Source organism: Enterovibrio norvegicus FF-33 (genome assembly GCF_000286835.2).
In the GTDB taxonomy this organism is placed as follows: domain Bacteria; phylum Pseudomonadota; class Gammaproteobacteria; order Enterobacterales; family Vibrionaceae; genus Enterovibrio; species Enterovibrio norvegicus_A.
In genome coordinates, this window is record NZ_AJYD02000038.1 from 1901993 (window position 1) to 1959663 (window position 57671).

General features: G+C 47.0%; 51 protein-coding genes, 1 tRNA gene and 1 pseudogene. 28 read left to right on the forward strand and 25 right to left on the reverse strand.

Annotated elements, in window-relative coordinates; genetic code table 11:
- Nucleotides 1-89: 89 nt before the first annotated feature.
- Entirely contained in the window at nt 90-1454 is a 1365-nt protein-coding gene (locus A1OO_RS16665) for an MATE family efflux transporter (protein WP_017003750.1), read from the reverse strand.
- 104 nt (nt 1455-1558) lie between these two features.
- On the opposite strand from A1OO_RS16665, the gene A1OO_RS16670 reads away from it, so the two are divergent.
- Together A1OO_RS16670 and A1OO_RS16675 are read left to right on the forward strand one after the other, a co-directional pair.
- Nucleotides 1559-2443 (forward strand): LysR family transcriptional regulator, encoded by an 885-nt coding sequence (locus A1OO_RS16670; protein ID WP_016958372.1) that lies wholly within the window; start codon nt 1559-1561, stop codon nt 2441-2443.
- Between the two features lie 61 nt (nt 2444-2504).
- A complete protein-coding gene (locus A1OO_RS16675) occupies nt 2505-3314 on the forward strand; it encodes a heparin lyase I family protein (RefSeq protein ID WP_017003751.1) in 810 nt (269 codons plus the stop codon).
- 87 nt (nt 3315-3401) lie between these two features.
- Here the strand turns inward: A1OO_RS16675 and A1OO_RS16680 are convergent, their stop codons facing one another.
- From A1OO_RS16680 to A1OO_RS16715, 8 genes are all read right to left on the reverse strand, one after another.
- Complete coding sequence (locus A1OO_RS16680; protein WP_026023918.1) at nt 3402-3881, reverse strand: DUF3299 domain-containing protein; 480 nt, start codon at nt 3879-3881, stop codon at nt 3402-3404.
- Nucleotides 3882-3885: 4 nt separating this feature from the next.
- Entirely contained in the window at nt 3886-5142 is a 1257-nt protein-coding gene (locus A1OO_RS16685) for an ABC transporter permease (RefSeq protein WP_017003753.1), read from the reverse strand.
- Nucleotides 5143-5835 (reverse strand): ABC transporter ATP-binding protein, encoded by a 693-nt coding sequence (locus tag A1OO_RS16690; RefSeq protein ID WP_017003754.1) that lies wholly within the window; start codon nt 5833-5835, stop codon nt 5143-5145. It abuts the gene before it with no gap.
- A 38-nt stretch (nt 5836-5873) separates the two neighbouring features.
- Nucleotides 5874-6581 carry a zinc uptake protein ZrgA gene (gene zrgA / locus A1OO_RS16695; protein ID WP_017003755.1) on the reverse strand — a complete coding sequence of 236 codons (708 nt, stop codon included), beginning with the start codon at nt 6579-6581 and terminating at the stop codon, nt 5874-5876.
- A 33-nt stretch (nt 6582-6614) separates the two neighbouring features.
- Nucleotides 6615-6902, reverse strand: a complete 288-nt coding sequence (locus tag A1OO_RS16700) for a hypothetical protein (RefSeq protein ID WP_016958366.1) — start codon at nt 6900-6902, stop codon at nt 6615-6617.
- Between the two features lie 132 nt (nt 6903-7034).
- Nucleotides 7035-7298 (reverse strand): DUF4282 domain-containing protein, encoded by a 264-nt coding sequence (locus tag A1OO_RS16705; protein WP_016958365.1) that lies wholly within the window; start codon nt 7296-7298, stop codon nt 7035-7037.
- A gap of 350 nt (nt 7299-7648) precedes the next feature.
- Nucleotides 7649-7724: transfer RNA gene (locus A1OO_RS16710), tRNA-Asn, on the reverse strand.
- A gap of 146 nt (nt 7725-7870) precedes the next feature.
- Nucleotides 7871-8845 carry a Gfo/Idh/MocA family protein gene (locus A1OO_RS16715; protein ID WP_016958364.1) on the reverse strand — a complete coding sequence of 325 codons (975 nt, stop codon included), beginning with the start codon at nt 8843-8845 and terminating at the stop codon, nt 7871-7873.
- A 270-nt stretch (nt 8846-9115) separates the two neighbouring features.
- Between A1OO_RS16715 and A1OO_RS16720 the strand changes: the two genes are divergently transcribed.
- The 8 genes from A1OO_RS16720 to A1OO_RS16755 all read left to right on the forward strand — a co-directional run bounded on the left by A1OO_RS16720 (nt 9116) and on the right by A1OO_RS16755 (nt 18243).
- Entirely contained in the window at nt 9116-9793 is a 678-nt protein-coding gene (locus tag A1OO_RS16720) for a hypothetical protein (protein ID WP_016958363.1), read from the forward strand.
- 168 nt (nt 9794-9961) lie between these two features.
- Nucleotides 9962-10588 (forward strand): tetratricopeptide repeat protein, encoded by a 627-nt coding sequence (locus tag A1OO_RS16725; protein WP_016958362.1) that lies wholly within the window; start codon nt 9962-9964, stop codon nt 10586-10588.
- 91 nt (nt 10589-10679) lie between these two features.
- Nucleotides 10680-12665: a hypothetical protein gene (locus tag A1OO_RS16730; protein WP_017003756.1), complete on the forward strand. Its 1986-nt coding sequence runs from the start codon at nt 10680-10682 to the stop codon at nt 12663-12665.
- A gap of 58 nt (nt 12666-12723) precedes the next feature.
- A complete protein-coding gene (locus tag A1OO_RS16735) occupies nt 12724-12987 on the forward strand; it encodes a DUF2960 family protein (RefSeq protein WP_016958360.1) in 264 nt (87 codons plus the stop codon).
- Between the two features lie 267 nt (nt 12988-13254).
- Entirely contained in the window at nt 13255-13491 is a 237-nt protein-coding gene (locus A1OO_RS16740; protein ID WP_016958359.1) for a YdcH family protein, read from the forward strand.
- A 285-nt stretch (nt 13492-13776) separates the two neighbouring features.
- Complete coding sequence (locus tag A1OO_RS16745) at nt 13777-15789, forward strand: tetratricopeptide repeat-containing diguanylate cyclase (RefSeq protein ID WP_017003757.1); 2013 nt, start codon at nt 13777-13779, stop codon at nt 15787-15789.
- Nucleotides 15790-15880: 91 nt separating this feature from the next.
- Nucleotides 15881-17047: a PQQ-dependent sugar dehydrogenase gene (locus tag A1OO_RS16750; RefSeq protein ID WP_017003758.1), complete on the forward strand. Its 1167-nt coding sequence runs from the start codon at nt 15881-15883 to the stop codon at nt 17045-17047.
- A 392-nt stretch (nt 17048-17439) separates the two neighbouring features.
- Nucleotides 17440-18243, forward strand: coding sequence for a substrate-binding periplasmic protein (locus A1OO_RS16755; protein ID WP_017003759.1), 804 nt, complete (start codon nt 17440-17442; stop codon nt 18241-18243).
- A gap of 149 nt (nt 18244-18392) precedes the next feature.
- On the opposite strand, the gene A1OO_RS16760 is transcribed toward A1OO_RS16755, so the two are convergent.
- On the reverse strand, nt 18393-19700 hold the full coding sequence (locus A1OO_RS16760) for a glycoside hydrolase family 18 protein (RefSeq protein WP_017003760.1): 1308 nt from the start codon (nt 19698-19700) through the stop codon (nt 18393-18395).
- A gap of 350 nt (nt 19701-20050) precedes the next feature.
- Here A1OO_RS16760 and A1OO_RS16765 point away from each other — a divergent pair, with 350 nt between their 5' ends.
- From A1OO_RS16765 to A1OO_RS16780, 4 genes are all read left to right on the forward strand, one after another.
- Nucleotides 20051-20554 carry a hypothetical protein gene (locus A1OO_RS16765; protein ID WP_016958354.1) on the forward strand — a complete coding sequence of 168 codons (504 nt, stop codon included), beginning with the start codon at nt 20051-20053 and terminating at the stop codon, nt 20552-20554.
- Nucleotides 20555-20689: 135 nt separating this feature from the next.
- Complete coding sequence (locus A1OO_RS16770) at nt 20690-21544, forward strand: lipase family protein (protein ID WP_017003761.1); 855 nt, start codon at nt 20690-20692, stop codon at nt 21542-21544.
- A 282-nt stretch (nt 21545-21826) separates the two neighbouring features.
- Nucleotides 21827-23503, forward strand: a complete 1677-nt coding sequence (locus tag A1OO_RS16775; RefSeq protein ID WP_026023920.1) for a YncE family protein — start codon at nt 21827-21829, stop codon at nt 23501-23503.
- Nucleotides 23504-24083: 580 nt separating this feature from the next.
- A complete protein-coding gene (locus A1OO_RS16780) occupies nt 24084-25736 on the forward strand; it encodes a hypothetical protein (protein WP_016958352.1) in 1653 nt (550 codons plus the stop codon).
- A gap of 61 nt (nt 25737-25797) precedes the next feature.
- On the opposite strand, the gene A1OO_RS16785 is transcribed toward A1OO_RS16780, so the two are convergent.
- Together A1OO_RS16785 and A1OO_RS16790 are read right to left on the reverse strand one after the other, a co-directional pair.
- Complete coding sequence (locus A1OO_RS16785) at nt 25798-26250, reverse strand: YaiI/YqxD family protein (RefSeq protein ID WP_017003762.1); 453 nt, start codon at nt 26248-26250, stop codon at nt 25798-25800.
- Nucleotides 26251-26322: 72 nt separating this feature from the next.
- Nucleotides 26323-26661 carry a c-type cytochrome gene (locus A1OO_RS16790; RefSeq protein WP_016958350.1) on the reverse strand — a complete coding sequence of 113 codons (339 nt, stop codon included), beginning with the start codon at nt 26659-26661 and terminating at the stop codon, nt 26323-26325.
- 377 nt (nt 26662-27038) lie between these two features.
- Here A1OO_RS16790 and A1OO_RS16795 point away from each other — a divergent pair, with 377 nt between their 5' ends.
- Both A1OO_RS16795 and A1OO_RS16800 read left to right on the forward strand, forming a co-directional pair.
- Nucleotides 27039-28856, forward strand: coding sequence for a PhoX family protein (locus A1OO_RS16795; RefSeq protein WP_198928384.1), 1818 nt, complete (start codon nt 27039-27041; stop codon nt 28854-28856).
- 394 nt (nt 28857-29250) lie between these two features.
- Complete coding sequence (locus A1OO_RS16800; protein ID WP_016958348.1) at nt 29251-30171, forward strand: hypothetical protein; 921 nt, start codon at nt 29251-29253, stop codon at nt 30169-30171.
- A 94-nt stretch (nt 30172-30265) separates the two neighbouring features.
- Here the strand turns inward: A1OO_RS16800 and A1OO_RS16805 are convergent, their stop codons facing one another.
- Nucleotides 30266-30730 carry a DUF962 domain-containing protein gene (locus tag A1OO_RS16805; RefSeq protein ID WP_017003764.1) on the reverse strand — a complete coding sequence of 155 codons (465 nt, stop codon included), beginning with the start codon at nt 30728-30730 and terminating at the stop codon, nt 30266-30268.
- 9 nt (nt 30731-30739) lie between these two features.
- The gene (locus A1OO_RS16810; protein ID WP_017003765.1) at nt 30740-31273 is read right to left on the reverse strand and encodes a GNAT family N-acetyltransferase; all 534 of its coding nucleotides are present in this window, start codon (nt 31271-31273) and stop codon (nt 30740-30742) included.
- An 801-nt stretch (nt 31274-32074) separates the two neighbouring features.
- Here A1OO_RS16810 and katG point away from each other — a divergent pair.
- From katG to gltS, 4 genes are all read left to right on the forward strand, one after another.
- Complete coding sequence (gene katG / locus A1OO_RS16815) at nt 32075-34285, forward strand: catalase/peroxidase HPI (RefSeq protein ID WP_017003767.1); 2211 nt, start codon at nt 32075-32077, stop codon at nt 34283-34285.
- 402 nt (nt 34286-34687) lie between these two features.
- Nucleotides 34688-35302 (forward strand): S-(hydroxymethyl)glutathione synthase, encoded by a 615-nt coding sequence (gfa, locus tag A1OO_RS16820; RefSeq protein WP_016958344.1) that lies wholly within the window; start codon nt 34688-34690, stop codon nt 35300-35302.
- A 296-nt stretch (nt 35303-35598) separates the two neighbouring features.
- The gene (locus tag A1OO_RS16825; RefSeq protein WP_016958343.1) at nt 35599-35937 is read left to right on the forward strand and encodes a DUF1840 domain-containing protein; all 339 of its coding nucleotides are present in this window, start codon (nt 35599-35601) and stop codon (nt 35935-35937) included.
- 486 nt (nt 35938-36423) lie between these two features.
- Nucleotides 36424-37650, forward strand: a complete 1227-nt coding sequence (gltS, locus tag A1OO_RS16830; protein WP_017003768.1) for a sodium/glutamate symporter — start codon at nt 36424-36426, stop codon at nt 37648-37650.
- A 101-nt stretch (nt 37651-37751) separates the two neighbouring features.
- Here the strand turns inward: gltS and dctP are convergent, their stop codons facing one another.
- The 6 genes and pseudogenes from dctP to A1OO_RS16860 form a co-directional block, all read right to left on the reverse strand.
- Nucleotides 37752-38843, reverse strand: a complete 1092-nt coding sequence (dctP, locus tag A1OO_RS16835; RefSeq protein ID WP_017003769.1) for a TRAP transporter substrate-binding protein DctP — start codon at nt 38841-38843, stop codon at nt 37752-37754.
- An 87-nt stretch (nt 38844-38930) separates the two neighbouring features.
- Nucleotides 38931-40219 (reverse strand): annotated as a pseudogene (locus A1OO_RS23970) (TRAP transporter large permease).
- 37 nt (nt 40220-40256) lie between these two features.
- A complete protein-coding gene (locus A1OO_RS16845; protein WP_016958339.1) occupies nt 40257-40787 on the reverse strand; it encodes a TRAP transporter small permease in 531 nt (176 codons plus the stop codon).
- On the reverse strand, nt 40787-41263 hold the full coding sequence (locus A1OO_RS16850) for a flavin reductase family protein (protein ID WP_016958338.1): 477 nt from the start codon (nt 41261-41263) through the stop codon (nt 40787-40789). The genes A1OO_RS16845 and A1OO_RS16850 overlap by 1 nt, the downstream gene beginning before the upstream one ends.
- Nucleotides 41260-42162 carry an aldo/keto reductase gene (locus A1OO_RS16855; protein ID WP_016958337.1) on the reverse strand — a complete coding sequence of 301 codons (903 nt, stop codon included), beginning with the start codon at nt 42160-42162 and terminating at the stop codon, nt 41260-41262. Before A1OO_RS16855 ends, A1OO_RS16850 begins: the two co-directional genes overlap by 4 nt.
- Nucleotides 42159-43316, reverse strand: coding sequence for an LLM class flavin-dependent oxidoreductase (locus A1OO_RS16860; RefSeq protein WP_016958336.1), 1158 nt, complete (start codon nt 43314-43316; stop codon nt 42159-42161). Before A1OO_RS16860 ends, A1OO_RS16855 begins: the two co-directional genes overlap by 4 nt.
- Nucleotides 43317-43540: 224 nt before the next feature.
- Here A1OO_RS16860 and A1OO_RS16865 point away from each other — a divergent pair, with 224 nt between their 5' ends.
- From A1OO_RS16865 to A1OO_RS16875, 3 genes are all read left to right on the forward strand, one after another.
- On the forward strand, nt 43541-44248 hold the full coding sequence (locus tag A1OO_RS16865) for a GntR family transcriptional regulator (protein WP_016958335.1): 708 nt from the start codon (nt 43541-43543) through the stop codon (nt 44246-44248).
- A gap of 61 nt (nt 44249-44309) precedes the next feature.
- Nucleotides 44310-45443, forward strand: a complete 1134-nt coding sequence (locus A1OO_RS16870) for a Gfo/Idh/MocA family protein (RefSeq protein ID WP_016958334.1) — start codon at nt 44310-44312, stop codon at nt 45441-45443.
- Nucleotides 45444-45564: 121 nt separating this feature from the next.
- The gene (locus A1OO_RS16875) at nt 45565-46341 is read left to right on the forward strand and encodes a siderophore-interacting protein (protein ID WP_016958333.1); all 777 of its coding nucleotides are present in this window, start codon (nt 45565-45567) and stop codon (nt 46339-46341) included.
- 21 nt (nt 46342-46362) lie between these two features.
- Here the strand turns inward: A1OO_RS16875 and A1OO_RS16880 are convergent, their stop codons facing one another.
- From A1OO_RS16880 to A1OO_RS16895, 4 genes are read right to left on the reverse strand one after another with little or no spacing between them, the layout of a single operon-like run.
- Nucleotides 46363-46608 (reverse strand): formate dehydrogenase subunit delta, encoded by a 246-nt coding sequence (locus A1OO_RS16880; protein ID WP_016958332.1) that lies wholly within the window; start codon nt 46606-46608, stop codon nt 46363-46365.
- Nucleotides 46609-49482 carry a formate dehydrogenase subunit alpha gene (gene fdhF, locus A1OO_RS16885; RefSeq protein WP_016958331.1) on the reverse strand — a complete coding sequence of 958 codons (2874 nt, stop codon included), beginning with the start codon at nt 49480-49482 and terminating at the stop codon, nt 46609-46611.
- Between the two features lie 52 nt (nt 49483-49534).
- The gene (locus tag A1OO_RS16890) at nt 49535-51112 is read right to left on the reverse strand and encodes a formate dehydrogenase beta subunit (RefSeq protein ID WP_017003770.1); all 1578 of its coding nucleotides are present in this window, start codon (nt 51110-51112) and stop codon (nt 49535-49537) included.
- Complete coding sequence (locus A1OO_RS16895; RefSeq protein WP_016958329.1) at nt 51109-51636, reverse strand: formate dehydrogenase subunit gamma; 528 nt, start codon at nt 51634-51636, stop codon at nt 51109-51111. Before A1OO_RS16895 ends, A1OO_RS16890 begins: the two co-directional genes overlap by 4 nt.
- Before the next feature lie 261 nt (nt 51637-51897).
- Between A1OO_RS16895 and A1OO_RS16900 the strand changes: the two genes are divergently transcribed.
- The 5 genes from A1OO_RS16900 to A1OO_RS16920 all read left to right on the forward strand — a co-directional run bounded on the left by A1OO_RS16900 (nt 51898) and on the right by A1OO_RS16920 (nt 56925).
- Nucleotides 51898-52989, forward strand: coding sequence for a PfkB family carbohydrate kinase (locus A1OO_RS16900; protein ID WP_017003771.1), 1092 nt, complete (start codon nt 51898-51900; stop codon nt 52987-52989).
- Nucleotides 52983-53897 carry a pseudouridine-5'-phosphate glycosidase gene (locus A1OO_RS16905; protein ID WP_017003772.1) on the forward strand — a complete coding sequence of 305 codons (915 nt, stop codon included), beginning with the start codon at nt 52983-52985 and terminating at the stop codon, nt 53895-53897. Before A1OO_RS16900 ends, A1OO_RS16905 begins: the two co-directional genes overlap by 7 nt.
- A 321-nt stretch (nt 53898-54218) precedes the next feature.
- Nucleotides 54219-55259 carry a GlxA family transcriptional regulator gene (locus A1OO_RS16910; RefSeq protein WP_016958326.1) on the forward strand — a complete coding sequence of 347 codons (1041 nt, stop codon included), beginning with the start codon at nt 54219-54221 and terminating at the stop codon, nt 55257-55259.
- A gap of 534 nt (nt 55260-55793) precedes the next feature.
- Nucleotides 55794-56480 carry an SDR family oxidoreductase gene (locus A1OO_RS16915; RefSeq protein ID WP_017003773.1) on the forward strand — a complete coding sequence of 229 codons (687 nt, stop codon included), beginning with the start codon at nt 55794-55796 and terminating at the stop codon, nt 56478-56480.
- The gene (locus A1OO_RS16920) at nt 56470-56925 is read left to right on the forward strand and encodes a GNAT family N-acetyltransferase (RefSeq protein ID WP_017003774.1); all 456 of its coding nucleotides are present in this window, start codon (nt 56470-56472) and stop codon (nt 56923-56925) included. The genes A1OO_RS16915 and A1OO_RS16920 overlap by 11 nt, the downstream gene beginning before the upstream one ends.
- A gap of 76 nt (nt 56926-57001) precedes the next feature.
- On the opposite strand, the gene A1OO_RS16925 is transcribed toward A1OO_RS16920, so the two are convergent.
- Nucleotides 57002-57463, reverse strand: coding sequence for an Hsp20 family protein (locus A1OO_RS16925; RefSeq protein WP_026023924.1), 462 nt, complete (start codon nt 57461-57463; stop codon nt 57002-57004).
- Nucleotides 57464-57671: the final 208 nt, after the last annotated feature.

The window sequence follows — 57671 nt, forward strand, 5'->3', positions numbered from 1 at the left end:
TGGGGAGAGTTCTAATCTTCTTGTCTCAATCAATCAGGGAGCATTCGCTCCCTTTTTTCTCGAGCCGAGGAACCCATTAGAAAAGAAAACTACGCGATTGCATGCGTTAGCGCGAACTGCTTACGTTTCTGTCTATAAATATCGTTCCACATCACAGGCAAAACAATCGATGCAAGCACAATATTAGAGATAGGCATCGCTAACCACACGCCTTCAACTCCGTAAAATTTTGGCAATACATACAGGAACGGAAACTGGACCAGCATATTGGCGACAGATATACCCAGTGCTTTTCCGCCCTTGCCCACCGATAGAAAATACATTGATGCGAGAATGATCAGCCCATCAAGATACATAGCAGACAGGTGTAAACGAATACCCAGTGTTGCTTGTTGTAAGAGCGCCTCATTGCCACTGCTAAACATGCCAATAACAACGTCCGGAAATACATTCAACACCGCTAACCAAGCCAATCCTGCGACCAGTGACACCAATGAGGCTAGCTTTGCCACATTAGCTATCTTGGCGTACGACTTTTCCCCATGATAAAAGCTCACTTGCGGCTGCATACCCTCAGCGATACCTTCTGCTACCACGTAGTACAGTGTCATCAAATAACCCACAACGGCGAAAGCGGCGACACTCACTGGTGTTCCATATTCGGCAAATAAACGGTTGTGAAAACCAACAAGCACACCGTAATACATAAACATGACAAGCGACGAACACCCAAGGACCAAGCTCTGTTTTGCGTCAGCAAAACTAAGCTTTACCTTGTGACGAAATACCCCAAGAAACGAACGGGATGAACACAGATAAGCCAGGCCTATGACAACGCTGACTAATTGTGCCAACACTGTTGCAAATGCAGCGCCTTTCAGACCCCACGACATCACACCGATAAACAGGTAATCGAGAACGATATTGGTCAATGCGCCGACGACCATCATGGACGTTGCCACAAAAGGACTGTCGTCATTTCGTATCAAAAAAGGCAATGCACCGGCAACAACCGTTGCCAATGCGCCTAACTCAAACACCATCAGATAATCGGATGCATAACCATGTGCCAACCCCGAGGCCCCTTGTAAACCAATCAGTGAAGCACTTAAGCAATACAAATAAACCGATGCGACAATTGCCAGCCCCAACGCTAATACAAGCCCTGTCGCCATGGCGCTTCTCGCTTTGTGTAGGTTACCTTCACCACGGTAGATGGAGACTAAACTGCCAGCCCCCATGCCTACCATTAACCCCAAACCACCGACAACGGCAATCACTGGCCAAGCAATGTTGATGGCTGCTAACCCTTCTGCGCCAATGTAGTGCCCAACAAAAATACCGTCCACTAATTGATAGAGTCCGTTGACGATCATTGCAGCAATAGCAGGGATGGTGAAACGCCAAAACGTTTTGGTGATGGAATCACTCTGTTTTAAATCGGTGGTATGCATAAACAGTGAACTTAAAAAAGGAAAAAGACGGGTACGAGTTTGACGTTGTTTTGATATAGATAAAAGTTACAATCAATCCTCAAAGCGGATACATAGGTGACATCATGCAGTGGACACTCGAACAACTCAAAGCCTTTACAGAAGCAGCCGAGGCTGGGTCATTTTCTGCTGCAGCACGCAAGCTCGGCAAAGCGCAATCTCGCGTTAGCACTGCCATTGCAAACTTAGAAGTCGACCTAGGGTTTGATTTATTTGATCGCAGTGCCAAACTACCGGTGTTGACCAATGCGGGGAAAGAAATGCTCGTTGACGCCAAGGCTATCTTGCAGCAGTGCCAACGCATGAACTCACGCGCGATGGCGGTCACTAAAGGTGAGCCTGTCGCATTCACGGTCGCCATGGATGAAGCCGTTCCTATCCAAACTTTTGAAACTTTGTTTGAAATGATGGCCGATAGTTTTCCGGAGCTAAAGCTCACTATTTTGAATGGGTCTCAGGATGATATCGCGACATGGGTTAACGAAGGCCGAGCAGACATCGGGTTTATCTTTCGCGTCAAACCTTTGTCTGAGTCACTCGATTGGTACGACATCACCACGGTAAAACAAGTATTGATTGCTTCGCCTCAGCACCCTCTTTCGGCAATTGATCACCCGCACGAAGATGACTTAGTTAAACATCGCCAGCTCGCAATTCGAGACCGTTTAGGTTCTTCGCAAGAACAGCCTCTTTCTCCTCGCTATTGGCATGTTGACAGCTACTACTATATTTCAGGACTGGTTAATCGGAACCTTGGCTGGGCTTTTGTGCCGGAACATATCGTTAACCATGATTGGATGGAAGGCTCGGTCAAAACGCTCTCAACTGCAGAACTTTCAAGCCCGCCATTACTCACTCTCAGTGCCATCAAGAAGAAAACACGTGGTTGGGACAAGGTGATGTTATGGATCGACAACACCTTAAATACTCTGTTTCCGACTCAGGTGTAACGAGAACCCTAAGCTGCTGTGGTCTACTATAAAATTATGATTTCAAACCATGAGGTGATCGATGTTTTGCCGCCATGCTCGAAAGCCTCATACGCCAAAGAATGCAATCAATTTCACCCTTGTAGACGTTATCGCTTTCGTACTTGCTATGCTGCTAAGCGGTTGCTCCTCCGGCATTGATAGCAGTGGTTTTGGTCCGTTTCAGCGCTCTTTAAATTCAACGACCCACGGTTATCAGATCACGCCCGATCTCACCGGTAGTGCGCCAACTGAATTAATAGAAATATTCGACGTTCGCCCCGGGGATTGTTCTTCAAACAATGGTTGGAATGATTGTAAAAAAGATCGAGAACGAAGTGAGTTATCGGAGAAAAACAAATCAACCCACGTAAACAGTGAATACTGGTACGGTTGGTCTATCTACTTCCCCGACGACTATGTGAATGTTTTCCCAACGAAAACCTCACTTGGGCAGTTTCATCAAAAGGGCTCGCACCCCGTTTGGATGTTTCAAAATAGTGCTGGCGGCTATCACCTTGATAATCAAGCCTTAGGGCAGACAACCGAGTATTACGCACTTATTGATGACAAAGACCTTCGCGGCCGTTGGCATCACATTGAAGTGAACGTTCGGTGGACAACCGATCCATCCGGTTTTTTCGATGTATGGGTGAACGGCGAGCAAAAAGTGGGCTATCAAGGACAGACGATGGATGCATCGATCGTGTACTTTAAATATGGCCTTTATCGTTCTTTCCTTTCTCGTTATAAAACTGCGAATAATGCTAATGAAGTTCCCGCCCAAACGGTTTACTTTTCTAATGTTAAACGCAGTCAATCTCGACGTGGCCTGATCCCTGATGGCGACTAACATTTAACTGAATACCCTTCTACAAAAAAACCGCCCTCATATTGGGCGGCTTCAAGTAGCGCTTTGTGAACGTCTTAATCGCTGTGTCTATTCGTCGTAAGCTTCTATCGACACACCCTCAAGCAAATACCCTGCTTGAGCGAGATCATGTGACACAGTTTCCGTTTTTAACGTCCCAATCACATACACCACATCCCAAAGCTCGTGTACTGGCGCACCTTTATCAAATTTCACATACACAATTTGGTTAGGGGGCGGTGGCGGTACGTGAATACACGCGCCAAAAAATGGCACCAATAAAAATTCCGTCACTGTGTTGGCATCACCTTCCAGCGGGATAACAAAACCAGGGATTTTCACCTGGCTGTTATTCAACTCAGAACGAATACTTCCCACTAAGTTTTGCTGAGGATCATCACTTTCGTGATTGACCATTGGCATGCCTCTGTCATTGAATTGATTGCGTTCTGACTCTGGGATCAGGTCAATCCAATCCAACGTCAATGTCTCATTTGCTTGAACGAACAATGGCAAACAAGTCGCCATTAATAGAAGCCATTTTTTCATCATGTTATATCCGTATGGTCATGCCATCTGATAGTGATTGGCGATACGCGCGCAACGCAGGCAACACGCCCACCAATAATCCTGCCACAAGCACAATGCCCATTAGCATCCATTCGCGGCTATTTAATAATGTCGCTGAAAGTTGTAAGCCGTATTGGCTTAACACAAACGGGGCGGCAATGGTGATGACTGCAAACACAGAAGCAATCCCGAGCATGATGCCAAGCAAAGTTAAACACACCGCTTCGCTGATCAACAGTGCAAAGATATGTGCGGGCCTTGCACCCATGGCGCGCAAAATCGCCATCTCTCGTCGTCGCTCATTCAAGCTTGTCAGTAGGCTAGAAAGCATTCCCAGCAAGCCTGCAACCACCACAAATCCTGACACCACCAACAAGGCTTGTTCAGCCACGGACATCAGCCCCCACAATTCATGCAGTGCAATGCCAGGCATGATAGCGGTCAGCGGCTCTCGCTTATATTCGTTAATGGTGCGTAGCAAGGCAAAGGTTTGAATTTTACTTTTCAATCCTACTAAGAGCGCCGTAATTTGTTCAGGTTGTAGCTTATCAGGGTCAATGCCTTCCGCGCTAACACCTACCCCCATTCGAGCACCACTTTCCCAACCGATGTGAATCGCTTCAATCGCAGGTAGAGAGACATGTACGCTCCGGTCTACGGGCGTGCCTGTCGGTGCCAGAATACCAGTGATGGTAAAAGGCAGATTATCGTGACGACTGAACTTTCTGTCCGCCAGTCCATGCGCAATGACGATGTCATCACCCAGTTTATACTCGAGTTTTTCCGCGACTTCAGCGCCAATCACGGTATCAAACAGGCCATTAAATGGCAGCCCTTGCGTAAACGTGAGTGGCTGTTTATTCCCGTATTTGTAATGCGTGAAGTAGTCTCCCGTTGTACCTACCACACGGAAACCTCGATGAGAGTCGCCCAGGGAAATGGGGATAGACCATGCCACCGACGGATGACGCTGAATTTCTTCAACGCTGTCCCAACCAATGTTATTGGTAGCATTGCCAATACGAAACACCGAATAAAGCAGTAAGTTCACTTGCCCAGATCGCGCACCAACAATCAAATCTGTGCCAGAAATAGTGTTGGCAAAACTTTCTTTCGCTTGAGTACGAACACGCTCCACACCTAGCAGTAACGCCACAGAGATTGCCACAGTCAGAATCGTGAGAAAAGCCGTCGCTTTTCGGTTAGTTAAGCTTTGAATCGCCAATCGGAATATGGCCATTTACACCACCACCTTCTTCGATACACTGCGGTTGATCTCGGACAGTGACACCGCTCGGTCGAAATGCGTTTCCAGCGTATGATCATGACTGACAAATAGCAGGCTAGTTTTCGCATGGTCGCATTCTTTCATTAATAGCGAGATAAACGCGTTACGACTATCTACATCCAGTGCAGAAGTGGGTTCATCGGCAAGCAACAATGCTGGTCGGCCAATCAGTGCGCGAGCTGCGGCAACGCGTTGCTGCTGACCAATGCTTAGTTCGGTCACGGGCTTATTCAAACACGCATCCGGCAGGGCAAGTGCGCTCAATAGACGAGTGGCTTCTTGGTTCAAATCACCGCTCACACGCTGTTTTCGCATCGACGAAAATCGACACGGTAGCGTGACATTATCTAAAACAGACAGATACGGCAAAAGGTTGAACTGCTGAAAAATGTACCCCAAATGATCGGCGCGAAATACATCGCGCTTAGCACCTTTCAACAGCGAAATGTCGATATTCTGAATGTACAACGAGCCTGATTGCGCGACATTAATGCCTGCAACCAAACCCAGCAGTGTAGATTTACCGCAACCACTTGCGCCCTTGAGAAACACTTTTTCATTGGCAGCGACTTCAAAATGCGGGATATCAATCTGCCACTCAGACTGTCCTGGCCATCGAAAGAAAAGATCTTTTATTAATAACATGATGATACTTAAGGCCTCAGTGAAGAGGCCTTCCTGTACTAGAAACGAATGGTTCTTGACGTTGGCGTAAGCTCGCCGGCAGAGACACCTTTATCAGTGATCGCTTGGACACTGATTTTTTCTGTCTGACCAAATGTATCAAACCAGCGCGAAGTGACAGATTGAAGTTCAGTAGGATTTGAACAATGGAATGTGTATTGGGCAGAAAACTCACCGTGTGACTCAGCGTCTTTTTGATGGTGCTCGCTATGGTCATCATGCTTATCGTGAGCATCATGACCGCCATGCTTATCGTGAGCATCATGGCCGTCATGATTATCGTGATTATCATGGCCGTCATGCTTATCGTGATTATCATGGTCGTCATGCTTATCGTGAGCATCATGGTCGTCATGATCAGAATGATCGTCTGATTCATCTAACGTCTGAGTGACCGATTGCTCAACCAGTTCACAATTAGCAGATGCATTAAGTTCTATCAAAGTATCTGCTTTAGCCAGCGACTTCAGCGCTTGTTCAATGGCGGCTTTTTGCTCTTCATTCTGAGGCGCATATTCAAAACCAACAATGTCACTGCCCGGCGCCGTAATTTCAACGAGAAGCTCTTCGCCATCCTGCACAATATGCCATTCAACCAAACCATGTTGATGGGCACTATGCTGGGTAAAATCGTTACTTTCCGCAACCGCAAATGTCGCCATACCCAATGCTATCGCGCTGAGCGTAAATCGAGTTGTATTACGCATGTTCTCTCCAAATTGAATTGATTAAATATCGTGTTAAGTTGGAGAGAAGAGTGGCGGAGCACGTGCTTTCGGTTCAAGCAATGACGTTTGAGGAGATTGGGATGCATAGCCTGAAGGCATATAACCGCTGACCAACGGCGCAGAAGGGATAGCATCATTTGAAGCTATCGCGGGTGCACCCATGGCACACAGAGCGCAATGATGATCAGTATTTAAAGAATGTTGATGAGATGCCTTGTGTTCCGCAACCGCTAAACCTTGCCAGCCCATAAGGACTGCAAGCAATAAAGGAAGTAACAATTGGCGAAACGCTAGTGTCATGATCCGTCAGGCACGTTTGTATGTAATGTTATAATATAACATACTCTTGTGTTTAAACTAACAGCGAAGGGCTATTTCGTGATGGCATAAAAAAGGCCAGACCTGAGCCTGACCGATCACATTAAACTGCGATTAAGATTCTGATTTATCAGCAATCTTCTTCAAATTTTCGTGGATTTTGAACAGTACGATCAAAAGTTCACACCAAATGCGCGATGCTACGGCACCACCCACGATAATAGCCAAACCAGAGAAGAAGCTTCCTGCTGTCATTCCGTTGTATCCAGAAAACATTGCGGTTATTCCAGAAACAACTGATGCCAGCAATAGCAACCAATAAACGACAGTGATAATTTTTGGTGTAAGCATTGAATCAAAAAAGAATACGTCTTTCACTCTAACTTCCTACATCTAAATAATAATGGAATTACTCGTACTGTATCAATCCGGTTGATATCTATGAATTTATCAACCTTGAAACAGCAGCGATGATATCCAAATTAATAGATCTAACAACAGATAAATTGGGCATTTTAATTTAATGCGATTGGATTCACGAAGGCTACGCGTCTAAACATCAGGGCATTGAAGGGGATAAATTGGCGATCGGTGCGCATCAACTGCAGAAGCACGTTTAGTTAAAGCGGATAAGGCAGCGTCATTCGTCGGAGGACGCAGACTTGCGACAAATCCCGTAGCGATATTCAAAACGCAAAAACCCCGCCATACGGCAGGTTTCTTTAATTTGGCTCCCCCTGCAAGACTTGAACTTGCGACATACGGATTAACAGTCCGCCGTTCTACCAACTGAACTAAGGGGGAATTGAGTGTTCCTGAGAACGAGGTTGATAGTAGGAAAAGCACGGGAGCCTTGCAAGCACTAATTTGCATTCCCACGCTTTTTTTGGTTCAAATGGCTAATTGATAACCTATTCTCTAAAAATCATGCCGCATTCTTTTGCCATTACTCATTGTCCCGCGAGTATTTGTTCCATCACCCATGTGGTATTTCTGCCACTTTCAGCCAAACTTGGGTGAGTTTTTTCACCTTTAAGGTGCTTAACCATGTTTTCAACATGAAAATACTGCACAGGATCAGGATTCTCGATCGAAGACGTAGCCTGTTCAGTGCCTTCTAGCACAAAAGGTTCATCACCAAATACCGAACACAGAATTCGCCCTTCACTGCCAATAATCTCAACCCTGTCTTCTCGTATGGCAGCACCAAAGTTCCAATAGCCAGAACCGAGTACACCATTTTCGAAAGCGAACGAAGCAGATACCGCATCTTCAGCGGCATAGTAACCTTGCTGATTAGCAGCAATACCACGCGCAGTTGTGATGTCACCAAACCATTGTTGAAAAAGATTCAAACCATGGCTGGCCAAATCCACAAAGTAGCCCCCACCCGCCTGGTCCGGATTAACCCGCCAGTTTTCAAGCCCTGCAACGTCATCAGGGTTTGGGGCACGATGATACGTCCAATGAATATGACGTACAGCACCGATTTTTCCTTGGTCAATCCATTCTCTCACGGCCTGAAACCGAGGAAGGGAACGACGGTAATACGCCACGAACAAGGGGACATTGGCCTGCTTAAATGCGTCAATCATGTCATCACATTCCGCTGTGGTTAATGCCATCGGCTTTTCAACCACACACGGTTTTCCCGCTTTCGCAGCCATCAACGCATATTCACGGTGACTGTCCGGAGGGGTCGCGACATAAATCGCATCTATGTTGGGGTCGTTAATCAACGCGGAGGCATCTGTGGTATAGGCAGGGATACCATGCTTGGCACAGTAAGCTTTAGCCCTCTCTTCGCGACGAGCCATCACCATGTTCAATGACGAGCCTTCGACTTGCCAAAATGCAGGCCCACTTTTACGCTCAGTGACACTACCGCAACCGATCATGCCCCAACGAATCGTCTTTTGTTCCATCATTTCATCCATTTTTTACAGTTGTCGGTCAGTTAGCGTGCTGATTTTCGACCGTTTATTGCGTTGATACTGTGTATTGTAAGCATATTGATACAGGGATTAACAACACGTCTCGCGCTACAAACTGCTCAATACATTCCATTGTTGTATGATCCCCGCTCATTTTTCACCACTCGAAAGCGCGGAACGCTTTAGCAAAACGATGTGACTCTTATCACGGAATGATGGTCAGGTGACAACGAACCCATTTCAAATTATAGGAGGTTGCGGATGCAGTTTCGTCATACACAAACAGCCACCATCTTTTATGCCATTGGCCAATTCTTTTTGTTTGCGCTGCTGGTTACCATCCCCGTTATTATCATAAAACTTGATCTCCACGTACTCAAAAATGGCTTATCTGAACAGTCGCTGACTGAATATGGCGAGCAATTTCTGCTGGCAGCGACCCTTTTATGCTACGTAATTATTGCAAAGAGGAATCCTTCATTTCGTCGTTTTGGTGCGCTAGTCATTGGCTTTTTTATGTGTATGTTAATCCGAGAACTCGACAAATTTTTCGACGATTGGATGTGGCATGGTTTCTGGGTTTATCCTGCCTCACTGACTGCGGCAAGCGCCATGTTATATGCCCTGCACAACAGAGCTGAAACCTTGAACAGTTTCAGTGAATTTGTCAGCCATCGTTACTTCCCGTTGCTCAGTCTCGGACTTGCCCTTTTATTGGTGTTCTCCCGTCTGTTTGGCATGAGTTCCCTGTGGCACGACGCGCTCGGTGATGGCTTCGTCCGCGCAGCCAAAAACGTCGCAGAAGAAGGTACCGAGCTCATGGCCTATATCACCATCTTCTACGCCTCGCTGCGTTACACAATGGCAATGCGCCCCGTGGATGCCACAGACACTCAGCAAGAAGAAGCCGCCGAACTTTGTAAGCAGTCACGCGTATAAGAATATCCTCTTAGAGCCACATCTTGACTGATGTGGCTCGATACTCTTCAAACCACTTCTCTTTCCATTCTCTTGAATCCCAATTTTGCAACGCCCTTCAACACGCGCCACTTCGTAAACTGCATGGATATGTAGTGCGATTGCCCCTTGTGTACAAAGGAACGAAGTATGAAGTGGTTACTTCCGTTATTCATTGCCACCAGCACCGTGAGTTGCTCTGACGAGATAGATCAGCCGCTCGCTGATTGTCCCACCCTACAAAACTACTCCGAAGCGTTTCTCAACAGCGATTTCTATGAAGGTTGGCGGCATTTACAACGCGGTTCATACCCTAGAGAGCATTGTCAGGCCGCTACACCTTACTTTCTCGAAGGGGTAGAAAATGATGCTGTGTTTGAGCTTTCTACTTTGTATCTTGATTTTTGTAGCGAAACGCCCAATGTCGATGCCCTCAATCACAGCAGCATTTATCACAGTAAGCGCCTCACTAACGGCATCGACTATGACGAATTCAAGTGGATATTAGACTTGGCTTTGTGCAATAGCCCCGTTGAGCAATATGCATTAGGTAAAATGCTACACGATGGTTTTGTCACCGATCAGGATACAGTGAAAGGGATCTACTTCTTAAGTTTGGCCGCACATCAAGACCATATTCAGGCACAAGTTGCGCTTGCGAACGCGTTAGTGGAGATTGATGAACACGACATTGCCGCACGCTGGCTGGAGAAAGCACGCAGCCATGGCGGTCAAACCTTTGCGGGTTTGAATCTCTCGCCAAACACCACGAAGTAATGTCTTTGCATGAATTTACACAACGGAAGCTACAAATTACTCACTTGGACACGTAAAGTAAGGGCATTAACGTTGGAATACTGAGAAACACATGTCGATGCCATTGCCCCTATTTCTTGCGGGCCCGATATTAAGAAGAACAACCAAAACAGAGATCTGCGTCTGGGCGGTGACATCTTCTCCGTTGAATGCGGACTTCTTACTGTATGAAAAAGACAGTGACATTCCATTTTTTCGCGCCTCCTTCAAATCCCAAAAGCAGATTCAGTTAGGCACTCAGTGTTTTGTCGTATTTGCACATTTTTCCAATGCGCAGCTTTCCCAACATTCATCTCACCGAGATGAGATCGCAGACAAGAACATTGGCTACTTCGAAACAGACACGCCATTAGCATACGACATACTGTCACAAGAGCATTCTTTACTCACCGACATTGACGGCTTGTTGTATGACGGCGAAAAGCGCCCGAGCTTTATCATCTCATCACGCGCGGAAAACCTTGCACACGGCTCATGTCGTCACCCACACCACCATTGTGATGACGCCCTAGTGGCATTAGACACAAAATATGATGCGCTCGCCATCGATGAGCGTGCAGACATGTTGATCATGGGTGGCGATCAGATTTACGCCGATGACGTTTGCGGCCCCATGATGTTCGCTATTCGCCAAGCCATTACCAGACTTGGACTTTACGATCAGGAAATCGACGACGAAACAATCACCCATTGCAGCCAACTCGCATTAAATCTAACGCCGCTATATGGTCGAAGCGACACACTGCCCAAAACCACCATCAATCATGGTTTGATAAAACGACTACTGAAAGCAGGCCCAGAACCAATATTCAGTTCACGCACCACCGACAACCACTTGATAAGCTTTAACGAGTTTATCGCCATGTATCTGTTGGTGTGGTCACCATCTCTGTGGGCAACCATTCCATTGCCTGAAGCAAACGCAATAGCAGGCTTGTCTGATGAAAATAAGGCACGTTGGACATCAGAGAAAAACGAGCTGACTCACTTCTGTGCCGGACTCAAACAAGTCAGACGATTGTTTGCTCATATACCCACTTACATGATTTTTGATGATCACGACATCACCGATGATTTCAATCTCACCGTCGGATGGGAGCGCGCAGTTTATGACTCGCCCTTTGCACAAAGTATTATTACCAACGGCATGCTGGGCTATTTCTTCTGTCAGGGATGGGGCAACGACCCAGATGCCTTTGATGACAATTTCTGGCGAACCATCACACGGTTTGTGGCAGAGCCAACGCCAAGTACCCTCAATGACGCTACGCAGCTGATTCACCATTTTGAGCGTTGGCACTATACGCTGCCCACCACGCCAAAGGTTGTGGTGATTGATACGCGAACACGCCGATGGCGCTCAGAGTCAAGCAACAATAAACCGTCAGGATTGATGGATTGGGAGTCCCTCATGGATTTCCAGCAAGATGTTATCAATGCTAATGCCGTTGTCGTGGTCTCACCCGCGCCGATGTTTGGTGTTAAGTTCATTGAAACCTTACAACGCATTATCACGATGTGCGGTCAGCCGTTAGCGACTGATTCTGAAAACTGGATGGCGCATCCGGGTTCGGCCAATGCACTGTTAAATATTTTTAAACACCCTAAAACACCCAAGAACTTCGTGATCCTCTCTGGGGATGTTCACTATTCGTTCGCGTATGATATTCGTCTGCGATTTCGAAAAGGCAGTCCGAGAATTTGGCAAATCACCTGTAGTGGGTTTCGTAATACGTTCCCAGAACCTTATCTCTCAATTTTCGAATGGTTCGACAGAAAACTTTTCTGGCTGGGGTCACCGCTCAACGTTTTTACACGCCGCAAGCGCATGCGAATAGAACGACGACGCCCAGACAATGGCTGCTCACGGTATTTAGTCAACAAAAGTGCCGTTGGCGAAGTCTTACTGAATCCTGATGGCTCTCCCGCAAAAATAGGCCTATTGACGGGAACGGGCGAGCAAGTCGCATTTACACCATGCGAAGAGATGCCGAGTAAAACTTATGTTTCTACCTCTGATTCCGTGACGCGGGATTGACTTGACGAGGAGGCTGATAAATACTCCGCCTCCTCAAAAACTCGCTAAAGGTGCGGATATGTCACGCCAACTTCAATATATTTACAAAGGCGAAACCAAGGTCATGACCTTTTCTTACCGTCAGCACCGCTCGCCTCATGAAGCTGCTGCGGAGGCCGAAGGCATTGATATCAACGATTTCCTAAAAATGGAAAGGCAACTGGAAGTGATTGCAGATGGCAAAGCGGTGAAAAACCATCGTGAGAGCTACTTCAATAAGTTAGGGTTTGGCAAGATCATACTGCTAAAGAAAGAAGCTGAGTCAATCAAAGACAAACGCTAACTATCACACCCTTCTGCACACTGGTGACGGGATAGTTATCACTACCCGTCCCACCTTCAAGACTTGCATTCATCGCCCTTCGCATCGCGCTAGAATCCCAGCGTTATTGTCCCTATTCTCTGAGCAGTGGACGTGCATACAACATTATTTGCAGTTTCTTGTCCGTCGTTCGTTCACAAGCACAATTCGCCGCCATCTCCCCCCTTATGGCAGGCCTTTGCTCATGCGTTGCGCAAAACGCTCGCACCAACTCATACAGGAGCGACTATGCAAGGTGAAAATCACGCACTCATGTTCGAATTCCCAGAGTACAAAGATAAAATTCATGAAATGAAAATGTCCAACAAAGGCTTTGGTAGCTTGGTTGATGAGTATCACCACCTAGACCACAAAATACGTGGACTAGAAATGGCAAACATACCCACTGATGATGAGAATTTCCGAGACTTGAGAATGCGCCGCGTGCAGCTCAAGGATGAAATTTACCAGCAAATCACCCAGTAGTAAGAACACAGCCTGTACTGGCTTGTTAAAGCCAAGTTAGTTCGGGCTCTTTTTACTAAAAAAACTTGGCCAGTGCGACTTCATCTCAATGAGTCGCCAATCAGTTCATCACACTCTTGCGTGCAGGAAAAATATCGCTTCCCTATCTACGCTTAACTAACACAGATTAATTAAAATTATACAAATGTCTTAAAAATGAATCAAAGTCGAATCTGTGCGTTGAGTAATCTATAGCCTCTAAATAACGAGTGACGTATAGCTATGTCGGTCAGGGAAGCTCTATCAATGCGAAAACCGTTTTTTAATCTATTTGTTCTATTACTTGTTACCCTTTTTTCCGTGTTCTCACACGCCACAGTAGAAAAGACGCAATCCTTTGAACGTACGCTCAATGGCGTTCAGTCGATCCTCTACTCGGTGCCAATAAAAGCACGCGCACTACTCAGTGAATTGGAAAAGGTAGAACTAAAAGAAAACCAACCTTTACCTTTGTTAGCGCGCTACTACCTACAGAAATCAACGGTTGATTTATTACTGAACGACCCTGAAAGTGCGATTGAAGCCGCTAATCGAGGTATCGAACTCACAGCAAGCGATCCACTTCTGCAGGCCGATCGCTATTTGATGCAATTGCGCTTAAGCCAGGCACGTATCTTAAAAGGCGAAGAAGCCTTAGTGCTGGTGCAACTCGATCAACTTTTGTCAGAGTCACAAGCCCTCAATAATCCAGAAGTCACCGCCGAAATTCTGTTGGTGAAAGGGCAAGCCTATAAAGCGCAGAATGAATATGACGTGTCGATGGCAGCATTAATGAGCTCACTCGAAGCCGCCAAAAACACAGAGAATGACCTTCTGATTGAACGTATCGCGTCCAATCTTGGTGGGATTTTGGTTCAGCTCAATGGGTTTGATAAAGCCTCAATGTTACTTGATCAGTCCTACCAATTTTTCCGTCAACGAAAAATGTCATTTAACCAATTGCTCGTTAAACTCGACATGGCTGAGCTTGCTAAAAAACAAGGCGATCACAAAAAAGCACTTCTCGAATACAAGCAAGCGCTTCAAATTGCGCAAGTGCTTGGAGACGGTTCACACCGTTTTCGCATCAACTTACAAATTGCGGATCTCTTGCTCCAGGCTGGGGATACCAAGAACATGATGCGTTATCTAAAAGCAACAGATAACCTGCGTGAACGCGAAAACATTCGCTACTACATCAGTAAATACAATTACCTCAAAGCCAACGAAAAGCTGTTAAGCAATAACTATCAAGTCGCCATTGATTTAGCTACCCCTCTGGTCGCTTCACTGACCGAACAAACGCGCCTCTATCGCTCAGAAATTGCGCTTTATCTTGTCTTGTCAAAAGCCCATTTTGGTCTTGAGGATTACAAGAATGCCTATTTAACACTGTTGGACTACCAAAACCGCTTCAATACATTTAGTGCCGATGAGCAAGTGGATAATTTAGAGCGGCAACAAATGCTCTTTAATCTGGAAAAAATCAAAGCTGAAAATCAACACCTAAGCTGGAACAACGTGCTGCAAACTCTTGAACTAAAAACCAACGATCAAAAGGTAGAGTATCTGAACGTTCTGGTCGTCGCTGGCATCGGCTCAACGGTGATTGCATCACTTATTGCACTTTGGATTAACCGACGCAGAATTCGTTGGGGCAAGATTGCTAACACCGACAGCCTGACCGGCCTGTTTAATCGCCGCTACTTTGGCACTCAGTTAGATCGCTTGCAAAAAGAGATGGCGGTGGGCGATTTTTCGGTTAGCTGCCTGCTACTCGACATCGATCACTTCAAACAGGTTAACGATAACTTCGGTCATCCTACTGGTGACAAAGTCCTTGAGGGTATTGCCGAACTGTTTAACAAAAATTTGCGACGAGACGACATCTGTGCGCGAGTGGGTGGTGAAGAATTTATGCTGTTGCTCCCAAACAGTGAAATCGAAAAAGCATCGGTGATCGCAGAAGACTTACGTCAGCGTATTAGTGAGTTGGAGTTCCATACTGAGCAAGGCGTGAATTTCAACATAACCGCCAGTTTCGGCGCGACTGAAATCGGTGAAAAGCAGTCTCTGTCTGACATTTATAGCCGAGTCGATAAACTACTGTATCGCGCGAAGCAAAATGGTCGAAACCGCGTCGAAACAACTATCAGCGATCACGACACTGTGACAGATCAGCCGTCCATGGAAACACAGCCATCCATGACAGATCGTATGCAGCGCTTTTCTCGCCGAGTTCGTAGACTGAAATTTAGATTCGCTCAACACTTTAGTTAATGTGCAACAAGCGTTAACGTGAGAGATGGAAAAGGCTTCCTATCTGCGCCTTTGCATTGCAAGGGCGCGATCGTCAAAAAGGAAACAGCTTATGCATTTTCTCATACGTCTCGCGCGCCTGAGACACATCGCCCCTTTTGCTATTCTCTTCATTCTTTCCGTGCAAGCCTTTGCTGATACGGTTAAGTCTGAAAAACACACCTTTAGCGTTGACACTCTCGTCAAAGATCTCAATCATCCATGGTCTTTAGTTTTTCGTCCTGATGGCAGCATGGTGGTGTCAGAGCGTAATGGCGTACTAAAGCACGTCTCAACCACCCATGAGGTGACACCAATCCAAGGGTTACCAGACAAGTTGGTCGATAAAGGTCAGGGAGGGTTGCTGGGGCTAGCGCTAGCAACCGACTTTGAGGAATCAAAAACAGTATATATCGCGTTCACGGAAAGCGGCCATCTTGGTAAATCGGGAACCAGTGTCGTTCGTGCACAGCTAAATACCCCATCTCCTTCAAGCTTGGCCCCTTCAAACTTGGTGCTTTCAAATATTACGCCGTTATTTACTCAAACGCCCAAACTTGGCGGTGGTCGTCATTTCGGCGGGCGATTATTGGTCACGGATGAATATCTCTATATCGCACTGGGCGACCGCGGAAACCAAGACAAAGCACAGCAGAACCGGTCCCATGTCGGCACACTTATTAGACTCAACCATGATGGTTCCGTGCCAATAGACAACCCATTCACGTCAGATCCCACAGCGAAGCCTGAGATATTCAGCTTTGGTCATCGCAACATCCAAGGAATGACGATAGACAACGACGGAAAAACGATTTGGACCCATGAACACGGCCCACAAGGTGGCGATGAACTCAATCCCATCGCCAAAGGCGCCAACTATGGCTGGCCTATCATCACCTACGGCGTGAACTACGGCACGGGATCAGCCATAGGAAAAGGGACGGAAGCTGATGGGATGGAGCAACCACTGCATTATTGGGTACCTTCTATCGCGCCTTCTGGTCTTGAAATGGTTTCAGGAAGTGCTTTTCCTCGCTGGGAAGGCGATCTACTTCTGGGTTCACTCAAATTTGGCTTGTTGGTCAGATTAGACATTGAAAATGGCAAAGTCGTTAGCGAAGAGCGACTTTTGGACGGAAAATTCGGACGAATTCGAGATGTCGTCGAAGGCCCAGACGGCTTTATCTACCTTTTAACCGATTCTTCAAATGGCGCTTTGCTAAGACTTCGCCCTCAATAACAATGGCGAGGCATCATGATCACATCTGTGTCGAGCCAATAAACTGTAAAGAATTATGTACAAGCATAAATTTCTAATTCTGCCCGAAATTTGGCGCATTTCTGGAAATGACTCTCCAAAAAAACCATGCAACAGAATTGGTTGCATAATATAAGTGATACGCAGCCCATCATTTAACATGTATGTATTAACTGTTGGACAGACCCTATCTGCGCCACTATATTCAGCGCATACCAACTAGAAACAAAGTCATCTTTGCTTGCTAAAAACGGCATAACCCCGCTCTGCGGGGTTTTTGTCGTTTTAAGAATGCTAAGTTTCAGAATACAAAGACAACGGGTTAATCAGGGCTATACTTTTCTCGTGTTTAAGATTAATGCGAGAAATGGAAAATGCTGACATTTAGGCGATTACTGGTTGGCATTTTTTTATTCGCATTCTTTGCCTCTACCAATATCAGCGCTGAACAAGAAAATCATTTCGTTATCGGTGTACAAGCCTTTGCTGACTACGCGCCATATTCAACGTTTAAAAACGGTGAATATCAGGGCTTTAATCGCGAGTTATTGGATGCTTTTGCCAACGAATATAGCTATGAGTTTGAGTATCGTGCACTGCCACTCAAACGTCTTTATCGCAACTTAGTGTCTGGCGAAATTGATGCAAAATACCCTGACAACCCTTCATGGACACAAGATTTAAAGCAAGGTCGAGAGGTCATATACAGCGACCCAGTGGTATCTTTTATCGACGGTGTCATCATGCTCGATGAGAACCATGACAAATCAAGAGAAGCACTAGCAACAATCGGTATGATTTCAGGTTTTACCCCATGGCCTTTCCTTCAGGATATTAAAGCCAATACCGTAACAGCGTATGAAGCCAACAACATGGATGCGCTAATAAAAATGCTGTTGACCAATAGGATTGATGGGATATACACCAATGCTGCTGTGTTCCGCAACAGGATCAAGCTAGCCTTTGAATCTGCTCCTTCTATGTCTCTTAATACGAGCCTCCCCTTCCTTGCTGGTACGCGTCATATGTCTAGTGTGTCTCGACCTGATCTCGTTATTCAATTCAATCAGTTTCTTGAAAATCGCGCCTCTTTTGTCGAATCGTTAAAACAACAATACGGACTTATTAATGCTTCGTTGCTTCATAGCAACACACAAAACATCTTAGAGAAGCAGTAGCTCTATCGTCTTCAAACGCGCAATCTGTATACCCAATCAATCTCAACATGCTTATTCAGCGAGAATTTATTTGGATATACCCCCACAAAAAAGCCCAGCTAATTGCTGGGCTATCTATTTAGATACGTGACTTTTTACAAACGTGACTTTTAGTTTTTTGCTGTTTTACTGCTCAGAACTTGATGTATCACTTCGGTCAACTCATCGTCTGGGTCACCCGATAATTCCCAAGTGAATACGCCGGCAAGACCTTGCTGCTTCGCCCATTCCGCTTTTGCTTTTACAGAACGTTTATCTTCAAAAGAAATGAAGACTTTCTTCTCTGCGTTCCACAAAAATGGTGCGTGAGACTCTTCATCATAGCCGTACTCGTAACCTTGCTCTTTGCTATAGTTGGTTCTCAAATCCCAGTACATGAAATAACCCGGCTCACCAGAACCAAAGCTTGCCCCTTTCTCTGATGCTAAATCAGCACTCGGCAGCGATCCATCAAACTCAGACCCTTCCCAACCACGCCCATAGAATGCAGCACCCAATACCAGTTTCTCTTTAGGGATCCCTACTTCTATCATTTGATTAATGAACACGTCCGCGCCCATGCCCCACCAGCTACGATCTGTCGCATGTAGATTAGTCTGATGGCCTGTTTGTGTCCCCCACCCGCCAAGAAAATCGTACGTCATGGCAAACATGTTATCCATTTTCGGCGCAACGGCTTTCCAATCAATTTGCGCGGCTTTCGGGCCGACACCCACAGCAGTAGAGAGCTCATAGGTTTTGCCTGTGTTCGCTGACAAGCCATCAAGTTCGCTGCGAAGCGCCGTCACCAATGTCGTGAATGCATCACGTTCAGAGGCTTTCGCGTCATCCGACAGTTTTGTATCAGGGTTCCAAGGAGATGTGGTTAAACCGCCACCACCTGGGTATTCCCAATCCAGATCGATGCCGCCAAAGAAATCGTACTCGCCAATCAACGCCACTGCGGATTTTGCAAAGTATTTGATCGCTGCATCGTCCTTTGCCATCGCATGGAAAGGTTCAGACATTGTCCATCCACCAAATGAAGGCAGAATTGTCAGCTCTGGATTGTCTTTTTTCAGCTGCGCCAATTGTGCAAAATGTCCTTGGTAAGGTACATCAACACTCACCTTGCCAAAATCCACATCAAAGGCGGCCTTTTGATCAACAACAATGGCGGAAAATGGCGCTTTGCCCTCACACGCTTTTGCGACTTGCTGCTGTACCGCTTCAGATGCACTTTCATGTGGTCCACACATGCTCAAGAAAGCGTAAATGACGTGCGTGAGTTTATCCGCTGGAATATCAGAAACCGTATAAGGGTTTTCTGCATTGGCATACTGCCAATCCGCAAAATAGCCACCAACAACGTGATTTTCTGCAAACGCTGGAGCCGTTAAACACACACTCAGTGCAGCCCCTGCTATTATCTTTTTCATACCATCTCCTTGTATGAGCTATTCATTAACCAACTAATTATTAAACGATTAACGGAAAAATTAATGTTGGCTGCATTCCGAACAGAACTTTATTAACAGTTAGGCTACAAAGTTTGCGAGGGTAACCTTTTTTAGATGGAGAATAGATTTGCAGATACGCATAAACTTGCATTGCCGCGCACACTATTTTGGCAGGCAGCGAATCAAAGTGTCTAAGCTTTCCAGTAAAGCGATTCCGTTTTCGGGGTGGACAGAGTATGCTGCGGCTACATCGTTTAAAATCATGACTTTGTCTCTCATTCGCAATTTAAAGCGATTCAGCAAAGAACCGAAACAAGGACACCACCATTTTGAGCAATAAACTCATCAGTATCGATTTGTTTTTTGTGATTGAAAGGCTCTTACCGGGCAAGCGCACAGTTGAGCTATTCCGGAGTAACGCTAAACACCTGCCGATTACAACGTTGTCATTGGATCACTGCGATTCCGCATCAGCACTCCAGCTCGCCTTGTACAAATACTGCATCAACTATGCAGCCTTCTCACGAGGTAACCCTCTCGCCGACGAATATGCGATAGATGGGAAAGATGAGCAAATTCAACCTGCAACGACCATTGTTGCTGCATTTATACGTGGCGCGTATTGGTGGGTAGAGCATTACCATGAGCTTTACCGCGAAGATTGGAGTGAAGATCAGAAAACACGTTGGCTGAGAGATTTCAAATTACTCGTTCAAGCCATTATCGGCGTAGGTAACTGCACCAAAGCAGAATGGTTGATTAAAAATCACAGCGCAGTGAAGGCTCTGACCTATAACAGCCACATTACCCCTTTTATGCAACACTACGATTGACATGTATTCGCCGCAGACTCTGCGGCAAATATTTCTGCACCGTCTTTTCATCCCCCTCTCGCATCATCACTGTCGTCTAAACGTCATGTTCACGATCTACACTGTCGAGAACGCTCGTCGAGATTGAATTCACTATTGAAAAGACTCAAACGTTATCAATATGAACGTTACGCTATCCTTTGTCGTGATGCCTATCCTGCACACTTTGATCATCTTCAATATGGGTTTTCAGAACTCGGACGACGCGACATAAAAAATCGATGGGGAAAAACCATTATTCGCATACTTTGGCGAGACGACGGTGATGCCGTCGTCGTATTCAAAGGATCGCAAAGTGTATGGGATTGGCTGTTAAATTTGGTGTTTATTCCTAGTCGAGTCGACGCGCCGGAGCATGCGGGTCATGTTCACTGGGGGTTTCAATTTCTTCTGCGCCAGCCAAGTCGATCCGCCTCCCGTATTTCAAAACGAGACACGTCCACTTTAACATCCGCACAACAGGCAGACATCACTCACTCTATTGAAGAAAACCAACTTGATGGTGTGTCCGTCATAGAAAAACTCGAGTCATGTATCGCACCGCTCATTGCCCAAGGAAAACGTCTGTCATTCACTGGCCACTCATCCGGTGGCAGCATGGCAATTATCGCTGCGGAGATCTTGGAACAAAAATACCCAAACGCCATCAAACGGATCGTCACATTCGGACAACCCGCGACGGGTTACTGGAACTTCAAGCAACGCTTTCGATTAAAGTCGAAAACTTACCGAATATGCTGCGATGTCGACATGGTGACATTTTTACCAGGGCTACCCTTTCTCTTCTGGCATGTCGGAGAGTTGCTTTGGCTTCACAATGATCGGATTTACCACAATATGCCCTCTCTTGTTCGTATCATTCGCGTTCTGACAAGTTGGCTATTGCGCCCCATCGCCTACCACTTTATGGACAAATACATTCGCCGTAAGGACTACTTTGATAAACATTAGCAATAGAGCTGACTTATCCATCCTCTCTCCTTTTTCACTCATGCTTTACTCAGCAATCCCGCCAGAAGAATGAATTTAATCTACCTAAAAATCATGAAAAATACATACGTATCATTCTCTGGAACGATATTTCACGTCATCTAGTATATGGTCTTTACATCGCTAAGGTGTCTTAGGCGCTAGCGAGTTAGAGACTCACGAACTTTTCTACCCGGTATGTTTGGGCGAGAAAAGGAATGAAAGGTGAGTTAGCGAACTTAGAATGGATGACAGGTATTAAAGATGATTAAAAAAACTTTGCTTTCTACCGCAGTTCTCGCTGGAATACTCACCTCAGCACAAGCAATGGCAAACTGTGCAGGCAACGTGTATTCCATGAACGCAGGTCGCGGTCATGTCGGTTTACTGCTTGATGTGCAAGAAGCCAAAGAAATGCCTGCGATGTATACCGATGCCAGTGAGCGTGAAGAATACCATTCTCGTGCGCAGTTTAGCTCCCCAAGCATGTCTTATGACCGTATCACCGATCGTCTGTACTATATCAGCGCCCCTCAGCCTACGTCCTACCATGTTCAAGGTCCTGATGCTGACGTTTCAACTGAAGAGTTCAAAAATCTAGATTTGCACGCAAAAACCGTTGCCGCATACCAACTTTCTTATATGGACCCCGCCACTGGGGAACATGTCGCGGGTCCAACAGTGAAAAAGCAAATTCTACGCATGGCGTTTGATCCAGACAGTGGCGAGTTATTTGCTTCTGATGCACAAACCATTTTCAAAGTTGACCCTGTTACTGGCGACATCACGCAACTTGGCAATTTCGAGAATAGCCTCAAGTTTGGTGGTTTTACTAACTGGGGTGACTTTGTCTTCCAAGACGGCGAGTTGTTGTTTGTGACCAATGGTCGCACCTTTACCGTTGATACTTCAACGGGCGCACAAACACTCAAAGGCTTCCACTTCATCGATTTCGTCGCTGCGGCAACATTGGATCAAAACGGTCAAATGCTGGTTGCAGCGAAAAACCAAAACGTCTCTGGCAATGTAAACAGCAACATTCTTTATCGCATCAAGCCGTCTACTGGCGAGAAAAAACGTGTAGGACTGTTTCCAAGTCGCATCAGTGCCATGGCAACCGTGACATCAGAAGATCACACCTGCTATGAAAAAACCGTCTTCCCAAGTGATTTAAAACCTGAAGTCACTGGCATTACGTTGGCGTCAAACTCAGTCAGTGAAGGCTCTACAGCCTATTTCACCGTTGGTTTTGACAAAGCAACGGGAGATGCCAACACCAAAGTACGTGTCGCATTGAAAAATGGCAGCGCTGTGTTAAACAGCGATTACCGCAACACGGTTACCCTGTTGTTTTCTGACAACACTACAGGGTCAGCAACTATTTCATCAACGTTGACTGAAATTGCGTTGCCACAGGGTGTGACATCCGTTCGTATTGCCGTGCCAACCGTGAATGACTCTACGCATGAAAACAGCGAATACTTCACTCTGCAAGCATGGGTGAATGACGATAAGAGTGATGTGAATTCCGCGAATGTCACTATTGTTGATAATGACCCTGATGTGCACACGCTGCTGACTCAAGCTGCTCAAAACAGCGGCGTAGCATGGCACGGTAGCCGTGGCGGCAACTTGTTCACTAAGGATCAATGGATCCGCGGTGTGCATGCCAATGTCAGCGGCACGATCCCTGCTGGCACAACGCTTGAATTTTACAAAACAGGTGGCCATTTGCGTAGTATTTCCATCAGCAATGGCGGCCAATACTATGAGCAACATGCCAACCATGAGCGTTATTACAATTCAGGTGACATTGCTTGGGCACGTTTGAGGGGATCTAACGGTCAATACTACAACATTAAGACTGGGCACCGCGCACAGTTGCATTGGAACAAAAATGTAGATTGTTCAAACGGCTGTTGGAGCCGGATCTACAACTAACTTGGTGAACGAATCACAGACATAAAAAAGGAGCGCAGCCGCTCCTTTTTATATGTATACATCAGAGCAACCAAAAAGCACGCGTATAATACTAAACAAAAGACAATGACATAATTCTAGATTTTTAATTTCAACGCTGTCTTTATTTATTAACAAATAAGCCTACTTTCATTGCTGAAAAACGTAAACTATCTTTGACCTAATTAATCTGAATCATACTTTCTTCATCTCAATATGTGAAAGCGTTACATTAACCGTTGGACATCACTAATACTTTATTCACAAATTCTATCAAAAGGCTTATAGCGGCCTCCTTAAAAACCATTAAAACCTCATGCGTTTCATTAATGAGAAAGAAAACTGACCAATAGTCCAATAATATTCTTACACAGCTGACGTGTAACTGAATGCCGCCGCGAATGAGATAAACCCAAATCCCATAGGTAACCCGAAATATCGGGGTAGCTGAAGGCACTTCGGTGAACCGTGTTAATCATCCACTCCGACACGCACAGCAAGTGGAAGATAAGTGAGATAAATATTCGGTTCGCTAACTTAAAATGGATGACAGGTATCAATAATGATTAAAAAGACACTGCTCTCTACTGCGATTATCGCTGGAGCACTCACTTCTGTACAAGCAATGGCAAACTGTGCAGGCAACGTATATTCCATGAACGCAGGTCGCGGTCATGTCGGTTTATTACTTGATGTGCAAGAAGCCAAAGAAATGCCCGCGATGTATACCGACGCCAGTGAGCGTGAAGAATACCATTCTCGTGCGCAGTTTAGCTCCCCAAGCATGTCTTATGACCGTATCACCGATCGTCTGTACTATATCAGCGCCCCTCAGCCTACGTCCTACCATGTTCAAGGTCCTGATGCTGACGTTTCAACTGAAGAGTTCAAAAATCTAGATTTGCACGCAAAAACCGTTGCCGCATACCAACTTTCTTATATGGACCCCGCCACTGGGGAACATGTCGCGGGTCCAACAGTGAAAAAGCAAATTCTACGCATGGCGTTTGATCCAGACAGTGGCGAGTTATTTGCTTCTGATGCACAAACCATTTTCAAAGTTGACCCTGTTACTGGCGACATCACGCAACTTGGCAATTTCGAGAATAGCCTCAAGTTTGGTGGTTTTACTAACTGGGGTGACTTTGTCTTCCAAGACGGCGAGTTGTTGTTTGTGACCAATGGTCGCACCTTTACCGTTGATACTTCAACGGGCGCACAAACACTCAAAGGCTTCCACTTCATCGATTTCGTCGCTGCGGCAACATTGGATCAAAACGGTCAAATGCTGGTTGCAGCGAAAAACCAAAACGTCTCTGGCAATGTAAACAGCAACATTCTTTATCGCATCAAGCCGTCTACTGGCGAGAAAAAACGTGTAGGACTGTTTCCAAGTCGCATCAGTGCCATGGCAACCGTGACGTCTGAAGACCATACCTGTTACGAGAAAACTGCATTCCCTAGCGATTCAAAACCAGAAGTGTCTGGCTTTGCTGCTAATGCAGGTTCAGTGACTGAAGGCTCCACAGCTTACTTCACTGCGTCATTTGATAAGGAAACAGCGAACGCAACGACACAGATTCGTTTAGCACTTAAAAATGGCAGCGCGCTTTTGAACAGCGACTACCGCAATACAGTTGAGTTACTTTATTCAGATGGCACTACAGCATCGGCGACGATTTCTTCAACTCTCACTACGGTCACCATGCCACAAGGTGTTACCTCAGTGCGCATTGGCGTGCCAACAGTGAATGATTCAACCCATGAGGACAATGAATACTTCACGATGCAGGCGTGGATCAATGACGATAAGAGTGATCTTGGCAGTGCTAACGTCACCATCGTTGATAACGATCCTGACTACTATGAAATAGTTCAGTCTATTGCTGAGGGTTCGGGTGTTGCTTGGCATGGCAGCCAAGGTCGAAACCCAGCCCTTATTCGAGGCATACATGCTTACATCAATAGCGGTTATAGCCTCCCTCCGGGCGGAATTAGACTCGAAATTATTGTGAATGGTTCAGGATCACGCTGGCATACAATCACATCCACTGGAAGATTCTATTATGGCGACAGTAACACTGAATTAAGAATGTATGATGGGCAGGTCGCATGGGGCAAACTTCACTACGGCGGCAGAACTTATAACATCCGACGCGGTACAAAAGCTCAATACGGTTCCAACCCTGGTGTAATCTGCACCAATGGTTGCTAACTAAAATACAACAATAAAGGGGAGCGACATGTCGTTCCCCTTTTTATTTTTTCTTTGTGTATCAACGTTTGCTACGCTGCAAAAACTTATCCAATTCATTGGCAAATTTCTGGCGATCTTGTTGATTGAGTGCCGCAGGGCCCCCCATCTGTACACCACTCGAACGCATGGTATCCATGAAATCACGCATGTTAAGACGCTGACGAATGTTCTCAAGCGTATAAAGCTCACCACGTGGATTTAGCGCAAGGGCTTTTTTCTCAATCACTTCAGCAGCCAAAGGAATATCAGCGGTGATCACGAGATCTCCTGGCTCAACGCGTTTAACGATTTCGTCATCCGCGACATCAAACCCTTTTTCAACTTGAAGACTAGAAATATAACGCGAAGGAGGCGTTCTTAGCCCTTGGTTTGCAACAAGCACCACAGGCGTTTGGGTTCTGTCTGCGGCTCTAAAAAGCACTTCTTTAATGACTGCTGGACATGCATCAGCATCGACCCAAATTGTTGCCATTACGTTCTTCCTCAAACATCAATTGCTGCGAACATTACCAGTCGAGCCAAAACAGCGCAATCTCTCACAGCATCACTCAGGCTTACCCGGTTTTTGCTCTGAGTAAAAAGCCGCCACATCAGCGAGATCTTGATCATTGAGTGACGAAACCTGCTGCTTCATCATCATACCCAACGCGCTGCCACGCTCCCCTTTTTGGTAGTGCTTCATTGCGTTAAACAAATACTCTGCATGCTGCCCATTGAGGTTTGGATAGTCTTGACGAAGGCTATAACCGGTTGCACCGTGACAAAATTGACAGGAGTAGGCTTTTTGCTCACCCAGTTCAGGGTTACCCTCTGGCATCACAGCAAACGCCGAATGCGTCACCAAGGCAAATGTCGCGCTGAGGTAGGTTAAATATCGTTTCATCTTAATGCCTCTCATTCAGTTCACGGTAGCATCTCGTATTACGACACAATCAACCCTGCTTCGGATCAAGCTGATAGCAGTATTGATGCGTGCTGACGCGAGAACTCACATATACGACGCCTCTCACATCTATCGAAAGTCTCTCCATCTTGCGAAAAACCCATACTTTATACTCTTTAGACGCTTTGACATATTATCTTCATTGTCATTTAACCTAAGTTTAACAATCACCACGCAAGATTTGGAGCCATAACTTAGATCATTCTCCATCCCCGTTAAACACATGAAAGGAAGTCATCGTGAGCGAATATAACCAACATAATGACCAACGTGAGTTGGACGCAGAGCCAGAGTTCAACCGTTTTATTGATGCCGCAATGAATCGTCGAAATTTCCTTCGAACCGCTGGCGCAGCAGGCTCTGTTGCATTCTTTGCCGCAAACCCTGTTGCACAAGCGGTTGCGGGTACAATGGATAAAAGCAAACTGATCGGCTTTGAAGCGATCCCCGCTTCCACCGCAGATACTGTACTTGTCCCAGAAGGATATGTGGCAGAGCCACTGATTTCTTGGGGTGATGCTTTGTTTGTTGAGTCCCCTGCTTTTAGCCAATCTAACGATTCAAAAGCACAGGAAATGCAATACGGTGACAACACCGATGGCATGACCCTATTTCCTATTACTGACACCCGCGCCGTATTGGTTGCTAATAACGAATACACCAACAACGAATACCTTTACCCGCATCAAGGCAAAAATATTTCCGCAGACGATGTACGCAAATCTCAAGCAGCTCATGCGGTATCAATCGTTGAATTAGTGAAGAAAGACGGCCAATGGCAGGTCAACCGTGAAGGTCGACTGAACCGTAAACTCACTGCCTATACGCCAATGGAAATGACCGGCCCAGCAGCGGGTAATGATTTACTGAAGACCAAAGCCGATCCAACAGGTAAGAAGATATTAGGCACGTATAACAACTGCGCTAACGGTCAAACGCCTTGGGGCACATACCTAACATGTGAAGAAAACTTCAACGGCTATTTTGCAACAGATGAAGACGTTGAATTAGGCGACACGTATAAGCGGTATGGCGTCAGCAACAAAGACTGGGGATATGACTGGTGGAAACACGACGAGCGATTCGACGTTGGCAAAAACCCCAATGAACCGCATCGTTTTGGTTGGGTCGTAGAAATCGACCCAATGGACCCGAACTCCACACCGAAGAAACGTTCTGCGCTTGGCCGCTTCAAGCATGAAAATGCCGCCATGCTCATCAACGATGATGGTCATGTCGTGGTCTACCTGGGTGATGACGAGCGCGGTGAGCACTTGTACAAGTTCGTCTCGAAGAATAAGTACAAACCAGGCACACACGCCTCAAACCGTGATTTGCTGGAAGAAGGCACCCTTTACGTCTCGAAATTCGACGGCAAAGAAGGTGAGATGAAAGGCACTGGTGAATGGATAGAGCTAACGTTCGGTAAAAATGGTCTCACGCCAGAAAATGGCTTTAACAGTCAAGCCGACGTCATGATCTTTGCACGACAAGCAGCAACACAAGTGGGGGCGACAACCATGGACCGTCCTGAATGGGTTGCGGTTCACCCAGACAACAAGCATGTGTTCTGTACGCTGACCAACAACAAAAACCGTGGTGTGAAAGAAAACCAGCCGGTGAACGTAGCCAATCCACGTGAGAAAAACCCGTACGGCCATATCATCCGTTGGGAACCGAAAGGCGGCGACCATACCGCTTCTGATTTCACATGGGATATCTTTGTGATGGCAGGCAACCCAGAGGTCAATGAAGGGCTAATGGCCGGCTCTGCAAATATTAACAAAGACAATATGTTCAACAGCCCCGATGGTCTCGGATTTGATGCCAGTGGACGTATGTGGATTCTGACCGACGGTAAATATTCCAATAAGGGCAATTTTGCAGGCATGGGCAATAACCAGATGTTATGTGCCGACCCAAAAACTGGCGAGATCCATCGCTTTATGACCGGTCCCATTGCATGCGAAATCACCGGCCTGACATTTTCACCTGACTACAAAACGATGTTTGTGGGCATTCAACACCCAGGTGAAAAACTGGCACCCTCACACTTCCCTGAAGGCGGTGATGCTATCCCAAGATCAACAGTAATGCGAATTACCCGTAAAGATGGTGGTGTTATTGGCGCGTAACTCATACCGCCTCCACAATAAAAACGGCGATCTTATGATCGCCGTTTTTTCTTTATTTCGCCAAAAAACATCACCGTTAAATAAAATATTTATTGATATTTTAAACAAAACAAAAATAAGTATTGTTGGTATCTCTTACTCAACGCGTTTTATATAAGAAAATTGTATCGCCCACGAGAACACGCATTGTATTTACCTATTATAAAAGGCAAAAAAACCATACCAGTGGTAGCTTTGTTTCCAGACATCCTTCCTAATTTACATCTAGAAAATTTAATGATGATTTAACGATGTCGTGTCTAATGGTGCGCATAGGCTTGTAGGATATTATATACACCATCACAAGACAAAATGAATATATAGGAATAGCCCTAAGGACAATGGAGCTGGAAATATGAGAAAAACTTTACTATCTACCATGGTATTGACTGTTAGTACTTTCGCTACATCTGCATCAGCGGTTGATTGCGATGGCAATCTCTACACCATGAATTCAGGACGTGGTGATGTTGGTATTCTCGTCAATATTGACGAAAGTCGCGCTCGTAACGTGAGCAACTACTTTTTCGAAGCCAATGAAATCGCAACCATACATTCACGCGCCCTATTCAGTGCTTCCGCAATGGCGTATGACGCCTCAAGCGATCGCATCTACTATGCGAGTACGCCAACTCCTGCTGATTTTCACATAGCAGGCACAGATAACGGCGACTATACGGCTCAAGAGTTAGAAGGCCTAAATCTTCAAGCCAGTGCATTCAAGCCGCATCGTTTGGCATATTTCGATATTGCTACACAGACTCACCACTTTGTAGGCAACACACGATTCCAAATTACTCGTATGACGTTTGACCCAACGACCGGCACACTATATGGATCGGACATTGGTCGTTTATTTACGATTAACACGAGTACCGCAGAGCAAACCTTAGCGGGCACTTTTGACATCAACATTAGATTAGGCGGTTACTCAAACTGGGGCGACTTTGTTTTCTATGGCGGCGAGTTGTTATTTGTTACCAATACCAGAACGTTTGCCATCGACACATCTGACGCATCAGCAACAGTGAAATTCTTCCACAATGTTGATTTTGTTACCGCTGCAACCTTAGATCAGAATGGTGAAATTTTGGTGGCATCACGTAACGTAAACGTTGCTGGTTCACCGAATAGTACCAACCTCTGGTCGCTAAACCCTGTGACTAATGCTAACAACTTCGGCTCTCAGGCTTATGCTGGCTTGGTGCCAATGGCGGTTGACGCAATGACGAATGTCACGTCGGAGCAAGACGCCTGCTACTCGCCACGCTTCTAAACGCATTCATATTGAGTGATGATGAATAAATATATAAGCCAACCTTAGGGTTGGCTTTATTGTGTATTAAAGTCTTCATTCTGACTCAATACAATTACTCAATCTCGTCATCCGTTGTCAACGGCAAGATAAAATGAAACACCCATGCTGGCCCAATTAACAAAAACTGAACATCTTTAAAAAAAGAAGGTTTTTTGCCTTCGATGTGGTGCCCAATAAACTGCAACACCCACAGCACAACGAACATCACGACAGAGATGATAAGAATGTTGGCGCCAATACCTTGAAGTTCCAGCAACACCATGGTGCAGAATCCTGAAAAGACAGCCATCACCACAAACGCTCTGAACGACAAAGAAAAGTAAAACCCAAGCACCATCGCCAAAATCAGAAAGTACGGAGCAATGCTATAGCCGAAAATAGAAAATGACGGTATCAGCCATAAAAGCCCTGCCACTGAAAAGTAAATGCCGGGCACAGCCACTTTATGAATTTTCTGGTTAGTAGGGTTCTGGTGACTGTCGCTGTATTCCTCAAACCATTCCTCTAACGACTTCATCATTGCTCCTTAGCGCGTGACCTGTAAGCCATAAATAGCATGGTCAACGATACGTCCATTTAAGTTTTCCGCATTGCTGATCTCGCCCTCCAACCGAAAACCGAGTCGTTCACACAAACGTCGACTCGGCTGGTTCTCGGTTGCCACTGCAATTTGTACTTTTTCCATTCCAAGATCTTCGAAAGCCATTTTGATCATGGCTGACACACTGCGAGAGGCAATGCCTTTTCCTTGATAGCTTTCACTTAACCAATAACCGATCTCGACCTTTTTCAATTGATGGCAGATAGTATTGAAACTGACGTTACCGACAACACGCTCTTGATAAACAATCGCACAGGTCAGCGATTTTCCATCCGCGTAATCGTGCAGCGCACCTTGGATAAAGCGTTCAAAAAACGCCTCTTCGTTTGCATGAGGTGGCCACGCTAACCAAGTAGACAGGTATGCGCGCTCTTGGCAAACAATTCGATAATATTCCTTAGCGAAGGAAGGCTGAACAAGTGCGAGTGACACCTCGTCATCAACAGTGAAGATAAACACGAATCACTCCTTAACATTGTTTTTAAAGATCATTTTTCGCATCTTATCAGGAAATTAACGAAAAATGTGTTGGCAAAGCCACAGCATGATTAACAAATCCCCCCTATTTGATTCAAACAATTTTCGCGAAACACTTTGTTATTTTAGAACGCCCCACATTCACTTTTCCATAATTAGCAAGGAATCTAACAAACAAGAAAATACAAATTGTTTCATAACAAAAATAAGCATCAAGTTAATTAGAAAAGAATTAATTTTCCGCCGAGAAAGCCAACCAAAAAACCAAATTAGCAACCTCTAATGATAAATAAAAACCAAGAATATTAATGCGTTAATACACCACAGGTAAAAAGTCACATGCTAGTCATTTGATTTTTCTATTGGAGTAATCGAAATATTCCCTTATATATACTCACCATTTAATACCTATAATTTCAGCATGGAGAATAAATTGGACAATTTCATCTGAAATCAAAAGTCAGGCTCAGCACGCCGCGCTCCACCTCGGCAAGTAAAATCATGCACTTAAAAGAATCTAACGTTCTGTCTTGATTTTGAAAAGCATGAAACACCATGCAAAGCCCTAGTGAAGCAAGTGCGTTCTTTAATTTATAAGTAAATATTTAACGCCTGATTTAAGCGTTAAATATTCACCTTTTAAACTTGAACAACACCAATAATCACGAAAGAGAATTCAAACCAAAACCCCAATCAAAAAACAAACATCATTCTCAACAAAAAAATATTTTAAAGCCCATGGCGAATTATACGCATTGAGTACACATGAAAAAGGAGACAACCATGTTAAAACGTACATTACTGTCCATCGCATTATCAAGCGTGTTAGTGACTGCCCCCGCACTCTCACAGAGCGAACCGAAATCTAATCAATTTTGGTGGCCAGACCAACTCAACCTTGCACCGCTTCGCGACCATAGTCAGGAATCGAATCCAATGGGTGATGGTTTCGATTACGCAGAAGCATTCGAAACGCTCGACTTGAATGCAGTCAAAAAAGACATTAGCGAAGTGCTTGTTACGTCGCAAGATTGGTGGCCCGCGGATTATGGCCACTATGGGCCCTTCTTCATTCGTATGGCATGGCACGCTGCAGGGACTTACCGCGTGGGTGATGGCAGAGGCGGAGCCGGTGGTGGACAACAACGTTTCGACCCACTCAACAGTTGGCCGGATAACGGTAATCTGGACAAAGCACGACGCCTGCTATGGCCCATTAAACAGAAATACGGCTCGAGTCTCTCTTGGGGCGATCTGATGGCATTGACAGGCAATGTGGCCATGGAATCTATGGGCTTTAAAACCTTCGGTTTTGCTGGCGGACGTCAAGACGACTGGGAGCCCGATCTGGTTTATTGGGGCCCAGAAGAAGAGATGCTTGCTGATGAGCGACGTGATGAAAAAGGTAATTTGAAAGAAGGCCTCGCCGCAGTTCAAATGGGCTTAATCTATGTTAACCCCGAAGGCCCGGGTGGTGTTCCAGACCCGATCGCAGCCGCCAAAGATATTCGCCACTCTTTCGGTAGAATGGCAATGAATGACGAAGAAATCGTCGCACTTATCGCTGGCGGGCATACCTTTGGTAAAGCACATGGCGCACACAAACCTCAAGATTGTGTCGGTGCAGCTCCCGCGGGCGCCCCTACCGAAGATCAAGGCTTTGGCTGGAAAAACACCTGTGGCACAGGTAAGGGCGGCGATGCTGTCACCAGTGGTTTAGAAGGCGCATGGACATCAACACCCACCCAATGGACAACCGCTTATCTCGACAATTTATTTAACTTCAATTGGGTACTAACCGAGAGCCCAGCGGGGGCCAAGCAATGGATTCCAGATACTGAAGCCGCCGCGCAACTGGTTCCTGACGCGCACGATCCTAACAAACGTCATGCACCCATCATGTTCACCACAGATCTCGCCGTGAAGGAGGATCCGCAGTTCCGCGCTATTGCAGAGCGTTTTCGCGCTAACCCTGAACAGTTCGAACAGGCATTTGCAAGAGCTTGGTTCAAGCTGAACCATCGCGATTTAGGCCCGCGCGCTCGTTATATTGGCTCTGAAATTCCAGAAGAAATTCTTGTTTGGCAAGACCCTATCCCTCAGGTTGATCACCCACTGATCTCCGATAAGCAAGCTGACGCCATCAAAGCGAGTATTTTGGCATCAGGCCTGACCGTTCCTGAGCTTATCCGAACGGCATGGGCATCTGCGGCGAGTTATCGCGGCACTGACATGCGTGGTGGTGCCAATGGCGCACGCGTGGCGTTAGCCCCTCAAAAAGACTGGCCCGTGAACGACCCTAAAGAGCTACAAAATGTGTTGAAGACACTCACTTCGGTTCAGCAACAATTCAACGAAAAAGCCGGTAATACCAAGGTCTCCTTGGCGGATGTCATTGTTCTTGGCGGTGATGCCGCCGTCGAAAAAGCCGCGAAAGATGCAGGCTATACCGCCGATGTGCCTTTCACACCCGGTCGTATGGATGCCTCTCAAGACATGACAGATGTTAACTCCTTCGCTGTGCTTGAACCCACTGCAGATGGTTTCCGCAACTATTATGACGCGTCTAAGAACTACCGCTCACCCGCTGAAATGCTGGTTGAACGTGCAGATCTGCTCACGTTAACTGTGCCAGAAATGGCGGCCTTGGTGGGTGGTATGCGTGCGCTCAATGCCAACAGTGATGGTTCGTCGAATGGTGTGCTCACGGCGAAACCGGGAACGTTAAGCAACGATTTCTTCGTGAACCTGCTTGATATGTCGACCAAATGGTCACCTTCTCAGGAAGATGAGAGTATCTACGTGGGTTATGACCGTGCATCTGGCGATAAAAAATGGACGGCAACACCGGTTGATCTGATCTTTGGTTCTAACGCTGAGTTACGTTCCGTTGCGGAATTCTACGCTTCAGACGATGCTCAACAGAAGTTTGTTGATGATTTTGTCGTCGCTTGGACCAAGGTGATGAACAACGACCGTTTTGATGTGAACTAAAGTCCATCCCCCTTTGAGGTTTTAGCTGATTCCGTATCACCTCGCGTTCAAAGCGCTCGTCCTGCATTGGTCGAGCGCTTTTTCATGCAAACAATGTACATTCTTAGTGCTACCCATCAATCCAACCCATTTCATACAACCAAACACGCTGCGCTCCGTGCCGAAAATGAAGATCCAACTCAGACTCGATGCGTTTTCACAACAGAGTTTTGCAAAACGACGCATATTCACCGCCCGTAAGTATTACTAGGATCAAAGCGGTACTCTTTGCGGGCACACGCCCTCGTGCAAAAGTAAAACACATGCATAGGTAAAACCACCGAGCCATTGTTCATTCCAACGAGCAAACTCAACGCCATAGGGCACGCAAAGAGAGGGGATCTTCATAAAACAGGAGGTCAAATGATGTGGAACGGAGTTCGAAATCTCATTGCTAAGGTGTTCCCTATGACTATTACTATCCACCCCGCCGTTAATGGTGGTGTAAAACATACTGACGTTGCTGGATTCGCTGGCGGCAAACTAACGTGCAAATGCTCGTCCGACCCCGTTGTGGTTGGCGTCACTGCCCAAACGGCCTATAACCATGTGTGTGGCTGTTCCAAGTGCTGGAAGCCAGAAGGCGCACTGTTTTCTCAAGTCGCGGTTGTTTCCAAAGACAATGTGGCCATTGAGCAAGGTAGCGACAAACTCGATATCGTTGATACCAGCGCAGCCATTCAGCGCCATGCCTGCCGTGATTGCGGCGTTCACATGATTGGACGTATCGAAAACGCCGACCACCCATTTTATGGGCTAGATTTCATTCACACTGAACTATCAGATTCAGATGGCTGGTCAGCGCCTGAGTTTGCCGCGTTTGTTTCATCCATTATTGAAACAGGCACGCCACCAGAACAAATGACCCCCATCCGTGAACGTTTGAAAGAACTAGGCCTTGAGCCCTACGATTGCTTGTCCCCCGGCTTAATGGATGCCATCGCCACTCATGTTGCTGCACAACGCGCAGCGCATTGATAAGAAGACAAGAAACCTTCGTCAATTAAACGACACATTAGATAAAAAGCCGACTTCGTGTCGGCTTTTCTCATTGTCATCTTTTCGTCCAACGCAAAGCACATCTTTCCCGTATTCCTGTTTAAAGTTTATCACGCCATAACAAGATGCCACATTTGCTCAAAGTCGAGATATCACATTGTGTTAGGGTGAATTATGGTTACAGAACGCGCTTAGAGTTTGTGCCATGTCACTTGCCGTAAGGCATACTGGCTGAGTGAATTTCCCTTAAGAACATAAAACACAGGATCACCAATATGCTGATTAGATTTAGCTGTAAGGCCTACGCAGATATCACTATGTTTGGTGATGTGGGACTTCAGATGTTGAAGATGATGGGACACAGCGAAACCGTGCCGGGCGCGATTCTCGCTGAAGATATTCCCGCTGCACTGGCACAGTTAAAGCGCGCAATAGAAGCGGAGAAGAATCAGCCAAATCCAGACCCGCTAGAAGATGAAGAAGAAGAAAACTTCATCGAATCTCCTGTCAGCATGGGGAATCGCGCCATTCCCTTGATAGAGTTATTAACAGCCGCCGCCAAAGAAGAATGCGACGTCATGTGGCAAGACGCTACCAATAGCAATTTTCTTTAAGGCCGAACTGAACAGTCCGAACCTTCGAAGAAACAATAACACTTCAGCAAAAACACAAAAGCACCGATGGGTTTGTCATCCGTGCTTTTTCGCTTCCCCGTCTATGACACTCACACGTTAACCTTCATATCAGAACAGGCTCGTCGAACGCCTTTCACCGAATCTATGCCATCGAACTGCGCTCAAAGAGAAATCGAATACTCATCAGTTCACATTATTCGAGCCGTCTAGGTGCTCAACGCGTTTGTTTGTCAGCAGGAAAAATAGTGGTGTAATTATGCGCCGTTGTTGCAACGAACAGGCATCTGCATTCTTTTGGCCATGCAATCAGCCAAAAGAATGTAAGCCGGCTCAAGCCGCTGATTCTTAATTGATTATCTAGCGAATATCCGCGAGTCATCTCACACTCTAACTTGCTAACAAAATAGCGAGTGTCAAACATCGTTATGATGCGCAATCCGATGCTTAATTATGAAAAGGATTGTCATGAACTTCGTTGACGGTGTCTTGCACATCGAATCATTTCTCGCCGTTACACTCGGTATCATCGTTCTTTTCTTAGGCCGGCGATTAACTCAAATGAGTTACTGGCTAAAAGAGTTCAGCATTCCAGAGCCTGTTTCAGGCGGTATTCTGGTTTCACTGCTTTTTGCGGTTGTTCACTATGCATTTCAGGTTGATATCTCTTTTGATCTCGCCACACGCGACCTGCTGTTGGTTTACTTCTTTACCACCATTGGTATTAATGCCAGCTTGAAAGATCTCTTCAAAGGCGGCAAACCCCTTATCATTTTGTTGAGTATCACCATTGGATATATGTTCATCCAAAATATAACGGGAATAGGCCTCGCTTTAGCGCTTGATCAGCCCGCGGCATTTGGTTTGCTGAGTGGGTCTGTGTCTCTCATTGGCGGTCACGGCACAGCCATCGCATGGGCGCCAAAAATTGGTGAAGCTTTCGACCTCAATACCGCAATGGAAGTCGGCATTGCCTGCGCGACCTTTGGACTCATTCTTGCCAGTTTGATGGGTGGACCCATCGCAAAATACCTCATCAACAAACACAACTTGAAAGCCAATGAGGGCGAGAAGGTGGATGTCGGTACTTGCCAAGATTCCAAAGAAACGCGTATCACGTCTTATGATTTTTTAGATGCGATGCTCGCCATCCATCTCTGTATTATTTTGGGCGCAGTGCTCAACGAAGTGATATCTGGGCTCGGTTTGGATCTTCCCCTGTTTGTTAGTTGCTTGTTTGCAGGTATCTTAATTTCTAACCTTATTCCGTCTTCTTACCCTCGTTTAACCGGTACTCGCTGGCCATCCCGTCAACCCGCTGTCGCATTGATTGCAGACATGGCACTAGGCGCTTTTCTGTCGATGTCGCTCATGAGCATGCAGTTGTGGGCTTTAGTAGATTTAGCAGGACCACTCTTCATTATTTTGGCCGCTCAGTTCTTGATTGCAGTTAGCATTGCGGTATTTGTTGTCTTCCCTTTAATGGGCAAAACCTACGATGCTGCAGTGGTTTGTGCCGGGTTTGGTGGCATATCGCTCGGCTCTACACCAACAGCAATGGCAAACATGTCAGCCGTGGCGCAAAAGTACGGTAACTCACATCAAGCTTTCATCATTGTGCCTTTGGTCTGTGCATTCTTTATTGATTTAGCCAATGCCCTGATCATTCCCTATTTCATTGGGATGATTAGCTAGCTATCTTGGTTCAATAACTGCCTCGACGAGAGTAGCCATATTGGCGAAAAAAAATCAGCCCATCTGGGCTGATTTTCATTTAAGCAATCAGAACATAAACATTAAGAAAGGTCGGCTTTATCCGCCCCTGCAATCTGCTGTTGGGCTTTTTGAGATTCAACCTCAAGCAACTCAAACCACTTCTTGCCGTCTTTGACGTTCTCTTGGAACCAGATATAGACAGGGGCCGCAGCTTCCTGAAACTTGGTTTTTTCGGCGGGGGTTGGAACGTAAAGCGTGCCGCCTGCTTTTTTGAACGCTTCATACGCTGCAATGGATTTGCGTTTCGGTGAGGCAAACGTCGCTTGTTGTAGCGCACGGAAACCGTCAACAATCACTTTGCGCAGCGCTATTGGCATGTCTAAGAAGGCTTCGTTATTCATATACCACAGGGCTGACATGTAGGCGTGTCCGTCCAAGGTGACGTATTTGAGACCAGCTTCTGGGAACTTCATGCCCATGATGTCAGTAATGCCATTTTTAGAGCCTTCTACAACACCCGTTTGGAATGAGGTATAAAGCTCAGGCCATGGGATCGGTGTTGGGCTAGCGCCCAGTGATTTAACCAGCTCTTGCGGTAAATCAGCCACCACGGTGCGAATTTTCAGCCCTTCCAAATCACTTGGCTGTTTCACCGTGCGTTTAGTGTTGGCAAAGTTACGCCAACCGCCTGTGTTACCAATAGCCATCAAACGTAATTTTTCGTCAGTGTCAGCCAAGATGGCTTTGCGCAATTCACGCACGAAGTCGCCTTGCAATACCGCTTCTGCGGTGCGGTCATCCGGTAGCAGGTAGGGCAAATCCAATACTTGAATGTACGGGAACATGTTGGCAGCGCCACCTGATGTGGATATGTAGATATCCACTGAGCCATCTTCGACGGCTTGGATACACTCAGTACCGTTACCACAAAGCTGCGTACCTATGTACAAATCAACTTTGATCTTGCCGTTAGAGTGCGCCTCCACAAAATCTTTGAATACGACTAAGCCATCATAGTCTTCATCGTTTTCGTTCGAGTTTGCGACTGCACGAAGATTGAAATCTGCGGCCATAGCCGGAACTGACAGGGCTGCGGTGGTCATTAACCCCGCGAACAGCGCCAGTGCACTTCCCTTTAATGCATTACGCACCTGATTTACTGTTTTATTCATACTTCACCTTTCACTTCCGTGATCATCAGCGTTCTGCTGCACTTGTTAAGGTAAGAACTCACGTTCTCGGTTGCTAGAAACCCACACTCATTGAGCCAATCCCAGCCATTGCGGGATGGTCATTGAAAGAGCAGGGAAAAACGTAATGAGGAAAATCACCGCCACCTCAACCGCCAAAAACGGCAAGATGGCGCGAGACAAGGTTTCGACTTTGACGCCAGAAACACTCGACGCGACAAACAGCACCAACCCCATCGGCGGCGTCGCCAAACCCACCGTGAGATTGACACTCATGATGATGGCGAAATGCACAGGGTCGATGCCTAAACTGACAAAAACCGGTGCCAGAATAGGCCCCAAAATAATGATGGCTGGCCCTGCATCGAGGAACATGCCAACAATAAAAAGCAGAATATTGATAAGAAAAAGGAGGATCAGTGGGTTTTCACTGATACTTAGCGTCCATGCCGCCATGGCTTCTGCGGCATGAGAGAGCGAAACCACGGTTTTGAAGGCCAACGCCGAACCAACCAACAACAAAATAACCGCTGATGATTTCGCGCTTCGGGTGAAAATGTCAGGAATGTCTTTCCAACTGATAGTGCGAAGCACGAACATGCCAACCACCAAGAGAATAGCACGGCAACGGCAGACGCTTCTGTTGGGGTGAAAATACCGCCGAGGATACCGCCCAAGATGATCACTGGCGTAAGCAGTGGCCAGAACGCCGCTTTGGTGGCTGTACCGCGCTGCTTCCATGTGGCCTTTTCACTGGCTATGGGCAGGTTTTGACGCTTCGCCATCAAGGCGATCAACAACATCAGGCCACCACCAATCATCAGCCCAGGTATCACCCCTGCTGCGAATAAAGCCGCCACCGAAATTTCCATGGTATAGGCGTAGATGATCATGATGCCGGATGGCGGAATAATGGGGCCGATCACCGAAGACGCTGCCGTAATCGCCGCTGCGAATTTACGCGAATAGCCGTTCTTTTCCATCGCGGGGATCATCATGGAACCAATGGCAGAGGTGTCTGCTACTGCCGAACCAGACAGACCCGCAAACAACATGCTCGACATGACGTTGACATGCGCCAGTCCTCCGCGCACATGGCCAATGAATGATTGCGAAAAATTCACGAGGCTCATGGTGATACCGCCTCGGTTCATCACCTCGCCAGCGAGCATAAAGAAGGGAATTGCCATGAGGGGGAACGAATCAATGCCGTTGTAAATATTGCGAAACAACAACGGGATATCACGATCCATGCCTTCTGCGTACAGCATGATGCCGGGCGCGGCGAGCAGCGCAAAAAACACTGGCATGCCAATCAGAAGAAGCAATAAAAACAGAGGTAAAAAGAAGATCAACATCTACAACCACATCCTTAGGTAAATCAGTCCCGGTTGCTCATCCTTTCTCTGCTTGCGCAGTGATGGCATTTTCTTTGTTATCCATGAACGCTTTAAGCAGCATTTCTATGTTGGCCAGCAACATGGTGCCGAAGCACACGGGCATGGCGAGGTATATCCATGCGCGTTTTAATGGGAAGGAAGCCGCTCGCGTGCGGAAACCTCGATCAAAGAACTCAATCGCAACCACACACAACTGAACAAGCACAGCGAAAGCCAGTACTAACAGAATGATTTTTATCGCGCGCGCCACAGAAAACGGCACATAGTTGTAGAGCATGTCAATCGACACAAACATACCTTTGCGATAGGCCTGCCCTGCTACCAATGCCATCATCCAGATCATTAGCGCTCTGGCGACTTCTTCTGGCCAAGGTAGCGCTGAATTGAAGACATACCGACACACCACTTGCAGCAGAATGCTAGACACCATTAAGGCCACCAGCACCCACGCAATCGACGCGCCAATCTTGTCTAATTTGTCATTCAGCTTTTCCAGTGCCGTTACAAACGACGTCACCACTGTCATTACGCCACTTCTCCAACCCGCCCAAATCGGCTGCGTTCAAATACCAAACCTGCACTGTCTTGCTGCGAACTAAACTCGGTGACTTTACCCAGTAAAATATCGTGATCACCCGCCGCAATAACGCCATTCAAATCACAGTCAAACCACGCCACTGCACCTTCGATGATGGCGCGACCGCTGGGCGCACGCTCAATAGCGACTCCATTGAAACGTTCATCGTGGCTGTCACGACAAAACTTCATGGCAAGCTCGGAATGCTCAACAGCCAACACGCTCACCGTGTACCCACCAGATTCGAGTATAGGGCTCTTAGATGTCGAGGTTCGATTGATGCTCCACAGCACAATCGCTGGGTCGAGCGAGACCGAATTAAACGACGAACACGTCAACCCAAAGTCTTGATCGTCATGTCGTGCTGTAATCACAGTCACGCCCGTTGCAAAACAAGAGAGTGCGTTTCTCAGTTCACGACTCATGCAACTTCCTCCCCGGCGGCTGCCGTCCACAATTCAAACCATGTTTCTCTGTCTATCGACACGTTCAATGCATCGCTGGCGGTGCGAATGCGCGACAGATTATTCGTACCCAACACCGGAAAAATGCCCGCAGGGTGTGCCAGTAACCATGCGGTTGCCACGGCATCAATGCCAACACCAAACCGCTCGGCTTCTCTTTCCAGCAAGGGTCTGACGCGTAAAGCGGCTTCCCCATGACCAAACAATTCGCCGCCAGCAAGGGGCGACCACGCCATCGGCGTCACGCCATATTGCTGCATGAACGCCAGCGTACCGTCGGTAAAGCTGTTTCGTGTCAGCAGGTTCATTTCAATCTGGTTGGTCACCAAAGGGTGGCTCATACCGGATTGCAGTAAATCCCAATCCCAACGCTGGAAGTTCGACACACCCACGCCTTTCACTAAGCCTTCGTTAACCAAAGCGTCAAGCGCTTGCCCTGTTTCGAGATGATCCATGAAGGGATCTGGGCGATGTATCAGCACGAGATCGAGATAGTCTGTGTTGAGGTTTTTCAGCGATTGGGTCACCGATTGGCGAATATGTGCCGCCGAGGTGTCGTAGTGCTTCACGCGACGCTGAGGATAACGCTCAGAGAGCAGCATGATGTCGCATTTACTCACGAGTTGAATTTGATCCCGCAGTGACGGTTTTGCCGCCAGCACCTGCCCAAACACCGCTTCACAGGCGTAGTCCCCATAAATATCGGCGTGATCAAAGGTGGTGATACCCTGTTCTAAACAGGCATCCACTTTGGCGCGAACATGCGCTTCAGAGGTGTCGCTGTCATCGGCCAATCGCCACGCGCCATACACAATGCGACTAAACGCAGACAGGCTTGGATGAAGTTCACTGTATTTCATTTTCGCTCTCCTACACCCAACGGTGTTGCTGGCGTGGTTGCAGGTACTCGCCCATATTCATCAGGCAATGAGCACGTTTTCAATTCTGGCAGGATTTTCTGCCCAACAATTTCACATTCGTCTTTGTGCGGGTAACCCGAGAAGATAAACGAGCGGATTCCCATCTTTTGATAGCGCTCTATTTTGCTTAATACTTGATCGACACTGCCCACCAGCGCAGCACCACACCCCGAGCGGGCGCGGCCAACACCTGTCCACAAGTTTGGCTCCGTAAAACCAAATTGATCCGCGTGATCACGTTGCTCTGACTGCAGCGCAACACCGAGGCTTTTTGCGTCTAGCGCACGGTCTCGAATCGAACGACCAAATTCATCATCTAATTTTGATACCAGCGATTCAGCATACTCTCTGGCTTCCGCTTCAGTATCACGCACCACCATGTGAACCCGCAGACCATAGTCCAAGGTTCTATTGTGTCGTTGAGCGACATCGTTCACCGCGCGCATTCGCTTTTCGAGCATGTCTTCGGTTTCTGGCCACATCAAATACACATCGCATTCAGAGCCACAAAGCTCGAGTGCATCGGGTGAGTAGCCCCCGAAATACAGCAATGGTCCGCCGTTTTGTTGATACGGGCGCACAGGGTCGGTAGATATTTCGCTCAGTTTGTACACCTCACCGTCATAGCGAATCTCATCTTGTGTCCACGCTTGACGCAAAATATCGACCACTTCTTTCGAGCGACGATATCGAAAAGCACTGTCGGCTTTCTCACCAGGGAAATCAGAAGAAATCACATTCAGGGTTAAGCGTCCTTTCATGATGTGATCAAGGGTTGCCACCGTGCGCGCCAACATAGCGGGATGCACTTCGCCACAACGAATGGCTGCCAGCATATTGATGCGATCCGTCAACGGCGCCATGGCCGATGCAAACGTCAGGGTGTCTTGGCCTACTTGATAAGATGACGGACATAAAATGTTGCGAAAGCCCTGCTGCTCCGCCATCAACACGATATCGCGGGTGTTTTCCCAACTGCTTCGCAGACGTCTTTCTGGTACACCCAGATATCGATAATCATCACTGCACAAGGGCGCAAACCACGAAACCTCTGAGGCATCCAATCCTGCACTTGTGATGGGCACTACACTCATCGCTATTCTCCTGATCCTTAAACCTTAAACCGTTTTTCTTGGCTAACTATTCACACACTTCAAATGAAAATGAATAGTGAATGATTTGTTAATAAATGCTATAAGATAACCAAGAAAAGTAAATCAATGATGAATGAATTAAATCAAGATCTCGTATCTTTCACAGAAAATCCGCCTCTAACTATCTAGAATTAAAACGATTATTTTTTTTGAGAATATAAGAAATGAGTGAATCAACCCGATTACCCCTGTTCATTCAAATCAGTGAATTGTTACGCAGGGAAATCTCTGCTGGGTATTGGCTGCCAGGTGAACGCTTACCGACAGAAGCCGAACTCGCGAAGAAACTCGGCGTCGCCGTAGGCACGTTAAGAAAAGCGCTGACCGAGCTTGAAAGCAACGGGCTGTTGGAACGTAAACAAGGTTCAGGCACCTATGTAAAAACCACACCCGATAACAGCGCGGTGTATCACTTCTTCCGCCTTGAACTGCAAAGCGGTGGCGGACTTCCGAATGCCGATATCTTGAACGTTGAACGACTCAGCAATACCCACGTCGCTTCATTGTTGGGGCTGCCGTCTAATGCCCCTTTATGGCGCTTCAGACGGCTTAGAAAATTGGATCAGCAACCTGCTGCTATGGAAGAAATTTGGATTGATGGTCGCCACATTGAGCACGTCACCCCCGAAGAAGTGGTGGAATCGCTCTACGTGTATTACCGCGACAAGCTCGGGTTTTGGATTTCACGCGTGCAAGACAGCATCACCGTCGGTCACGTACCGGACTGGAAACACGCAGATTTCGCGCCTGACATTGGCAGCGCTTGCGGCTACATCGAAAGGTTAAGTTGGTCAAATCATGATCGTATCGATGAAGTCTCATTCACTTGGTATGACCCAGAAAAAGTGCGCTATGCCGCGCGCTGGACATGACCCCATACCGCTCAAGACTCCGTCATTACATGGATTAACAGTACAAGGAAGGTAAGGCAAAATGACAAAACAACATCCAATCCGTTATGGCATTCTTGGTTGCGGCATGATGGGACAAGAACACATCCGCAATATTCAGTTACTTGATCATGCTGAGATCACTGTGCTTGCCGAGCCAAACCCTGACATGCTCAAAAAAGCCCAAGCGCTCGTTCCCAGTGCACGTGCGGTATCGGATCTGGATGCCTTGCTTGAAGGAAACGATGTGGATGCGCTCGTTGTCGTGACACCTAACTTTCAACATGCGGAGCAACTACTTGGCATTATGAGCCGCTGTACCTTACCCATTTTGATTGAAAAACCCATCTGCACGCACATTGATGATGTGAAAAAACTCAGTGAAGCCGCCGCCAATTACCCTGCGCCCATTTGGGTCGCGATGGAATATCGCTACATGCCGCCCATCACCTTATTGCTTTCATTGATTCACGGCGGTGAAATTGGGCAGCGCCACTTGTTTTCCATTCGAGAGCACCGCTTTCCTTTCTTACATAAAATCGACGATTGGAACCGCTTTAACCACAAAACAGGCGGCACTTTAGTCGAAAAATGCTGCCACTTTTTCGATTTAATGCGCCTCATGACGAACGCCAATCCCGTGCGCGTATTTGCCTCTGGTAATCAGGCTGTGAATCATCGAGACGAGCAATATGAAGGAAAAACGCCCGATATCATCGACAATGCCATGGTGACCATCGAATTCGACAACCACACCCGCGCCAGCTTAGAACTTTGCATGTTTGCGGAAGGTTCACGGTATCAAGAAGAGATCTGTGTGGTCGGCGACAAAGGGAAAGTCGAATGCTTAGTGCCGGGGCCGGGTCGATTTTGGCCAACAGATACGCTAGGTGATGCGCCCGTGCCGCAGGTGATTGTGAGTCCGCGAGACCCTAAGGGGCCTAAAGTCATGGATGTGCCCGTTGACTCTGCCCTGCTTGAAGCGGGCGATCACAATGGCTCGACTTTCTATCAGCATCAAAGATTTCAACGTGCTATTTGGGGCGAACAAGAGGTAGAAGTCACACTGGAAGATGGCTTAAAAGCCGTAGTGATGGGTTTAGCGGCGCAAACATCTCTTACGCTACACAAAGTTGTCACCCTAAGCGACGATGGCTTGGACTTTAGTTTGCGTTGATCCCTAACTGATATTATTCAAATGTAAATTTATGCAAATGATAATTGTTATCATTGATAAATTCTTTGAGTGATCTTATTGTAGGCACAGTCCAGTCGTCTTAAAAACCACGAGAACAAGAATGAATAAACCCAGCCCTACTTCGCTTGTCGTTCAATCTTCTGAGCAAATCACACCTAACATGCAGCGTATTGTCCTTCACGGTGAAGGGTTGTCACGCTTTCCTTCCAATTGCGAAGGTGGCTATATCAAGCTGATGTTTGCACCCAATGGCAGTACCGATTTGAGCACATTGGCAGACAGCGAACGCCCCGTTCTTCGCACTTACACTATTCGCGCTATTGATCTAAGCGCACACACCGTCACTGTTGATTTTGTACGACACAACGTCGATGACTGCGGTTGTGGTCATGCCGCACGTTGGTCGATGAATGCCGAACAAGGCGACACCATTAACATTGCAGGCCCCGGCACGATTCAAACTATTAATCAAAATGCGGATTGGTTCTTCATGGCAGCAGACATGACGGCGTTGCCTGCCCTCTCTGTGAAAATCAGTGCGTTGCCCAAAAACGCCAAAGGCTATGCTGTGATTGAAGTACTCTCGAAAGAAGACATACAAACGCTCGATGCCCCAAAAGGCATAAGCGTGGAATGGATCGTGAAAGACCAAAACGATTCTCTTGCCTCACACGTTGTTCAAAAAACATGGCTTGATGGCGAAGCCGCCGTCTGGTGTGCCTGCGAGTTTGATTCCATGCGTACACTTCGCCAGTATTTTCGTAATGAAAAAGGCGTAGAACGCGACAACATTTACATCAGCAGCTACTGGAAAAATGGCGTGACAGAAGAAGGCCATAAGGTGGCAAAGCGCGAAGACGCGGAAGCCACCGCCTAGCCCATCCGAGACTTAAGCTAACTATTTGCGGTAGTCGATCGCCAGTTTTTCTGCTGCCGAATTGGCGATTGGGTTCAACGCTTCCGAACCCACCGCATCAAACAAGCTTTCTTTCATGTCGAGTGACCAAAACCGGCGAATGTGCGAAGCCACTTCGTCGACGGTGTCAGCCTCATCCCTGCCATGAATGAGGTTGTCCGCGATTTGGTTAGCCATATCATACAAACGCTGATTTCGTATCAGCTCGCCGTTCATATTGTGTTCCATTCAGGACTCTCCATCTTGCGTCGCTGCCGACAAATGCGCTTGCTGTTCTTCATCAAATTTTTGGAAACGCGTCTGCCAATCGCCCTGCGCCACCGCAATTTTCACCTGCACTGCCGTGACCTTGTACTCAGGGCAGTTTGTTGCCCAATCTGAGTTTTCGGTAGTGATCACGTTAGTGCCAGAAACAGGATGATGGAAGGTGGTATAAACCACGCCGGGCTGCATACGTTCGCTAATTTTCGCTTGAAGGGTTACTGCTCCTGCTCGGCTACCTACACTGACTGGCGTGCCATCAGTAATGCCGCGGTCTTCCGCGTCCAATGGGTGAATTTCCAATACATCTTCAGTGTGCCATTGCGAGTTATCTGTTCGACGCGTCTGCGCGCCGACGTTGTATTGTGAGAGTATTCGACCCGTCGTCAGAATGAGCGGGAAGCGTTTATTCACTCTCTCTTCCGACGCCACATATTCAGTGACGACAAAGCTGCCTTTTCCTTTCACAAAGCTACCGATGTGCATAGTAGGTGTGCCGTCAGGCGCTTCTTCATTACACGGCCATTGAATAGACCCCAACTCATCCAGTTTTTCATAGCTCACGCCATGAAAGGTCGGTGTAAGGCGTGCTATTTCATCCATGATTTCCGATGGGTGGCTGTAGTTCATTTCAAACCCAAGGGCGTTAGACAACGCGACCGTTGCTTCCCAATCACCTTTGCCTGACAAAGGTGCCATCACTTTCCTAACTGGAGAGATACGTCTTTCGGCGTTGGTAAATGTCCCATCTTTTTCCAAGAAAGTTGCGCCTGGTAAAAACACATGGGCGAATTTGGCCGTTTCGTTGAGGAAAATGTCTTGCACGATAAGACACTCCAGCGCGGAAAGCGCGGCTTCTACGTGTTGGGTATTAGGGTCCGATTGTGCAATATCCTCACCTTGCACATACAAAGCTTTGAATCGACCCGCTATGGCAGCATCAAACATATTGGGAATGCGAAGACCTGGCTCGCTGTCGATTGGCACGCCCCATTCACTTTCAAACAGCGCTCGCACTGCAGGATCAGACACATGTCGATAACCCGGTAACTCATGAGGAAACGACCCCATATCGCAGCTGCCCTGCACGTTGTTTTGACCGCGTAACGGGTTCACACCGACACCTTCTCGACCAAGGTTACCCGTTGCCATGGCAAGGTTGGCGATACCCATGACTGCCGAACTTCCCTGACTGTGTTCAGTAACACCTAGGCCATAGTAAATCGCGCCATTGCCCGCTTTGCCATAGAGCCGTGCCGCTTCGCGGATCAGCATCGCGGGTATGCCCGTTTCGCTTTCCATCACTTCAGGCGCGTGGGAAGGCTGAGCGATAAATTCGCGCCATTTGTTGTACTCAGCGATATCGCAACGTTCTTCAATAAACGGTAAATCTTCCAGACCCTCTGTGATGATCACATGCGCGAGCGCATTCAATACCGCCACATTGGTTCCTGGACGAAGTTGTAGGTGATATTGCGCACGCACATGCGGCGCATTCACTAAATCAATTTCACGCGGATCAATCACGATCAGCTTGGCACCCGCCCGCAATCGACGCTTTAGTTGGGAGGCAAACACAGGGTGACCGTCAGTCGGGTTAGCGCCAATCACGATAACGACATCGGCCAACTGCACGGAGTCGAAGGTTTGTGTTCCTGCGGATTCACCAAGGGTGGTTTTAAGGCCATACCCTGTTGGCGAGTGACAGACGCGGGCGCAAGTATCGACATTGTTCGTGCCAAAGGCTCCTCGCACCAGTTTCTGTACCAGATAGGTTTCTTCGTTGGTACAACGAGACGAGGTGATACCGCCCAAGGCATTCACACCATGCTTGTCGCGAATGTTGGTTAGACGATTGGCCGCAAAAGTAATGGCTTCATCCCAACTCACTTTGCGCCAAGGTTGATCAATTGATTCACGAATCATGGGATCCAGCATGCGATCTTTGTGAGTTGCATAACCAAAGGCGAAGCGCCCTTTCACGCACGAATGCCCCTGATTGGCCTTGCCGTCTTTGTTCGGCACCATACGCACTAACTGATCGCCGCGCATTTCCGCACGAAACGAACAGCCGACGCCACAATAGGCACACGTGGTAATGCGATAATGACTCGGCGTACCTTGTTCAATCACGCTGTTTTCTGTCAGCGCCGCTGTTGGGCAAGCTTGCACACACGCACCGCAGGACACGCACTCAGATTCCATGAAATTGTTATCGCCCGCCACAATACGGGATTCAAACGCACGACCATTAACCGTTAGCGCATGCTGGCCTTGAATGTCTTCACAAGCCCGCACACAGCGCGAACACACGATGCATTTGCTGGTATCGAAGGTGAAATACGGATTTGAGGTGTCTTTTTCCATGTTGAGGTGATTCTCACCATCGAATCCATAGCGAACATCACGAAGTCCCACGGCACCTGCCATGTCTTGTAATTCGCAATCGCCATTCACCGCACAGGTCAAACAATCCAGTGGATGATCAGAAATATACAACTCCATGACGTTACGACGTAACTTTTTGAGTGCACTGTTTTCGGTGGTCACTACCATCCCTTCAGCAACAGGTGTCGTACATGAGGCCGGTTTACCGCGCATGCCTTCAATTTCAACCACGCATAATCGGCAAGAACCAAACGCATCCAAGCTATCTGTTGCGCACAGTTTGGGGATTTGAATGTTCAAGGTTGAAGCGGCACGCATCACAGACGTGCCTTGTGGCACGGTGACAGGCCAACCATCAATCGAAAGGGTCACTGTCTGCACATCTTCGCCTGTAATGGCAGGCGTGCCAAAATCCTTGCGGTCTTGCTCAATGGGAATGTAATACTCAACCATTGCTTTGCTCCTTGCCGCGCTATTGCGCTGGCTTCGCTAGGTTATCTAAAACTCATTGGTCTGCCTGCTCGGCAAGTCCAAAATCAAGGGGGAAATATTTCAGCGCACTTTTGACCGGATAAGGCGTCATGCCACCCATGGCGCAAAGCGAGCCTTGTTCCATGGTTTCACAAAGATCGCGCAGCAAAATCTCACTCTCTGCTTTCGCTTCACCGGTTTCAGTCATTAACTGGTCGATCACTTCCACACCGCGCACCGCACCAATGCGACACGGCGTGCATTTACCGCATGATTCAATACTGCAAAATTCCATCGCAAATCGCGCCATTTGGCTCATGTCAGTACGGTCGTCAAAGGCGACAATACCGCCGTGCCCTAACATGGCACCTTTGGTGGATAGTGCTTCGTAATCCATGTCGATGTGCCATTCTGATTCCGGCAAATAAGCGCCCAACGGACCACCCAATTGCACGGCTTTTAGCGGCCTGCCGGTTTTGCTACCGCCACCGAATTCAAACAGCAACTCACGGATGGGCACCCCAAACGCAAGCTCAAACAGACCCCCTTGTTTAAGGTTTCCTGCTAACTGGATCGGCATGGTGCCGAGCGAACGTCCTTGACCGAAATTCTGATAATACTCCGCCCCTTGCGCCAGAATGGTGGGGATCGACGCTAGGGATATCACGTTGTTGATGACCGTTGGTTTACCAAACAAACCTTGGATAGCTGGCAGAGGCGGCTTGCTTCTTACCAGTCCACGTTTTCCTTCAAGGCTTTCCATCAGCGAGGTTTCTTCGCCGCAAATGTACGCCCCAGCGCCGACGCGCAACTCGAGTTCAAACGAACAATGAGAACCGCAAATGTGATCGCCTAAATAACCTGCGGCTTTGGCCGTATCAATGGCTTTTTGGAAAATGTCACACGCTTTGGGATATTCAGATCGGGTATACACATAGCCATAATTTGCCCCTACCGCCATGGCGCAAATGAGCATCCCTTCAATCAAGGTGAACGGGTCGCCTTCCATTAGCATGCGGTCTGCAAAGGTGCCGGAATCCCCTTCGTCGGCGTTGCAAATCACATACTTTTGGCGATCGACTTGATCCGCCACCGTCTGCCATTTGATACCTGTTGGGAACGCCGCTCCGCCGCGTCCACGTAAGCCCGATGCTTTGACTTCGTCCAAAATGCCTTGCGAGGACAATGCCAACGCATTTTTAAGCCCGACAAACCCGCCGTGCTTTTGGTAATCATCAATATCGAGCGGGTCAACAATGCCTACGCGGGCAAAGGTCAATCGCTGTTGTTTCTTCATATAAGAAATGTCTTCGGTAACGCCAAGACACAACGGGTGATTTAGCCCTGCATCGCCGTTGCCATCTGGGTCGAAAAAGCGAAGTGCTAACAAGGCATCAACGTCATCTGGCGTCACAGGGCCGAACGCGATGCGCCCTTGCTCAGATTCCACTTCAACCATCGGCTCAAGCCAGAACATACCGCGCGACCCCGTGCGAACCACGACAATGTCTTCACCAAGGTTGGCTGCACTGTGCAACATGTGATCAGCAACCTGATCGGCACCGCGAGAGACGGCAGACGTATCAAGCGGAATATAAATGCGATAACTCATGGCGCTTTTACCTCTATCACTTGTGTCAGTAACCCGTTAAGCAGGAGGTCAAACTCTTCGTCTGTCATGTCGCCATAGATTTGATCGTCCACCCTCACAGCCGGTGAGTTCATGCAATTTCCAAGGCAATAGACAGGCTCCAACGTGAAATTGTTATCTCGTGTGGTTTGATGGTATTCGATACCTAAGCGTGAACACGCATGCTGTTCAAGTGAACGCGAGCCCATTGACTGACACGACTCTGCGCGACAAATTTGAATGACATGGGCTCCCGGCGGGGTGTGACGAAACTCGTGATAGAAGCTAATCACACCATGCACGTCGGCATCGGAAAGATTCAGCCCTCTGGCGATCACCGGAACCGATGATGGAGGCACATAATTCAGCACCCCTTGAATATGATGAAGTACTGGCAGCAATGCACCTTGTTTGGCCTTTAGCGCATTTAGCGCTTCATTGACGGCTTGATATTCTTGTTCTGTCAGCGAGCGATGTAATGCTGGCTGTGACGCAGAGTTATCCATTTGCCTTCCTTGCTAAGCGAACTCGTCTTCCTAAGTGTAGTGGTATTTACGCCTCCTCCTGTTCTCGAAATGAGACCACTTTTACCCGTTTTACGACCTATGAGCCTAGGCAAGGCCATTGGGAAATGACTAATAATTCAGCATATTTTCATTTCACCATCACACTTTGATTAATTATTGCTCAGTAACAATTGACAGTTTACACAGCAAGATAAAAACTAACATTTGTTTACTATCTAAACAGATGTTAGGTGAGAGGCTATGACCACCCGTGAAGATGAAATCCTGCAACTGATCAAAGATGATCCCTTTATTCAGCAACAGCGCATTGCCAAGTTGCTGAATATCAGCCGATCTTCAGTGGCGGTTCATATCATGAATATGACCAAAAAAGGCGTGATTCGCGGCAAGGGATACATTGTGGACCAACAACGATATGTGGTGGTCATTGGCGGCACCAACATTGATGTGTTAGGCCAACCCAATGCCGAATTGATTCCTAGAGACTCTAACCCTGGTAATATTTCTCATTCAGCAGGCGGCGTTGGGCGCAATATCGCGGAAAACCTGGCGCGATTAGGCACAGACGTCAAACTCATTTCTGTGGTAGGAGATGACACTTACGGCAGCATGGTACGAGATATCACGCGTCGTGCTGGCGTCGATGTTCGCGGGGTCAGCGTCTTAGAAAACGAAACCACTTCTACCTATTTGTCGTTGCTTGACCATGATGGCGATATGCTCGCTGCAGTCGCGGATATGTCTATTCTCGACAAACTAGATGTTTCTCTGATCAGCCGACAGGCAGAGATGATTCGCCACGCAGAAGCAATAGTGCTCGACACCAACCTCAGCGATACCGTGTTGGCTTATGTGTTTAGCAACTTTAGTGATCAGGCTATTTATCTCGATACAGTGTCAGCAACCAAAGCGATGAAAGCCCGCCCTTATTTGTCACACATCCACACCCTGAAACCTAACTTGGTGGAAGCGCAGATGATTTCCGGAATGACGGTGGAATCCGAATCAGACATCGACGAAATGGCGGATTGGTTTATCCAACACGGTGTTCAACGGCTGTTTCTTAGTATGGGAGCTGACGGCATCTTGTTCCGAACACCCCGAGAAGAACGTCTTATCCGCCCTGTTACGTCGCACATCATTAATACCAATGGTGCAGGTGATGCGTTTTTAGCTGGCCTCGTACACGGCCAACTACAAGGCATGAAAGAAGCCGACGCTTGCGAGTTTGCTGCAAGTTGCTCCGCGCTTGCCATGGAACACATCAATACCATTAACCCAGACATTACCGAACTTTTGGTTCAACAACGCATTGAGGGCGTCTTATGCTAAATCCTTATCTCAATATACATCCTGACGTAAAAGCCGCCTTAGATGCTGGTCAGCCTGTTGTAGCGCTTGAGTCCACCATTATTTCCCACGGTATGCCCTACCCAGAAAATGTCGAAACAGCGTTACGCGTTGAGCAAACTGTAAGAGACAATGGTGCCGTGCCGGCAACGATTGCGATTCTCAAGGGCCGTTTAAAAATTGGACTCTCGCAAGAAGAAATTACTTACCTCGGTAAGCGCGGTCAGGACGCCATAAAAACCAGTCGCCGCGATATTCCGTTTATTGTGGCAAACCGATGTGACGGCGCAACCACGGTCGCATCCACGATGATTTTGGCGGATATGGCTGGCATTCGCGTGTTCGCGACAGGCGGTATTGGCGGCGTTCATCGCGGCGCTGAAACCACTTTCGATATCTCTGCTGATTTGGAGGAGCTTGCTCAAACCAATGTTGCTGTCGTTTGTGCGGGTATCAAATCTATCTTGGATTTAGGTCTGACTTTGGAATATCTCGAAACCAAAGGTGTACCTGTGATCGGCTACCAAACAGATACCCTTCCCGCTTTCTATACCCGTGAGAGCGAATTTGGCGTCGACTATCGCCTTGATTCTCCCGAAGAGGTGGCTGCAGCACTAAATGCTAAATGGTCAATGTCACTGAAAGGTGGTGTCGTGATAGCCAACCCGATCCCTCCTGAACACGCCATGGCTTCAGCCTTGATAAATGGTGTGATTGCAGAAGCTATTACCGAAATGGATGAAAAGGGCATTAAAGGCAAAGACTCAACCCCATTTTTGCTGGCGAAAGTTGCTGAGAAAACTCAGGGAAGCAGCTTAAAAGCAAATATTGCATTAGTACTGAACAACGCCAAACTAGCGGCGAACGTGGCGGCTTCGTTTTGCAAATAACTGCATCTTGCTAAAAGCCGTGGGATGAAACTCACTCACTCCACACACCCAAATAATGTTTACACGTCTAAACACATTACTCCTACACACCCGCGGAGTAATGTGTTTCATTTTCGATAATCAGCCCCATCATTCCTCATATTTTCAAGAAACATCGCCTTTAATGGACAGATTTGGACGTTCGAATTTTACTTTTTGTTAACAATGTCCTACGCAGAGGTTATGAGCCACTAATACTGCTGGCTGATTTCAATACGAACTGTAATGAATTTAAACATGGACGGTTTAGATCACTAAACCCATAACGGAGGGGTTCCATCAATGGGCTCAGTATCCTCAATTCACCAACCTGTCCGGCTTGGTTTCTACCTTTGCAATGGCTTCACCATGCTGGCGATGGCATCTGCCATTGAAGTATTGCGAATGGCCAACCGATTGTCTGGCGAAACGTTATACGAATGGTTTACCTTGAGCGAAGACGGTCACCCTGTGTCTGCTAGCGACTCACTAACCATCAATGTGGACGAACACATTAAGACTCAACGAGAGGTTGATATTGTGGTTGTGTGTGGCGGCGTTGATATCGAACGTAACTACACGCCCAAATTGCTCAGTTGGCTGGCTTTACAAGATCGCAAACACAAAACCCTTGGTGCCATTTGTACGGGTAGTTATGTGTTAGCAAAAGCCGGACTAATGAAAGATAAAACATGTTCCATTCACTGGGAGAATTTGGCCGGATTTCAGGAAGCCTTCCCATCTGTAAGAGTCAGTAACAAGCTGTTTTCCCTGTGTGAGAAAAGAATGACCAGTGCAGGTGGGACCGCACCTATGGACATGATACTGAGCATGGTGACACAAGAGCATGGAAATAAGCTGAGTGCCGCAATTTCAGAAATGTTCATGTGTGAGCGCGTGAGAAACAGTGAAGATGTTCAAAAAGTGCCGCTCCGGAACCTGATTGGTACAGCGCAACCAAAACTGTTGGAAACCGTATCATTAATGGAAGCCAATCTTGAAGAGCCCTTTTGCATTGATGAATTGGCTGCGTTGGTGCTTTTGTCACGACGCCAATTGGAAAGGCTTTTTCAACGTCACATACAGTGTTCGCCTTCGCGCTACTATCTGCATTTAAGGTTAAGCCGCGCAAGGCAGCTCCTGAATCAAACCAATTTGTCGATCATCGAAATATCTATTGCCTGTGGCTTTGTTTCTACGCCGCACTTTAGTAAATGCTATCGCGACTATTTTGGCATTCCGCCGCGAGAAGAGCGCCTTGGGCTCAAACAAGCTCAACATCCGCCAACACCAGCAGTGGAAGCAACTCTGGTAGCGACAAACGGTGAGCAAATAGCCAGTTAGCGGAACTTATCCAGTTCAACATTGCCCATCTAGCCCGAACATTATTATTCGGGCTTTTTTCGCATAGATTTTACGCCTTTCCTTTCACCTGAATTTCACCGCTCAAATATTAACCACACAGCAGAAACACCCTAATAATGAGTAGCGTAAGCATCCAATCTGCCAATAAAACTAGGCTGCTTTAAAGATGAATAAGCAGTGAGACTCATACACAAAACCCCGATAAACCATTACTTTTTTTGTCAAAGAATAAAGTATGTGCTGTTTTAACCTAGATCGTTAACACGCTAAATTTAAAGATCAAATCGTTAAAAATCGGAATGACAATTGTATCAATTAAATGTTACCCAGAGGGTTATCCACCGTTTCTGTGGGTAACTTTATTTGCGAAGCGTAATATATTGAACTATCGAACTTAATTTCTCTTCACGGTGTAATTTGCGATCTGATACGTAGATTGCTGAGTTTGATTTCCGCCATTTATCAATGAGATATAATCTATCTAAAAAATCAGGCATTGGAATTTCTCGTCATATGAATACAGTTTTAGTCACGGGAGCAACCCGAGGGATTGGGCTTGAGTTAGTCAAGCAGTTCCTTGAAAACGGAAATCAAGTCTTCGCGACCTACCGAGGCCACACACCGCCCGACGCCCTCAATGCACTGTTATCGACCAATCAACTTTCACTGCGTCCTTTACAGGTCACTGATGAAAAAAGCATCGCAGAACTTGTTACGATACTTGATGGTATCGCCATCGACATTCTCATCAACAATGCTGGCAGCATTGGACCTGTAAATCAGTCCTATCAAGATATGGACGCCAAAGGTTGGGCAGAAGCATTTAGAGTAAACACTATCGCGCCATTAATGGTCACAAGTGCGCTCATACCAAACCTTGCTATAAGTGACTCACCCCGCGTGATCACGATATCCAGTCAAATGGGCTCATTGCATCGCGAATCTGTCGGCATGCATGCTTACCGAAGTTCAAAAGCAGCAGTGAACAAAGTCATGCAGGTACTTGCTTTGGAATTGAAAGAGAAGGGTATTATTGTCTGCCCCGTTCATCCAGGATGGGTGAGAACTGACATGGGGGGTGAAGACGCTGAAATATCCGCAAAGGAAAGTGCACAAGGCATTGTTGCACTGACCAGCCAGCTGACCCTTGCAGACACAGGAAAGTTCTTAACATGGGAAGGGAAAGAGCATGCATGGTAAAGAAACCGCGACTTTTCAACAGATCACCACTGAATCCCCACTCTATGCACAAGCGTTACACCTGCGCTATGCGCTATTTTTTGAAATGCACCATCTTCCCTTTGAAACGGTTTTTGATGATCTCGAAGCGACCAGTCAGCACTTTTCCTTTGCCGATCACGAAAATATCCTTGCTTACGGCAGATTAAGTGCTCTCTCAAACGGCTCCATGAAGATTTCACAGATGGTGGTTGCACAGGAAGTTCAACAAAAAGGCTTTGGCTCAATGCTGTTGAATAGAATCGTTGAACACGCCGATCATTTAGGCACCAAAAAAATAGAGCTGAACGCTCGCATACAAGCGATATCTATGTACGAAAAAGCAGGATTTATATCCGTGGGAAATATTTACCTCTCAAAATCTACCCAAGTAGAACACATCAGAATGGAGCGATTACTTTCATGAATAAAATAAAAAGCCGAAATCAACATTTCGGCCTTTAACTATCACATTAAAATATCAGCGTTAATACCAATAAGCGTTACGCTATCATTTCTTCTTTTGGCTCAACACTGTCTGTCTTAGCCGTATTAATCACAACAGTTCTTGGCTTCATCGCTTCAGGCACGATTTTCAAAAGGTTAATGGTTAATAAACCATTCTCTAAATCAGCCCCCGTCACTTCGATATAATCAGCAAGATTGAACTTACGCTCGAACGTACGGTTAGCAATACCTTGGTAAAGGAAATTCTTACCTTCTACCTTGCCTTTTTCACCACGGATAGAGAGCACGCCACGCTCAACATTGATGTTAAGCTCCTCTTGCGTGAAGCCTGCCACAGCAAGGGTGATGGAGTAGTAGTTGTCTTCTAAAGACTCTATGTTGTATGGGGGGTAGCCGCCCGCCGCGCTTTCTGCACGGAATGCGGTATCCAACAATGACGCGAAGCGGTCAAAACCCACACTGTTACGGTATAGCGGTGTCAAATCGATAGTTTTCATCATATATCCTCCAATGAAGCGATATTGGTTATTTAATTATTAATGATTATCCAAGGTCGCACGAATATCGCCACAACCTCTTCACCGATATATTTGGAGGTAACACATGACACTTTCAAGTGATTAAATATAAATATTTTTCAAAACCGCTCTAAGGCACTGAATGGATTAGATAATATTTTATATATTTTCTAGCCAAAACTTGGGG

What these genes read in the sequence shown, in the direction of transcription:
- A1OO_RS16670 (WP_016958372.1), top strand. Translation starts at nt 1,559, where the DNA reads ATGCAGTGGACACTCGAACAACTCAAAGCCTTTACAGAAGCAGCCGAG.
- A1OO_RS16755 (WP_017003759.1), top strand. Translation starts at nt 17,440, where the DNA reads ATGCTGACATTTAGGCGATTACTGGTTGGCATTTTTTTATTCGCATTC.
- A1OO_RS16900 (WP_017003771.1), top strand. Translation starts at nt 51,898, where the DNA reads ATGACCACCCGTGAAGATGAAATCCTGCAACTGATCAAAGATGATCCC.
- A1OO_RS16760 (WP_017003760.1), bottom strand. Translation starts at nt 19,700, where the DNA reads ATGAAAAAGATAATAGCAGGGGCTGCACTGAGTGTGTGTTTAACGGCT.
- A1OO_RS16725 (WP_016958362.1), top strand. Translation starts at nt 9,962, where the DNA reads ATGAAGTGGTTACTTCCGTTATTCATTGCCACCAGCACCGTGAGTTGC.
- A1OO_RS16680 (WP_026023918.1), bottom strand. Translation starts at nt 3,881, where the DNA reads ATGAAAAAATGGCTTCTATTAATGGCGACTTGTTTGCCATTGTTCGTT.
- A1OO_RS16860 (WP_016958336.1), bottom strand. Translation starts at nt 43,316, where the DNA reads ATGAGTGTAGTGCCCATCACAAGTGCAGGATTGGATGCCTCAGAGGTT.
- A1OO_RS16745 (WP_017003757.1), top strand. Translation starts at nt 13,777, where the DNA reads ATGCGAAAACCGTTTTTTAATCTATTTGTTCTATTACTTGTTACCCTT.
- A1OO_RS16665 (WP_017003750.1), bottom strand. Translation starts at nt 1,454, where the DNA reads ATGCATACCACCGATTTAAAACAGAGTGATTCCATCACCAAAACGTTT.
- A1OO_RS16850 (WP_016958338.1), bottom strand. Translation starts at nt 41,263, where the DNA reads ATGAGTCGTGAACTGAGAAACGCACTCTCTTGTTTTGCAACGGGCGTG.
- A1OO_RS16735 (WP_016958360.1), top strand. Translation starts at nt 12,724, where the DNA reads ATGTCACGCCAACTTCAATATATTTACAAAGGCGAAACCAAGGTCATG.
- A1OO_RS16910 (WP_016958326.1), top strand. Translation starts at nt 54,219, where the DNA reads ATGGGCTCAGTATCCTCAATTCACCAACCTGTCCGGCTTGGTTTCTAC.
- A1OO_RS16895 (WP_016958329.1), bottom strand. Translation starts at nt 51,636, where the DNA reads ATGGATAACTCTGCGTCACAGCCAGCATTACATCGCTCGCTGACAGAA.
- A1OO_RS16845 (WP_016958339.1), bottom strand. Translation starts at nt 40,787, where the DNA reads ATGACAGTGGTGACGTCGTTTGTAACGGCACTGGAAAAGCTGAATGAC.
- A1OO_RS16785 (WP_017003762.1), bottom strand. Translation starts at nt 26,250, where the DNA reads ATGGCAACAATTTGGGTCGATGCTGATGCATGTCCAGCAGTCATTAAA.
- A1OO_RS16870 (WP_016958334.1), top strand. Translation starts at nt 44,310, where the DNA reads ATGACAAAACAACATCCAATCCGTTATGGCATTCTTGGTTGCGGCATG.
- A1OO_RS16925 (WP_026023924.1), bottom strand. Translation starts at nt 57,463, where the DNA reads ATGAAAACTATCGATTTGACACCGCTATACCGTAACAGTGTGGGTTTT.
- A1OO_RS16675 (WP_017003751.1), top strand. Translation starts at nt 2,505, where the DNA reads ATGTTTTGCCGCCATGCTCGAAAGCCTCATACGCCAAAGAATGCAATC.
- A1OO_RS16720 (WP_016958363.1), top strand. Translation starts at nt 9,116, where the DNA reads ATGCAGTTTCGTCATACACAAACAGCCACCATCTTTTATGCCATTGGC.
- gfa (WP_016958344.1), top strand. Translation starts at nt 34,688, where the DNA reads ATGATGTGGAACGGAGTTCGAAATCTCATTGCTAAGGTGTTCCCTATG.
- katG (WP_017003767.1), top strand. Translation starts at nt 32,075, where the DNA reads ATGTTAAAACGTACATTACTGTCCATCGCATTATCAAGCGTGTTAGTG.
- dctP (WP_017003769.1), bottom strand. Translation starts at nt 38,843, where the DNA reads ATGAATAAAACAGTAAATCAGGTGCGTAATGCATTAAAGGGAAGTGCA.
- fdhF (WP_016958331.1), bottom strand. Translation starts at nt 49,482, where the DNA reads ATGGTTGAGTATTACATTCCCATTGAGCAAGACCGCAAGGATTTTGGC.
- zrgA (WP_017003755.1), bottom strand. Translation starts at nt 6,581, where the DNA reads ATGCGTAATACAACTCGATTTACGCTCAGCGCGATAGCATTGGGTATG.
- A1OO_RS16890 (WP_017003770.1), bottom strand. Translation starts at nt 51,112, where the DNA reads ATGAGTTATCGCATTTATATTCCGCTTGATACGTCTGCCGTCTCTCGC.
- A1OO_RS16800 (WP_016958348.1), top strand. Translation starts at nt 29,251, where the DNA reads ATGAGAAAAACTTTACTATCTACCATGGTATTGACTGTTAGTACTTTC.
- A1OO_RS16730 (WP_017003756.1), top strand. Translation starts at nt 10,680, where the DNA reads ATGTCGATGCCATTGCCCCTATTTCTTGCGGGCCCGATATTAAGAAGA.
- gltS (WP_017003768.1), top strand. Translation starts at nt 36,424, where the DNA reads ATGAACTTCGTTGACGGTGTCTTGCACATCGAATCATTTCTCGCCGTT.
- A1OO_RS16865 (WP_016958335.1), top strand. Translation starts at nt 43,541, where the DNA reads ATGAGTGAATCAACCCGATTACCCCTGTTCATTCAAATCAGTGAATTG.
- A1OO_RS16780 (WP_016958352.1), top strand. Translation starts at nt 24,084, where the DNA reads ATGATTAAAAAGACACTGCTCTCTACTGCGATTATCGCTGGAGCACTC.
- A1OO_RS16775 (WP_026023920.1), top strand. Translation starts at nt 21,827, where the DNA reads ATGATTAAAAAAACTTTGCTTTCTACCGCAGTTCTCGCTGGAATACTC.
- A1OO_RS16795 (WP_198928384.1), top strand. Translation starts at nt 27,039, where the DNA reads ATGAATCGTCGAAATTTCCTTCGAACCGCTGGCGCAGCAGGCTCTGTT.
- A1OO_RS16700 (WP_016958366.1), bottom strand. Translation starts at nt 6,902, where the DNA reads ATGACACTAGCGTTTCGCCAATTGTTACTTCCTTTATTGCTTGCAGTC.
- A1OO_RS16880 (WP_016958332.1), bottom strand. Translation starts at nt 46,608, where the DNA reads ATGGAACACAATATGAACGGCGAGCTGATACGAAATCAGCGTTTGTAT.
- A1OO_RS16715 (WP_016958364.1), bottom strand. Translation starts at nt 8,845, where the DNA reads ATGGAACAAAAGACGATTCGTTGGGGCATGATCGGTTGCGGTAGTGTC.
- A1OO_RS16790 (WP_016958350.1), bottom strand. Translation starts at nt 26,661, where the DNA reads ATGAAACGATATTTAACCTACCTCAGCGCGACATTTGCCTTGGTGACG.
- A1OO_RS16805 (WP_017003764.1), bottom strand. Translation starts at nt 30,730, where the DNA reads ATGAAGTCGTTAGAGGAATGGTTTGAGGAATACAGCGACAGTCACCAG.
- A1OO_RS16875 (WP_016958333.1), top strand. Translation starts at nt 45,565, where the DNA reads ATGAATAAACCCAGCCCTACTTCGCTTGTCGTTCAATCTTCTGAGCAA.
- A1OO_RS16740 (WP_016958359.1), top strand. Translation starts at nt 13,255, where the DNA reads ATGCAAGGTGAAAATCACGCACTCATGTTCGAATTCCCAGAGTACAAA.
- A1OO_RS16750 (WP_017003758.1), top strand. Translation starts at nt 15,881, where the DNA reads ATGCATTTTCTCATACGTCTCGCGCGCCTGAGACACATCGCCCCTTTT.
- A1OO_RS16905 (WP_017003772.1), top strand. Translation starts at nt 52,983, where the DNA reads ATGCTAAATCCTTATCTCAATATACATCCTGACGTAAAAGCCGCCTTA.
- A1OO_RS16855 (WP_016958337.1), bottom strand. Translation starts at nt 42,162, where the DNA reads ATGAAATACAGTGAACTTCATCCAAGCCTGTCTGCGTTTAGTCGCATT.
- A1OO_RS16915 (WP_017003773.1), top strand. Translation starts at nt 55,794, where the DNA reads ATGAATACAGTTTTAGTCACGGGAGCAACCCGAGGGATTGGGCTTGAG.
- A1OO_RS16690 (WP_017003754.1), bottom strand. Translation starts at nt 5,835, where the DNA reads ATGTTATTAATAAAAGATCTTTTCTTTCGATGGCCAGGACAGTCTGAG.
- A1OO_RS16825 (WP_016958343.1), top strand. Translation starts at nt 35,599, where the DNA reads ATGCTGATTAGATTTAGCTGTAAGGCCTACGCAGATATCACTATGTTT.
- A1OO_RS16920 (WP_017003774.1), top strand. Translation starts at nt 56,470, where the DNA reads ATGCATGGTAAAGAAACCGCGACTTTTCAACAGATCACCACTGAATCC.
- A1OO_RS16685 (WP_017003753.1), bottom strand. Translation starts at nt 5,142, where the DNA reads ATGGCCATATTCCGATTGGCGATTCAAAGCTTAACTAACCGAAAAGCG.